The 57,420-nt window shown below is 65.2% G+C and carries 51 protein-coding genes (2 of these 51 only partly in view); 39 read left to right on the forward strand and 12 right to left on the reverse strand.

Annotated features, from left to right (window positions below):
* The 3 genes from HDG39_RS04330 to HDG39_RS04340 form a co-directional block, all read left to right on the forward strand.
* Positions 1–967, forward strand: partial view of a 3-(methylthio)propionyl-CoA ligase gene (locus tag HDG39_RS04330; protein WP_184003531.1) — the 3' portion only. 731 nt of this gene lie to the left of the window's left edge; the window shows 967 of its 1,698 coding nt (coding positions 732–1,698); its start codon lies off the left edge, out of view; it ends in the stop codon at positions 965–967.
* Positions 968–1,109: 142 nt separating this feature from the next.
* Positions 1,110–3,200: a 3-hydroxyacyl-CoA dehydrogenase NAD-binding domain-containing protein gene (locus tag HDG39_RS04335; RefSeq protein WP_184003533.1), complete on the forward strand. Its 2,091-nt coding sequence runs from the start codon at positions 1,110–1,112 to the stop codon at positions 3,198–3,200.
* Between the two features lie 148 nt (positions 3,201–3,348).
* Entirely contained in the window at positions 3,349–4,527 is a 1,179-nt protein-coding gene (locus HDG39_RS04340; RefSeq protein ID WP_184003535.1) for an acetyl-CoA C-acyltransferase, read from the forward strand.
* Positions 4,528–4,546: 19 nt separating this feature from the next.
* On the opposite strand, the gene HDG39_RS04345 is transcribed toward HDG39_RS04340, so the two are convergent.
* Together HDG39_RS04345 and HDG39_RS04350 are read right to left on the reverse strand one after the other, a co-directional pair.
* Positions 4,547–5,056 (reverse strand): LEA/WHy family protein, encoded by a 510-nt coding sequence (locus tag HDG39_RS04345; RefSeq protein ID WP_184003537.1) that lies wholly within the window; start codon positions 5,054–5,056, stop codon positions 4,547–4,549.
* Positions 5,057–5,125: 69 nt separating this feature from the next.
* Positions 5,126–5,518, reverse strand: a complete 393-nt coding sequence (locus HDG39_RS04350) for a hypothetical protein (protein ID WP_184003539.1) — start codon at positions 5,516–5,518, stop codon at positions 5,126–5,128.
* Between the two features lie 178 nt (positions 5,519–5,696).
* Between HDG39_RS04350 and HDG39_RS04355 the strand changes: the two genes are divergently transcribed.
* The 5 genes from HDG39_RS04355 (at position 5,697) to HDG39_RS04375 (ending at position 10,765) form a co-directional block, all read left to right on the forward strand.
* Positions 5,697–7,202, forward strand: a complete 1,506-nt coding sequence (locus HDG39_RS04355; RefSeq protein ID WP_184003541.1) for an aminotransferase-like domain-containing protein — start codon at positions 5,697–5,699, stop codon at positions 7,200–7,202.
* Positions 7,203–7,266: 64 nt separating this feature from the next.
* Complete coding sequence (locus tag HDG39_RS04360) at positions 7,267–7,752, forward strand: PaaI family thioesterase (protein WP_184003543.1); 486 nt, start codon at positions 7,267–7,269, stop codon at positions 7,750–7,752.
* 28 nt (positions 7,753–7,780) lie between these two features.
* Positions 7,781–8,779 (forward strand): NADP-dependent oxidoreductase, encoded by a 999-nt coding sequence (locus tag HDG39_RS04365; protein ID WP_184003545.1) that lies wholly within the window; start codon positions 7,781–7,783, stop codon positions 8,777–8,779.
* 52 nt (positions 8,780–8,831) lie between these two features.
* Complete coding sequence (locus HDG39_RS04370) at positions 8,832–9,713, forward strand: SDR family oxidoreductase (protein ID WP_184003547.1); 882 nt, start codon at positions 8,832–8,834, stop codon at positions 9,711–9,713.
* A 92-nt stretch (positions 9,714–9,805) separates the two neighbouring features.
* Positions 9,806–10,765, forward strand: a complete 960-nt coding sequence (locus HDG39_RS04375; protein WP_184003549.1) for an alpha/beta hydrolase — start codon at positions 9,806–9,808, stop codon at positions 10,763–10,765.
* A gap of 66 nt (positions 10,766–10,831) precedes the next feature.
* On the opposite strand, the gene HDG39_RS04380 is transcribed toward HDG39_RS04375, so the two are convergent.
* Together HDG39_RS04380 and ygfZ are read right to left on the reverse strand one after the other, a co-directional pair.
* Positions 10,832–11,698 (reverse strand): NRDE family protein, encoded by an 867-nt coding sequence (locus tag HDG39_RS04380; protein ID WP_184003551.1) that lies wholly within the window; start codon positions 11,696–11,698, stop codon positions 10,832–10,834.
* 144 nt (positions 11,699–11,842) lie between these two features.
* Positions 11,843–12,910: a CAF17-like 4Fe-4S cluster assembly/insertion protein YgfZ gene (gene ygfZ / locus HDG39_RS04385; RefSeq protein ID WP_184003553.1), complete on the reverse strand. Its 1,068-nt coding sequence runs from the start codon at positions 12,908–12,910 to the stop codon at positions 11,843–11,845.
* A gap of 78 nt (positions 12,911–12,988) precedes the next feature.
* Here ygfZ and mltG point away from each other — a divergent pair, with 78 nt between their 5' ends.
* From mltG to HDG39_RS04435, 10 genes are all read left to right on the forward strand, one after another.
* A complete protein-coding gene (gene mltG, locus HDG39_RS04390) occupies positions 12,989–13,999 on the forward strand; it encodes an endolytic transglycosylase MltG (RefSeq protein WP_184003555.1) in 1,011 nt (336 codons plus the stop codon).
* Complete coding sequence (tmk, locus tag HDG39_RS04395; RefSeq protein ID WP_184003557.1) at positions 13,999–14,619, forward strand: dTMP kinase; 621 nt, start codon at positions 13,999–14,001, stop codon at positions 14,617–14,619. The genes mltG and tmk overlap by 1 nt, the downstream gene beginning before the upstream one ends.
* A 95-nt stretch (positions 14,620–14,714) precedes the next feature.
* Complete coding sequence (locus HDG39_RS04400) at positions 14,715–15,758, forward strand: DNA polymerase III subunit delta' (protein ID WP_184003559.1); 1,044 nt, start codon at positions 14,715–14,717, stop codon at positions 15,756–15,758.
* Between the two features lie 49 nt (positions 15,759–15,807).
* Positions 15,808–16,323 (forward strand): GNAT family N-acetyltransferase, encoded by a 516-nt coding sequence (locus HDG39_RS04405; RefSeq protein ID WP_184003561.1) that lies wholly within the window; start codon positions 15,808–15,810, stop codon positions 16,321–16,323.
* A gap of 93 nt (positions 16,324–16,416) precedes the next feature.
* On the forward strand, positions 16,417–17,208 hold the full coding sequence (locus HDG39_RS04410) for a TatD family hydrolase (protein WP_184003563.1): 792 nt from the start codon (positions 16,417–16,419) through the stop codon (positions 17,206–17,208).
* 52 nt (positions 17,209–17,260) lie between these two features.
* The gene (locus tag HDG39_RS04415; RefSeq protein WP_184003564.1) at positions 17,261–17,998 is read left to right on the forward strand and encodes an ankyrin repeat domain-containing protein; all 738 of its coding nucleotides are present in this window, start codon (positions 17,261–17,263) and stop codon (positions 17,996–17,998) included.
* Between the two features lie 185 nt (positions 17,999–18,183).
* On the forward strand, positions 18,184–18,540 hold the full coding sequence (locus HDG39_RS04420) for a Rap1a/Tai family immunity protein (RefSeq protein ID WP_018418044.1): 357 nt from the start codon (positions 18,184–18,186) through the stop codon (positions 18,538–18,540).
* Between the two features lie 119 nt (positions 18,541–18,659).
* Entirely contained in the window at positions 18,660–19,883 is a 1,224-nt protein-coding gene (locus tag HDG39_RS04425) for a mechanosensitive ion channel family protein (RefSeq protein ID WP_184003565.1), read from the forward strand.
* 156 nt (positions 19,884–20,039) lie between these two features.
* On the forward strand, positions 20,040–21,452 hold the full coding sequence (gene otsA, locus HDG39_RS04430) for an alpha,alpha-trehalose-phosphate synthase (UDP-forming) (RefSeq protein WP_018418042.1): 1,413 nt from the start codon (positions 20,040–20,042) through the stop codon (positions 21,450–21,452).
* Between the two features lie 257 nt (positions 21,453–21,709).
* On the forward strand, positions 21,710–22,777 hold the full coding sequence (locus HDG39_RS04435) for a glycosyltransferase family 4 protein (protein WP_184003566.1): 1,068 nt from the start codon (positions 21,710–21,712) through the stop codon (positions 22,775–22,777).
* Positions 22,778–22,981: 204 nt separating this feature from the next.
* Here HDG39_RS04435 and HDG39_RS04440 read toward each other — a convergent pair whose 3' ends face one another.
* The 3 genes from HDG39_RS04440 to HDG39_RS04450 form a co-directional block, all read right to left on the reverse strand.
* The gene (locus HDG39_RS04440; RefSeq protein WP_026225387.1) at positions 22,982–23,569 is read right to left on the reverse strand and encodes a BPSL1445 family SYLF domain-containing lipoprotein; all 588 of its coding nucleotides are present in this window, start codon (positions 23,567–23,569) and stop codon (positions 22,982–22,984) included.
* 385 nt (positions 23,570–23,954) lie between these two features.
* Positions 23,955–24,404 (reverse strand): hypothetical protein, encoded by a 450-nt coding sequence (locus HDG39_RS04445; protein WP_184003568.1) that lies wholly within the window; start codon positions 24,402–24,404, stop codon positions 23,955–23,957.
* A 237-nt stretch (positions 24,405–24,641) separates the two neighbouring features.
* Positions 24,642–24,941: a PsiF family protein gene (locus HDG39_RS04450; protein WP_184003570.1), complete on the reverse strand. Its 300-nt coding sequence runs from the start codon at positions 24,939–24,941 to the stop codon at positions 24,642–24,644.
* A gap of 39 nt (positions 24,942–24,980) precedes the next feature.
* On the opposite strand from HDG39_RS04450, the gene HDG39_RS04455 reads away from it, so the two are divergent.
* From HDG39_RS04455 to HDG39_RS04465, 3 genes are all read left to right on the forward strand, one after another.
* The gene (locus tag HDG39_RS04455) at positions 24,981–25,238 is read left to right on the forward strand and encodes a hypothetical protein (RefSeq protein ID WP_184003572.1); all 258 of its coding nucleotides are present in this window, start codon (positions 24,981–24,983) and stop codon (positions 25,236–25,238) included.
* 151 nt (positions 25,239–25,389) lie between these two features.
* Entirely contained in the window at positions 25,390–25,689 is a 300-nt protein-coding gene (locus HDG39_RS04460; protein ID WP_184003574.1) for a YciI-like protein, read from the forward strand.
* Between the two features lie 579 nt (positions 25,690–26,268).
* Complete coding sequence (locus HDG39_RS04465; RefSeq protein WP_184003576.1) at positions 26,269–27,477, forward strand: DUF6566 family protein; 1,209 nt, start codon at positions 26,269–26,271, stop codon at positions 27,475–27,477.
* A 69-nt stretch (positions 27,478–27,546) separates the two neighbouring features.
* Here HDG39_RS04465 and HDG39_RS04470 read toward each other — a convergent pair whose 3' ends face one another.
* A complete protein-coding gene (locus tag HDG39_RS04470; protein ID WP_409259154.1) occupies positions 27,547–29,106 on the reverse strand; it encodes a mannose-1-phosphate guanylyltransferase/mannose-6-phosphate isomerase in 1,560 nt (519 codons plus the stop codon).
* A 153-nt stretch (positions 29,107–29,259) separates the two neighbouring features.
* Entirely contained in the window at positions 29,260–29,652 is a 393-nt protein-coding gene (locus HDG39_RS04475; RefSeq protein ID WP_184003578.1) for a hypothetical protein, read from the reverse strand.
* A gap of 60 nt (positions 29,653–29,712) precedes the next feature.
* On the opposite strand from HDG39_RS04475, the gene HDG39_RS04480 reads away from it, so the two are divergent.
* From HDG39_RS04480 to HDG39_RS04550, 15 genes are all read left to right on the forward strand, one after another.
* Positions 29,713–31,110 (forward strand): undecaprenyl-phosphate glucose phosphotransferase, encoded by a 1,398-nt coding sequence (locus HDG39_RS04480; RefSeq protein WP_184003580.1) that lies wholly within the window; start codon positions 29,713–29,715, stop codon positions 31,108–31,110.
* A gap of 80 nt (positions 31,111–31,190) precedes the next feature.
* Positions 31,191–32,636: a UDP-glucose dehydrogenase family protein gene (locus HDG39_RS04485; RefSeq protein WP_184003582.1), complete on the forward strand. Its 1,446-nt coding sequence runs from the start codon at positions 31,191–31,193 to the stop codon at positions 32,634–32,636.
* 33 nt (positions 32,637–32,669) lie between these two features.
* On the forward strand, positions 32,670–33,125 hold the full coding sequence (locus HDG39_RS04490) for an arsenate reductase/protein-tyrosine-phosphatase family protein (RefSeq protein WP_090804816.1): 456 nt from the start codon (positions 32,670–32,672) through the stop codon (positions 33,123–33,125).
* Positions 33,119–34,324 carry a polysaccharide biosynthesis/export family protein gene (locus tag HDG39_RS04495; protein WP_184003584.1) on the forward strand — a complete coding sequence of 402 codons (1,206 nt, stop codon included), beginning with the start codon at positions 33,119–33,121 and terminating at the stop codon, positions 34,322–34,324. The genes HDG39_RS04490 and HDG39_RS04495 overlap by 7 nt, the downstream gene beginning before the upstream one ends.
* A 136-nt stretch (positions 34,325–34,460) precedes the next feature.
* On the forward strand, positions 34,461–36,659 hold the full coding sequence (locus HDG39_RS04500; protein WP_184004172.1) for a polysaccharide biosynthesis tyrosine autokinase: 2,199 nt from the start codon (positions 34,461–34,463) through the stop codon (positions 36,657–36,659).
* Positions 36,660–36,715: 56 nt separating this feature from the next.
* Entirely contained in the window at positions 36,716–37,657 is a 942-nt protein-coding gene (locus HDG39_RS04505; protein ID WP_184003586.1) for a glycosyltransferase family 2 protein, read from the forward strand.
* Positions 37,654–38,814, forward strand: coding sequence for a glycosyltransferase family 4 protein (locus HDG39_RS04510; protein ID WP_184003588.1), 1,161 nt, complete (start codon positions 37,654–37,656; stop codon positions 38,812–38,814). The genes HDG39_RS04505 and HDG39_RS04510 overlap by 4 nt, the downstream gene beginning before the upstream one ends.
* Positions 38,815–38,817: 3 nt before the next feature.
* Positions 38,818–40,320: a glucose-6-phosphate isomerase gene (locus tag HDG39_RS04515; protein WP_184003589.1), complete on the forward strand. Its 1,503-nt coding sequence runs from the start codon at positions 38,818–38,820 to the stop codon at positions 40,318–40,320.
* Entirely contained in the window at positions 40,317–41,546 is a 1,230-nt protein-coding gene (locus tag HDG39_RS04520) for a glycosyltransferase family 4 protein (protein WP_184003591.1), read from the forward strand. Before HDG39_RS04515 ends, HDG39_RS04520 begins: the two co-directional genes overlap by 4 nt.
* A gap of 70 nt (positions 41,547–41,616) precedes the next feature.
* Complete coding sequence (locus HDG39_RS04525) at positions 41,617–42,783, forward strand: glycosyltransferase family 4 protein (protein WP_018418024.1); 1,167 nt, start codon at positions 41,617–41,619, stop codon at positions 42,781–42,783.
* A 328-nt stretch (positions 42,784–43,111) separates the two neighbouring features.
* Positions 43,112–45,490 carry an ATP-binding protein gene (locus HDG39_RS04530; RefSeq protein WP_184003593.1) on the forward strand — a complete coding sequence of 793 codons (2,379 nt, stop codon included), beginning with the start codon at positions 43,112–43,114 and terminating at the stop codon, positions 45,488–45,490.
* 36 nt (positions 45,491–45,526) lie between these two features.
* A complete protein-coding gene (locus tag HDG39_RS35595) occupies positions 45,527–46,258 on the forward strand; it encodes a methyl-accepting chemotaxis protein (RefSeq protein ID WP_184003595.1) in 732 nt (243 codons plus the stop codon).
* A complete protein-coding gene (locus HDG39_RS04540) occupies positions 46,255–46,794 on the forward strand; it encodes a hypothetical protein (RefSeq protein ID WP_184003597.1) in 540 nt (179 codons plus the stop codon). The genes HDG39_RS35595 and HDG39_RS04540 overlap by 4 nt, the downstream gene beginning before the upstream one ends.
* Before the next feature lie 28 nt (positions 46,795–46,822).
* Positions 46,823–47,809, forward strand: a complete 987-nt coding sequence (locus tag HDG39_RS04545; RefSeq protein ID WP_184003599.1) for a chemotaxis protein CheX — start codon at positions 46,823–46,825, stop codon at positions 47,807–47,809.
* 31 nt (positions 47,810–47,840) lie between these two features.
* Entirely contained in the window at positions 47,841–48,206 is a 366-nt protein-coding gene (locus tag HDG39_RS04550; protein WP_018418019.1) for a response regulator, read from the forward strand.
* Between the two features lie 42 nt (positions 48,207–48,248).
* Here the strand turns inward: HDG39_RS04550 and gmd are convergent, their stop codons facing one another.
* From gmd to HDG39_RS04565, 3 genes are read right to left on the reverse strand one after another with little or no spacing between them, the layout of a single operon-like run.
* Entirely contained in the window at positions 48,249–49,292 is a 1,044-nt protein-coding gene (gmd, locus tag HDG39_RS04555; RefSeq protein ID WP_018418018.1) for a GDP-mannose 4,6-dehydratase, read from the reverse strand.
* Positions 49,293–49,347: 55 nt separating this feature from the next.
* Positions 49,348–50,097 carry an SGNH/GDSL hydrolase family protein gene (locus tag HDG39_RS04560; RefSeq protein ID WP_184003601.1) on the reverse strand — a complete coding sequence of 250 codons (750 nt, stop codon included), beginning with the start codon at positions 50,095–50,097 and terminating at the stop codon, positions 49,348–49,350.
* Entirely contained in the window at positions 50,094–51,176 is a 1,083-nt protein-coding gene (locus HDG39_RS04565) for an acyltransferase family protein (protein ID WP_184003603.1), read from the reverse strand. The genes HDG39_RS04560 and HDG39_RS04565 overlap by 4 nt, the downstream gene beginning before the upstream one ends.
* Positions 51,177–51,734: 558 nt before the next feature.
* On the opposite strand from HDG39_RS04565, the gene HDG39_RS04570 reads away from it, so the two are divergent.
* The 3 genes from HDG39_RS04570 to HDG39_RS04580 all read left to right on the forward strand — a co-directional run.
* On the forward strand, positions 51,735–53,936 hold the full coding sequence (locus tag HDG39_RS04570; RefSeq protein ID WP_184003604.1) for an NHL repeat-containing protein: 2,202 nt from the start codon (positions 51,735–51,737) through the stop codon (positions 53,934–53,936).
* A gap of 62 nt (positions 53,937–53,998) precedes the next feature.
* Positions 53,999–55,465 carry a flippase gene (locus HDG39_RS04575; protein WP_184003607.1) on the forward strand — a complete coding sequence of 489 codons (1,467 nt, stop codon included), beginning with the start codon at positions 53,999–54,001 and terminating at the stop codon, positions 55,463–55,465.
* Positions 55,462–57,420: the 5' portion of a glycosyltransferase family 4 protein gene (locus HDG39_RS04580; RefSeq protein ID WP_184003609.1), read on the forward strand. 495 nt of this gene lie beyond the right edge of the window; 1,959 of the gene's 2,454 nt are visible here — the first part of the coding sequence; the start codon lies at positions 55,462–55,464; the stop codon falls past the right edge of the window. The genes HDG39_RS04575 and HDG39_RS04580 overlap by 4 nt, the downstream gene beginning before the upstream one ends.

The raw sequence follows: 57,420 nt of genomic DNA on the forward strand, positions 1-57,420 counted from the left end.
GCCGCTGACCGGCGCGACGCTCGTGTTCCCCGGCAAGGATCTCGACGGCAAGTCGCTGTACGAACTGATGGAGAGCGAACGCGTCACGTGCTCGGCCGGCGTGCCGACCGTGTGGCTCGGTCTGCTGAACCACCTGCGCGAAACGGGCGCGAGGTTTTCGTCGCTCGAGCGCACGGTGATCGGCGGTTCCGCCTGTCCGCCCGCGATGCTGCGGATACTCGAGGACGACTACGGCGTGCAGGTGATCCATGCATGGGGCATGACGGAGATGTCGCCGCTCGGTACCTTGTCGAAGCTGACCTGGGAGCAGAGCCAGCGGCCGCTCGCCGATCAGCGCAAACTGCTCGAAAAGCAGGGTCATGCGATCTACGGCGTCGACATGAAGATCGTCGGCGAGGATGGCCGCGAGCTGCCTTGGGATGGCGTCGCGTTCGGCGATCTGCACGTGCGCGGGCCGTGGGTCATCGACCGGTATTTCCGCAAGGAAGACTCGCCGCTCATCGACGGCTGGTTCCCGACCGGCGACGTCGCGACGATCGACCCCGACAGCTTCCTGCACATCACCGATCGCTCGAAGGACGTGATCAAGTCGGGCGGCGAATGGATCAGCTCGATCGACGTCGAGAACGTCGCGCTCGCGCATCCGGCGGTCGCGGAAGCCGCGTGCATCGCGTGCGCGCATCCGAAGTGGACCGAGCGCCCGTTGCTCGTCGTCGTCAAACGCGCGGGGCAGGACGTCACCCGCGACGAACTGCTCGCGTTCTACGACGGCAAGGTCGCGAAGTGGTGGATCCCCGACGACGTCGTGTTCGTCGACGGACTACCGCACACGGCGACCGGCAAGCTGCAGAAGCTGAAGCTGCGCGATCTGTTCCGCGACCACGTGCTGCCGTCCGCGCTCGAAGATGGCCGCAGCTGTCCGCTGACCCCCGAGTCCCAGGGGAAACCCCACTCTGGAATAAATTGAACGTTCGTTCTTTTTTGGTGTATTGTGCCTGCTGACCCCGGAACCGTCGCTTGAAAAAGTCTGACCATAAGCAGGCTCGATGAACCGGACGGGCGGCGCATCATGCGCCGCCTCGATGCATGGATCGCACGGAGGCACGCAGATGGCAGTGGACTACACAACTCATGACGGCGTGGCCGTTCTCACGCTGAACAATCCGCCCGTCAATGGGCTCGGTCTGTCGACGCGGGCGGATATCGTCGAAGGGCTCGAGCGCGCGCAGAACGATCCGGCCATCAAGGCCATCGTGCTGACGGGCGCGGGCAAGGCCTTTTCGGGCGGCGCCGACATCACCGAATTCAATACGCCGAAGGCGACCCAGGAGCCGACGCTCGCGACCGTCATCAAGGCCGTCGAAGGCAGCGCGAAGCCGGTCGTCGCGGCGATCCACAGCGTCGCGATGGGCGGCGGCCTTGAACTTGCCCTCGGCGCGCATTACCGCGTCGCCGCGGCCGGCGCGCAGATCGCGCTGCCCGAAGTGAAGCTCGGCATCCTGCCGGGCGCGGGCGGCACGCAGCGTCTGCCGCGCGCCATCGGTCTGGAAGCGTCGCTGAACATGATCGTGTCGGGCGCGCCGGTGCTCTCGGAAAAGCTCGCCGAGTCGGGGCTGTTCGACGAAGTCGTCCCGAATCCCGCCGAACTGGCCGAAGCGGCGCTCGCGTTCGCGCGCAAGGTCGGCGCCGAGGCCGGCCCGCATCCGAAGGTGCGCGACCGCAAGATCGAGCATCCGAACGCGGCCGGTTTCATCCAGTTCGCGCGCAACAGCGTCGCGGCAATCGCGAAGAATTTCCCGGCGCCGCATAAATGCATCGACGCGGTCGAAGCCGGTGTGAATGACGGCTTCGACAAGGGCCTCGCATTCGAGCGCGAATGCTTCATCGCGCTCGTGCAGACGCCGGAGAGCCGCGCGCTGCGTCACGCGTTCTTCGGTGAGCGGGCGGCGAGCAAGATTCCCGACGTGCAGTCGGATACTTCGGTGCGCGACATCGATCGGGTGGCCGTGATCGGCGCCGGCACGATGGGCGGCGGCATTGCGATGAACTTCCTCAACGCGGGCATTCCGGTCACGCTGCTGGAAACGAAGCAGGAAGCGCTCGACCGCGGTCTCGCGACGATCCGCAAGAACTACGAGGCGACCGTCGGGAAAGGCAAGCTGAAGCCCGAGGTGATGGAACAGCGCCTCGCGCTGCTGAGCTCGACGCTCTCCTACGACGACCTGAAGCACGCCGACATCATCGTCGAAGCCGTGTTCGAAGAACTGGGCGTGAAGGAGCAGGTGTTCCGCCGGCTCGATGAAGTCGCGAAGCCCGGTGCGATCCTCGCGTCGAACACGTCGACGCTCGACGTCGACAAGATCGCCGCGTTCACGAAACGTCCGCAGGATGTGGTCGGCATGCACTTCTTCAGCCCGGCCAACGTGATGAAGCTGCTCGAAGTCGTTCGTGGCAAGGAGACCGCGAAGGACGTGCTCGCCACCGTGATGAAGCTCGCGAAGAAGATCAGGAAGACCGCGGTGGTGTCGGGCGTGTGCGACGGCTTTATCGGCAACCGGATGATCGAGCAATACCTTCGTCAGGCGCTCTTCCTGCTCGAAGAGGGCGCCTTGCCAGCGCAGGTAGACAAGGCCATCGAGAAGTTCGGCTTCGCGATGGGTCCGTTCCGCATGAGCGACCTCGCCGGCAACGACATCGGCTGGGCGATCCGCAAGCGCCGCTATCTCGAACACCCCGACATGCACTACTCGAAGATCGCCGACCGTTTGTGCGAGATGGGCCGCTTCGGCCAGAAGACCGGCGGCGGCTGGTACGACTACAAGGCGGGCGATCGCACCGCATACCCTTCGGGCGTGGTCAACGACATGATCGGCGAGTACTCGAAGGAAACCAACTCTGAGCGCCGCAAGATCAGCGACGAGGAAATCGTCGAGCGTCTGGTGTTCGCGCTCGTCAACGAAGGCGCGAAGATTCTCGAGGAAGGCATCGCGTCGAAGGCGTCGGATATCGACATGGTCTATCTGACCGGCTACGGCTTCCCCTTGCATCGCGGCGGCCCGATGCTGTACGCGGACACGGTGGGGCTCTACAACGTCGAGCGCGCGATTCGCCGCTATGCGACGCGGCCGAACGGCGACGCGTGGAAGCTCGCCCCGAGCATCGCGAAGCTCGCGGCCGAAGGTCGCGGGTTCAACGGCTGAGCGCGGCTGGCTTCAGCTCACGAATTGAGCGGTGCGGGTTTCCCCCCGCATCGCTCGCATCAAACGACAGAGGCGGCGCGGTGATGCGCTTTTGAACGCACGGCAGTGAGCCGGCGCGCCACTTTCGACACTGCAATTGGAGACACGCATGACTGACGCCGTAATCGTATCCACCGCCCGCACGGGCCTCGCCAAATCGTGGCGCGGCGGTTTCAACATGACGCACGGCGCGACGCTCGGCGGCCACGTGACGCAGGCTGCGGTCGAGCGCGCGAAGCTCGATCCGGCGCGCGTCGAGGACGTGATCATGGGTTGCGCGAATCCGGAAGGCGCGACGGGCGGCAATATCGCGCGGCAGATCGCATTGCGCGCGGGCTTGCCGGTCAGCGTGCCGGGCATGACCGTGAACCGTTTCTGCTCGTCGGGATTGCAGACGATTGCGCTTGCGTCGCAACGCGTGATCGCCGGCGAGGGCGACGTGTACGTCGCGGGTGGCGTCGAGTCGATCTCGTGCGTGCAGAACGAGATGAACCGCCACATGATGACCGACGGCTGGCTCACCGAGCACAAGCCGGCAATTTACTGGTCGATGCTGCAGACCGCCGAAAACGTCGCGAAGCGCTACTCGATCTCGAAGGAACGCCAGGACGAATACGGCGTGCGCTCGCAGCAACGTGCGGCGGCCGCGCTCGAAGCCGGTAAATTCAAGGACGAAATCGTGCCGTTGACGGTGCTCGCCGGCGTCGCCGACAAGGCGAGCGGCCGTCTCTACACGAAGGAAGTGACCGTCAGCAGCGACGAAGGCATTCGTGCCGACACGACGCTCGAAGGCGTGTCGAAGATTCGCACCGCGCAGCCGGGCGGCGTGATCACCGCGGGCAATGCGAGCCAGTTCTCGGACGGCGCATCCGCTTGCGTCGTGATGAACGCGACGCTTGCCGAACGCGAAGGGCTGCAGCCGCTCGGCATCTTCCGCGGTTTCGCGGTGGCCGGCTGCGAGCCCGACGAAATGGGCATCGGCCCGGTGTTCGCGGTGCCGAAGCTGTTGAAGAAAGCCGGCCTCAAGGTCGAGGACATCGGCCTGTGGGAGCTGAACGAAGCGTTCGCGGTGCAGGTGCTCTATTGCGCCGACCAACTCGGCATTGCGCACGACCGCCTGAACGTGAACGGCGGCGCGATCGCGGTGGGCCATCCGTACGGCGTGTCGGGAGCGCGGCTCGTCGGCCATGCGCTGATCGAAGGCAAGCGGCGCGGCGTGAAGTTCGTCGTCGTGACGATGTGCATCGGCGGCGGGCAGGGCGCGGCGGGTTTGTTCGAAGTGGTTTGAGCGGCGTGGGCCGGCGTCATTACCAGCCCGTGTCCGACGACGGCAGGCTCAGCGTCCCCTGATCGGTGAATCGCGTCGTACCGGTCACGCCACCCGCGAGCTTGCCGCGCAGAACGTACGGAACTTGTCCCGACTGCGCGGCGCCGGCTAGCGCAAAGGCTTGACGAACCGCGGCGAATGCCGGCACGGTCAGCGGCACGGTGACGACGGTTTCGCCGAAGCGCGGCACGGTGCCGCTCTGGTCGCTGACGCCGCTGGCGAACGGCTTGCCGTTCAGTTCCAGATCGAGCGACACGCCATTGAAGCTGACCGCGGAGTCGTTGGGATTCTGTACGCGCAGCTTGACGTTGAAGCGCATCTCCATGCCCTGGCCAGCGATCGGCTCGATGCCCGCCACGTTAACGCGCAACGGGTCGGCGCCGAACAGGCCCGCGCAGCCAGCGAGTGTCAGCGTGACAGCGACGATGGCGGCGAACAGGCGCCACACCCGTGAGACCAGGCCCGGCTGCAGCGCGCGAAAGAATGACATGACCTGCACCTCGAACGAACCGGATTGGTCATGCATTGTAACGGGCCGCATGGCGCGCGCAGCGACGTTTCAGGCGGCGCGCCGCCACTGTGTGCGCACGACGCAAGCGAGACGCCGAGCGGCTTGCAGAACGAAACCGCGCGCGCTGTGTTCAGCGCGTGCAGGCAGCACGATGAACGCAGCGCGATCGGCCTGCGTCGCGCGGAACGACACGACGCCACGTTGCGAGGTCACAAAGCGCTCGCCTTCGTGCAACGTGAGCGACGTGAGCGGGGCGTCGTTGCCGAGCCAGCCCAGCGAATGATCGCGGAAGACGAGTTCCAATGCACCTTCGACCGCGATGATCGAACTGCGCGCGCGCAAGTCGTGCAGGGCCATCTGACCGGCGGCAAGATGCGACGCCGCGGTGCAATCCACTTCTGCACCGGGTAAAAAGCGATCGTGGTATGGACGCACAGGCATGACCGATTCCTTTAAATCGTTTTCGTGTCACACAGCTTAGGGAATCCGTCCGGATGAAAACAGCCGCAGCTGTCGACAATCTGAACCGGTACAGTGGTGCGTTTCGTCACGCTGTATCGGTCCGAATCACGTCGATGTGTATCTGTCGCGGCGCGCGAACTATCCGCACCATCGGCTCATGAGCGAACCCGTCTTCACACCGCAAGCTCCCTCGACGGACCGGCCATCCGAGCGCCAGCCGCTTTACCGGCAACTGGCCGACCAATACCGCCGCGCGATCGGCCACGGCGTGCTGCGCCCGGGCGACCGCATGCCGTCGATGCGCGCGTTCATGCAGCGCCACGGCGTGAGCCTCGCGACGGCGACCGAGAGCTATCGCGAACTGGAACGCGCCGCGCTGATCGACGCCCGGCCGCGCGCCGGCTATTTCGTGCGCGTGCCGCCGACGGCTGCGTTGCCCTGCGCCGCCGAGCCCGATCTCGCGATGCAGCCCGGCGCCGCCGCGCAGTTCGTCGGCATTCACTCGGAGATTTCGGCGCTCGTGTCGAAATTCCAGCGCTATCCGCACGCGCTGAATCTCGGCGGCGCGACCGCGTCGCCCGATCTCTATCCGACCGATGCGTTGCAAAAGGCCGCGGTGCGCGCGTTGCGCCGGCGGCCCACCTTGCTGACCGCCGTCGGGCCCGATCAGGGTGATCCGGCGTTGCGCGCGATCATCGCCCGGCGCGCACTTGAGGCCGGCAGCCAGATCGGCGCGGACGACATCATCATGACGCACGGCGGCGTCGAAGCGATGAACCTCGCGTTGCGCGCGGTAACGCAGCCGGGCGACACGGTCGCGGTCGAATCGCCGTGCTTCTTCGGTTTGCTGCAGGCGCTCGAAAGCCTTGGTCTGCGCGCGCTCGAAATTCCGACCAGCCCGAGCACCGGCCTCGCGATCGAGGCGCTGGCCTTCGCGCTGCACACGCATCCCGACATCAAGGCGGTCGTGGTGGTGCCGAATCTGCAAAACCCGCTCGGCAGCGTGATGCCCGACGCGCACAAGGCGAGCCTCGTCGAACTGTGCGCGCGCGCCGGCATCGCGCTGATCGAGGACGATCCCTACCGCGAGCTCGTCGATGCCGCGCAGCCGCCCCGCTCGCTGAAGGCGTGGGACACCGATGGCACTGTGATCCATTGCACCTCGTTCAACAAGACGCTGGCGCCTGGCATGCGCGTCGGCTGGATCAACGGTGGCCGGTGGCATCCGCGCATCGGTATGCTGAAGTTCGCGCAGTCGCGCCACAACGAGCAGTTGTCGCAAGTCGTGCTCGCCGGGTTCCTGGAGACGAGCGCGTACGAGCGCCATTTGCGGCGTTTGCGCGAGAGCTTGCAGCTGCGGCGCGAGCGGATGGCCGCGGCGGTGGCGGCATCGTTTCCCGACGGCACGCGGTTCACGCCGCCGCGCGGCGGGATGTTTTTCTGGATCGAATTGCCGCGTCACGTATCTTCGTCGGCTTTATTCGACGCCGCGTTGCATGACGGTATTCGCATCATGCCGGGCACGGTATTTTCGAACGCCGGGCGTTTCGATCACTTCATTCGGCTCAGCTGTCCGAGTGCGGATCTGGATCTGACCGACGAAGCGGTGCGCAGACTGGGGCGCCTCGCGGCACGGATGGCGGCCCATGCGCCAACGCGATAGCGGGTATCATTTCCCGCCGTAGGCTCGACACGCGCCGTCGGCTACGAAATCTGATATCTGAGCCATGACCGATCCATCCACCTCATCCAGAACGGGCCATGCATCGTTGCCCGAAAGCCCCTTCATCGACCGTCTCGGCGCACAGTTGTTGTCGGCCGCCGACGGCGTCAGCGAAGTCGTGCTGCCGTTGCAACGCGATCATATGAACACGTGGGACGTCGCGCATGGCGGCGTCACGATGACGCTCGCCGACGTCGCGCTCGCGATGGCCGCGCGCAGTCTCGCCGGCGACGGCGTCGGCGTCGTCACCGTGGAGATGAAGGTCAACTTCATGCAGCCGGGACGCGGCGAGTTGCGCGCGACCGGCCGCGTGCTGCATCGCTCGACGACGATGGCCTATTGCGAAGGCGAGATCCGCGACAGCGAAGGCCACTTCGTCGCGAAAGCGCTCGGCACCTTCAAATACATGCGCCGCCTCGCGGTGGGCCGCGACATCACGCGGCAGCGTCTGCGCAGCGACCCGGCGGCGAAGCCCGGTCCGAGCGACTGAGCGCCCAACAACCCAAGGAGACGACCGCATGGCCCAGATCAATCGCCAATTGCTGCTGGTTTCGCGCCCCCAAGGCGAAGCCACGCCCGATAACTTCAAGCTCGTCGAAACGCCGCTCGCGCCGCTCGCCGACGGCGAAGTACGAGTGCGCAACCACTATCTGTCGCTCGATCCGTATATGCGCGGACGCATGAACGACAGCAAGTCATACGCGGCGCCGCAGCCGCTGAACGAAGTGATGATCGGCGGCACGGTCGGCGAGGTCGTCGAGACGAGGAATCCGAAGTTCGCGGTCGGCGACAAGGTCGTCGCGATGTTCGGCTGGCAGGAGTACGGCACCTCGAATGGCACGGGCATGCAGAAGGTCGACGACACGCATGTGCCGCTGTCGGCGTATCTCGGGCCGGTCGGCATGCCGGGCGTCACCGCATGGTACGGGCTGAACGGCATCATCGCGCCGAAGGCCGGCGAGACGGTGGTCGTCAGCGCGGCGAGCGGCGCGGTGGGCAGCGTGGTCGGTCAGCTCGCGAAGGCGGCGGGCGCGCGCGCGGTCGGCATCGCGGGCGGCGCGGACAAGTGCCGCTATGTGGTCGAGACGCTCGGCTTCGACGCGTGCGTCGACTACAAGGCCGGTAACCTGTACCAGGACCTGAAGGCCGTCACGCCCGACGGTGTCGACGGCTGCTTCGAGAACGTCGGCGGCGACGGGCTCGACGCGACGCTCGCGCGCATGAACGCGTTCGGGCGCATCGCGCTGTGCGGCTTCATCGCGGGCTATGACGGCCAGCCGCTGCCGCTCAAGCATCCGTCGCTCATGCTGACGCAGCGGCTGCTCGTGCAGGGCTTCATCGTCAGCGAACACATGGACGTGTGGCCCGAGGCGCTCAAGCAGCTCGGCACGCTCGTCGCGCAGAAGAAGCTGCACTATCGCGAGACGATCGCGCAAGGGCTCGAAGCCGCGCCCGAGGCATTCATCGGCTTGCTGAAGGGCCGTAACTTCGGCAAGCAACTGGTCAGGCTGATCTGAGCGCGACGTCATCATGCAACGGCAAGCCGCCACGCAACCAGGGAGTCACAGGATGTTCCAATTCGCGGGCAAGGTGGCGGTGATCACCGGCGCGGGCAGCGGCTTTGGCCGCGCGTTCGCGCACAAGGGCGCGGCGCTCGGCATGAAGCTCGTACTCGCGGACGTCAACGCCGACCAGCTCGCGCAAACCGTCGACGCCTTGCGCGAAACCGGCGCCGAGGCGATCGGCGTGCCGACCGACGTATCGAACGCCGCGCAGGTCGAGGCGCTCGCGCAGGCGGCGCTCGCCGCGTTCGGCAAGGTCCACGTGCTGTTCAACAACGCGGGCGTCGGCACCGGCGGCTTCCTGTGGGAAAGCTCGGCGAACGACTGGTCGTGGGTGTTCGGCGTCAACGTGATGGGTGTCGCGCACGGCGTGCGCGCGTTCGCGCCGATCATGCTCGCGCAGAAGGAGCCCGCGCATATCGTCAATACGGCGTCGGTGGCGGGGCTGCTGGCGCCGCCGGCAATGGGCATCTACAACGCGTCGAAGCATGCGGTGGTGGCGCTGACCGAGACGCTGTATCACGACCTGAAGCTCGCGCAGGCCGGCACGGGCGGCGAGGTCGGCTGTTCGCTGCTGTGTCCCGCCTTCGTGCCGACCGGCATCGCGGAGGCCGAGCGCGCGCGTCCCGACGAGTTGCGCAACGCGGACCGGCCGACGCGCTCGCAGATCGCGGCCGGCAAGCAGTTGCAGCGCGCGGTGCAGTCGGGCAAGCTCACCGCCGACGATGTCGCCGACATCGCGTTCGAGGCGATCGCCGCGCGGCGTTTCTATATCATCACGCATCCGGGCATCATGGCGACCGTGAAGCTGCGTCACGAGGACATCGAGCAGTTGCGCGAGCCGTCCGATCCGATGTCGCTGAAGCCCGAGGTGAAGAATGCGCAGTAGCGGCCGGCTGCGCGGCCGGTGCGCCGGCTCCTGACAATCATTGGCGCACTGCGCGCCGCCCGATGCGCGACGCGCACCGCGTTGCCGAAACCATGCCGCTGAATCCCACGATCGAGCAGGTGCTCGACATGATCGCGCGGGCCAAACGCCCGCAGTATCACCAGATGAGCGCGCAAGCGGCGCGCGCGTCGTACGAGAAAAGCGCGCCGATCCTCGAGATCGCGAGCGCGCCGATGTTCTCCGTCGAAGATCTGCGCGTGCCGACGCGCGACGGCGCGACGATCCGCGCGCGCTTCTACTTCCCGGTCGAGCCGGGCTGGGCCGAGCCGCTGCCGGCGTTCGTGTACTACCACGGCGGCGGCTTCACGGTCGGCAGCGTCGATACGCACGATGCGCTGTGCCGGATGTTCGCGCGCGACGGCCAGTGCGCGGTGCTGTCGGTCGATTACCGGCTCGCGCCCGAGCACAGGTTTCCGACCGCTGTCGACGACGCCTTCGACGCCCTCAGCTGGCTGCACGCGCACGCGGCCGAATTCGGCATCGACGGCACGCGGCTCGCGGTGGGCGGCGATAGCGCGGGCGGCACGCTCGCGACGGTTTGCGCGGTGCTCGCGCGCGACGCCGGCCTCGCACTCGCGCTGCAATTGCTGATTTATCCGGGCACGACCGGCCATCAGCAGACCGACTCGCACTCGCGCCTCGCCGACGGCTTCCTGCTGTCGGGCGACACGATCCAGTGGTTCTTCGAGCACTACGTGCGAGATAGCGGCGATCGCGACGACTGGCGTTTCGCGCCGCTCGACGGCGAGCGCGGTGCGCCGGATTTTCGCGGCGTCGCGCCCGCGTGGATCGCGACCGCCGAATACGATCCGCTCAGCGACGAGGGCGATGCCTATGCGGAGAAACTCCGTGCGCTCGGCAATCCGGTCACGCTCAAACGCTACGCCGGCATGATCCACGAGTTCTTCAAGATGGGCGGCTTCGTGCCCGAGGTCACGCAGGCGCATGCGGACGCCGCGGCGGCGTTGCGCGCGGCATTCGGCATTGGGTGAGGGCGGTGACGCGCGAAGCGATGAGCGGCCGGCGGCGAATGCGCCGGCCAGGCGGTGATCAAACGATCACGCCACGCTCATCCGGTCGCGCTCGACATTGAACGCGAAGCTGCGCTCGAAATCGCCGGGCCGCACGATCCGGTGCGAGCCGTTGTCGTCGCTGCGCTCGGCGACCGCGACGCCGATCACGTCGCCATAGGCGGCGACGCGCAACGCGGTGGTGCTGCGCGTGCCATAGTCCGGCGATTCGATGAACGCCGCCGACAGCACGCGTTCGCGTTCGAGCGGAATACCGGTCGACGGCAATTCGTCGTCGCGCGCGAGCCGCGGATCGCGCATCAGATCGATCAGGCGTTCGAGCGGCGGCATCGGATCGCGCGCGAGCAGCGTGCCGAGCTCGCCGCGCTTTTTGACCAGCTTCGGCCACGCGGTATCGAGCACCGCGTTCGAGATGCCGTGCGTGCCCGGCGCGAGCAGCGCGGGACCGCTGTTTGCGTCGACGGCGCCGCGATTGCAGTACCACGCGAGCTCGCGACGCGTCCAGTCGCCGACCAGCAGATTGAAGCCGTTGTAGATGTCGCCGGTTTGCGCGACGTGCCGCAGATACGCGAGCGGCGTCTCGTGCGGATTGCCGTCGGCGTCGCGCGCGGCGCTCGTGAGCCAGTCGCTGACGAGCGTGCCGCGGGTCGGCGCATCGGCGCGCATTTCGCCCGGCGCGCGGTAATTGGTCAGCGCGGCGAAGCGGCCGTCGCGCGACAACCCGAGCCACGTGCCGCCGCCCACGAGGTCGCGGCCCCCCAACACCTCCGGCGCGTCGCGCCACCAGCCGATCGGCTCGGCCGTGCGGCGGAAGAACTCGTCGCGATTCGCGGCGAGCGTGAACAGCGGACCATCGAGCGCATCAGGTCGCCAGTCGAAAACGATCAGGCACATCGGGGAGCATCTCCCGTTCAGAGCATGGGGCGGCCGCCTGATGCAGCGACGCAGGCGGCAAACGAAAGCGGCAAAAAACAGACGAGAATAAAGCAGTCAATAAAAAACGGCGCCCGATTGCGCCGCTTTTACCCTCTCCAACGATCAGACTTCGGCAGGCAGCCCGTAGGGCAGCGCCAGGAAGCGCAGCGCGGGGCCGTCGGCCGCGCCGAGATGTACGCTGCCGCTGTCGAGCGCCGTGAGCTTGGTCTCGACCAGCAGATCGACGCCGCCGCCTTGCGCCGATGCCGCGTTGACGATCATCCCGCACGGCTGGCCCGGATCGTCCGAGTGGAAAAGCTCGGTGCCGGGCCGCACCGTGTCCAGCTCGCCGGCGACGTTGGCGAGCGACGTGCGCCGCTTGATCGTGCCGCGATACTGGCTGCGCGCGACCACTTCCTGACCCGGATAGCAGCCCTTGCGGAAATTGACCGCGCCGAGCACGTCGAAGTTGACCATTTGCGGCACGAACTGCTCGACGACCGGCTGCGTGATGCGCGGCTCGCCCGCGCGGATGTCGAGCCAGTCCCACACGGCCGGCGACACGCGCTTTAGCCTGCCGTCGAGCGACGGCAGCAGCGCTTCGATCTGCGCTTTCGGGCCGATCCACAGATAGCGCAGCCGCGCCAACGCATCAGGCACGCGGATCAGCGTGCCCGCTGTGCCGTCGACCTGCACGTGCACACCGTCGGGCAGCGCGTCGAACACGCCGGACAGCGCGCCGCGCACGTCGCCCGCGAGGCCGGCCACCGCGAGCTCGCCGCTCGCGTCGGCGAGCCTGGCCTTTGCGCGCAGCACGAACATCGACAACCGCTTTTGCACCGCGGCCTGCACGTCTTTCGATACCAGCAGGCGGATCGTATCGCCGCTGCGCCAGCTGAGGAACGACGCGAGCAGCCGGCCCTTGGCCGAGCAGTAGCCGGCGAGGCGCGCGTTCGCGGCGTCGAGATGCTGGACGTCGTTGGTCAACTGGGCGTGCAGGAAGCTCGCCGCGTCGTCGCCGGTCGTGTCGATCACGCCGAACTGCGACAGCGGCATGTACGCGCCGTGCTCGAGCACGGCGGTGAATTCTTCGGCCGACGGGCGCGGCAGGATGGGCAGGGCGGCGGGCGCCGCCGCGGCGGGAGTGAGACCGGAAGCGTTACCTGAGGCGTTCACGAGAGGTGTGTTCATGGATTCCGGGAACAGTCAATTCTGACTTTGGCTAAGGCAAACAGTTATTATATTCAGTCCAACCCTGTCCCGTTTCGCATGTCCCTTCTGAAGAAATGTTTCGCCGCCGGCGCGCTCGTCGTTGTGCTGGCCGCGGCGGCCATCGCCGCTGGATACTACTGGGCCACCCGCCCGCTCGAATTGACCCCGGCGCAACTCGACGTCACCGTCAAGCCGCACAGCAGCCTGCGCAGCGTCGCGCTGCAGCTCAATCGCGGCGGCGTGCCGGTCGAGCCCGAGCTGTTCATCGCGATGACGCGCTTGCTCGGGCTGCAAAGCGAGCTGAAGTCCGGCAATTACGAGTTCAAGAGCGGCATCACGCCCTACGAGGTGCTGCAGAAAATCGCCCGCGGCGACGTCAACGAATATGTGGCGACGGTCATCGAAGGCTGGACCTTCAAACATATGCGCGCTGAACTCGACGCCAATCCCGCGCTGAAGCACGACACGCTCGGCATGAGCGACGCCGATCTGATGAGCGCAATCGGCGCGCCCGAGGCGTCGATCGGCAACGGCGAAGGGCTGTTTTTCCCGGATACCTACCTGTTCGACAAGGGCACCAGCGACCTCGACATCTATCGCCGCGCGTACCGTCTGATGCGCGTGCGTCTCGACGAGGCGTGGCTCGCGCGCGCGCCGAACCTGCCGTATAAGTCCCCGTACGACGCGCTGACGATGGCGTCGATCATCGAAAAGGAAACCGGCAAGGCGTCCGACCGGGCGCTCGTCGCCGCGGTGTTCGCCAACCGTCTGCGCGCCGGCATGCCGCTACAGACCGACCCGACCGTGATCTACGGAATGGGCGACAGCTACGCCGGCCACATCAGGAAGAAAGACCTGCAGACCGACACTCCATACAATACCTACACGCGGATGGGCCTACCGCCGACGCCGATCTCGCTGCCGAGCGTCGCGTCGCTGCAGGCGGCGATGAACCCGGCGCAAAGCACCGCACTGTACTTCGTGTCGCGCGGCGACGGCAGCAGCATCTTTTCTGACACCCTCGGCGAACACAACAAGGCCGTGGACAAATACATTCGAGGGCAATGATGGCGCGCGGCAAATTCATTACGTTTGAAGGCATCGACGGCGCGGGCAAGACCACCCATCTGGGCTGGTTCCGCGAACGGCTCGAGGCGAAGCTCGCGCCGAGCGGCCGCTCGGTCGTGATGACGCGCGAGCCGGGCGGCACGCCGCTCGGTGAGCAGATCCGCGAAATCGTGCTGCATCAGAAGATGGATCTCGAAACCGAGGCGCTGTTGATGTTCGCGCTGCGCCGTCAGCATCTGGCCGAGGTGATCGAGCCGGCGCTCGCGCTCGGCGATTGGGTGCTGTCCGACCGTTTTACCGACGCCACTTTCGCCTACCAGGGCGGCGGCCGCGGCTTGCCGCGCGACAAGCTGGAGACGCTCGAGCGCTGGGTGCAGGGCGGGTTCCAGCCGGATTTGACCGTGCTGTTCGATTTGCCTCCCGCCGTCGCCAACGAGCGGCGCAGCGCGGCGCGCAATCCGGATCGTTTCGAGAGCGAGTCGGCGGCGTTTTTCGAGCGCACGCGCGCCGAATACATGCGCCGCGCCGAAGAAGCGCCATATCGATTCGCTATCATCGACTCTTCGCTGAGCATCGTTCGAATTCAGAAGCAGCTTGAGGAGTTGATTGCAACTCTATGATTCAAAATAGATATAAACGCTTCTTATAATCTCGTGCGAAGTTCACTCGACATCTGAAATAGCTCCAACAACCGATTGATTCAAAAAGACAAACGATGATCTATCCGTGGCAAGCCGATGACTGGAATCGCCTGCAGCAGCTGCACGGCCACTGGCCGCACGCATTGTTGCTGCACGGCCAGGCGGGCATCGGCAAGCTGCGTTTCGCGCAGCACCTCGCGCAGGGTCTGCTGTGCGAGGCGCCGCAACCGAACGGCGAGCCGTGCGGCGCGTGCGTGGCCTGCAACTGGTTCGCGCATGGCAATCATCCCGACTACCGCATCGTCGTGCCGGAGGCACTCGCCGCCGAAGCCGGCCTCGCGAACGCCGCAAACGGCGCCGACGACAAGGCCGAAAAAGCCGATGGCGACGAAGGCAAGAAGACCCGCACGCCGAGCAAGGAAATCAAGATCGAACAGATCCGCGGTCTGCTCGACTTCGTCGGCGTCGGTTCGCATCGCGGCGGCGCGCGCGTCGTCGTGCTGTATCCGGCCGAGGCGCTCAACGTCGCGGCCGCCAACGCGTTGCTGAAGACGTTGGAAGAGCCGCCCGCGGGCGTCGTGTTCCTGATGGTGTCGGCGCGCGTCGACCGTTTGCTGCCGACCATCATCAGCCGCTGCCGTCAGTGGCCGATGAGCGTGCCCGCGCCGGACACCGCCGCGCAGTGGCTGGCCGCGCAAGGCGTCGACGACGCCCGCGCGCTACTCGCCGAGGCGGGTGGCGCGCCGCTCGCCGCGCTCGCGCTCGCCAGCGACGAAAACCGTCCGCTGCGCGACTGGACGCTCAAGCAGCTCGCGGCCGGCGCCGGGTGCGACGCATTCGCATGCGGCGAGGCCTTGCAGAAGCTGCCGGTGCCGCTCGTGCTCGGCTGGCTGCAGCGCTGGATGTACGATCTGCTCGCGCAGCGCACCGGCGGCGCGCCGCGCTATTTCCCGCAGGCGTCAGCCGCGCTTACCCGCTGCGCCATCCAGGCCGACGCCAATGCATTCGCGCGTTTTCTGCGCACCGTCACGCGCCAGCGCGCGGTCGAGAACCATCCGTTGAACGCGCGGCTCGTGTTCGAGGAACTGTTCATCGGCTATCGCGCGCTGTTTGCGTGAGCCCGCAGCCGGACAGCCTTCCGTTTTTTTTCATCCAAGCCAACCCGCCATGAGCCTTTTCTACCGCGACGCCACGCTCGACGATCTGCCCGCGATCGTCGCCATCTACAATTCGACGATCCCGTCGCGTCAGGTCACCGCGGACCTCGAGCCGGTCAGCGTCGAGAGCCGGCATGGGTGGTTTCATGCGCACGGCCCGCAGAAGCGGCCGCTGTGGGTGGTCGAAGATCCGAAGCAGGCGGGCCGCGTGATCGCGTGGCTCAGCTTTTCCGATTTTTATGGCCGGCCGGCTTATCAGCGCACCGCCGAAGTCAGCATCTATATCGACGAAAGCGCGCGCGGCCAGGGACTCGGCAAGCAACTGCTGGCGGCGTCGCTCGACGCGGCACCGGGTCTTGGCATCGATACGGTGCTCGGCTTCGTGTTCGGTCACAATGAAGCGAGCGTGCGGCTGTTCCGCGGCTTCGGCTTCGATGCATGGGGCACGCTACCGCGCGTCGCGGTGCTGGATGGCCTCGAGCGCGATCTGGTGATTCTTGGCAAGCGTCTTGCGCACGCGGGTTGAGCACGCTGCGCAAGCAGCGCTACCTGAGCTGTCCCAAGCGGCCCCGGCCACGCCATCGCCCAGCCGCAAGCCCCTTTTTCGCAGGACCTGACCATGTTTGTCGATTCGCACTGCCACATCAACTTCGAAGGACTCGCGGACCGTCTGCCGCAAGTGCTCGAAAACATGCGCAGCCATTCGGTCTCGCACGCGTTGTGCGTGTCCGTGGATCTTGAAACGCTGCCGTCGGTGCTGGACATCGCCAGCCGCTATGACAACGTATACGCGTCGGTCGGCGTGCATCCGGACCACGAGCACATGCGCGAGCCGAGCGTAGCCGAGCTGGTTGAGCTGGCCGGGCACCCGAAGGTCGTCGCGATCGGCGAAACCGGGCTCGATTACTACCGCCTCGAAGGCCGCTCGATCGCCGACATGGAGTGGCAGCGCGAGCGCTTTCGCACGCACATCCGCGCCGCGCACGCGACCAGCAAGCCGTTGATCATCCACACCCGCTCGTCGTCGGAAGATACGTTGCGCATCATGGCCGAGGAGCGCGCCGGCGTGCCGGGCGGCGTCATGCATTGCTTCACCGAACCGTGGGCCATTGCCGAGCAGGCGCTCGCGCAGAATTTTTACATTTCGCTGTCGGGCATCGTCACGTTCAAGAGCGCGACCGATGTGCAGGACGTCGCGCGTCGCGTGCCGCTCGACCGTCTGCTGATCGAAACCGACTCGCCGTATCTCGCGCCGGTGCCGTATCGCGGCAAACCGAATGAACCTGCGTACGTCAGTTATGTCGGACGCTTCATCGCGCAGCAGCGCGAGATGCCGGACGAGGCGCTGGCCGCCGCCACCACGCAAAACTTCTTCAGGCTGTTCGGACTCGCCGCGCCGGACGGAATCTGAGCTAGAAAACAGAGTAACATCAAAGGGATAGGAAGATTTCCTAAAGTACCATATGAAAAAAATTTCGACGTCGTCCGCTGATTTCCAACCGCTGTCCGCCGGGTCGGCCGCCCGGGCTCTCGCGCCGGCGCGCCGTCTCGCGTGCGCCGCCGCGCTCGCGTGCGCGGCGCTCGTCGCGGTGCCCGCGCATGCTGCGCCGATCGACTCGCTGATCAAGTCGGTCAAGTTCGACGACGTCGACGGCGTCAACAAGCTGCTCGCAAAGGGCATGGACCCGAACAGCGTCGACAATCAGGGCATCCCGCTGCTCGTGATCGCCGCGCGCGAGAAATCCGACAAGGTCGCGGCCGCGTTGCTCGCGAATCCGAAGGCCGATATCGAGATTCAGGACAAGGCCGGCGAAAACGCGCTGATGATGGCGTCGCTGGTCGGCGACCTGAACTTCGTCAATCTGCTGATCGCGAAGGACGCCGAGGTCAACAAGAAGGGCTGGGCGCCGCTGCACTACGCGGCCGCGAACGGCCACGACGACATCGTCAAGGTGCTGCTCGACCACTCGGCCTACGTCGACGCGGGCTCGCCGAACGGCACCACGCCGCTGATGATGGCCGCGCGCGGCGGCCACGTTTCCACCGTCAAGCTGCTGCTCGACAACGGCGCGGACCTGTCGGTGAAAAACCAGATCGGGATGACCGCGCTCGATTTTGCCAAGACCTATAAGGAGCCGGACGTCGTCGAAGGGCTCACGGCGCGCATGCAGCAGACGCAGCAGCAGAAGCAGAAGCAATGACGTTTTGTCGGCAGGCGCCTCGCCATGCCGCGCCGCTTTGCAGCCGTTTTGGCCGAGCCGCGCGGCTGCCGGCCTGCTGCCGCCGCGTAAAACAGTGCAGAATGACGACTTTGGCGCGCCGCGTAGCGCGCCGTCCGGACGCGGCAGAAAGACCGCGTGAATAAACAACCCTGGAAAGGAACACCATGCTGCGGGCTTTGATTTTCGCCGGCGCGCTTGCCTTGCCGCTTTCGGCAGCCGCGTTTACGGGAGGCGACCTCAACAAGCTGTGCACCAAGACGGACGTGGCTTCGCGTAGCGCCTGCGCGGCCTACATCGAAGGCGCGGCCGACGGCATCTTCAATACGATCGACGCGATCGGCGGCACCACCGGTCCGCGCGTCGGCCAGTACTTCTGCCTGCCGCCGGATGCGCGCTCGGCGCAGTTGACCGACGCGGTGCGCAAGTACATCGCCGAGAACCCGAACGCCGCGGGCTACAACGCGAGCACGGCGATTTCGCTGGGTCTCGGCAAGGCGTTTCCCTGCAAGAGCGACGGCTGATCGATAACAGCGGGGCATCGAAGAACCCGTTGTAAGACCCAGGCGCCGTCGTGCGCCCCGGATGTCAGTAGTCGCGCAGGCGCGCCGCCGCTCATCGAGCCCGGAGGAAGATGCCCGTTATGCCTACTATCGACGACTTCTACCGCGTGGCGGCCGCGCCGCTGCATACGTGGCTCGGCACGCTGATCGTGACGGCCATCGTAGGGATCGTGGCGAGCGGCATTCACCGCTTCGGCGCGCGCGTCGTGAAGCGTCTCGCGCGGCCGCACGCGCTGACGAGCGTCGTGCTGCGCTACATCGACAAGCCGTCGCTGTTCGCCCTCGTGATCCTCGTGTTCGCGTGGGTCTGGTCAGAGGCGCCCGACACCCTCAATTTCATCGAACCGGTGCGCGACATCACCGGCATCGCGCTGATCGCCGCGCTGACGTGGCTGTCGGTGCGCTCGGCCGCGGCGATCGGCGAAGCGATCATCCGCGCCCATCCGCTCGATTCCTCCGATAACCTGCAGGCGCGCCGCATCCATACGCAGGCGCGCGTGCTCGCGCGCTCGGTGATGATCGTGATCGTGATCATTGGTGTCGGCGGTGCGCTGATGACCTTGCCCAACGTGCGGCAGATCGGCGCGAGCCTGCTGGCGTCGGCGGGTGTCGCCGGTCTGGTCGCCGGTATCGCGGCGCGGCCGGTGCTCGGCAACCTGATCGCCGGTTTGCAGATCGCGCTGTCGCAACCGATCCGCCTCGACGACGTCGTCGTGATCCAGAACGAGTGGGGGCGCATCGAGGAGATCACCGGCACGTACGTGTCGGTGCGGTTGTGGGACCAGCGCCGTCTGATCGTGCCGCTGCAATGGTTTATCGAAAATCCGTTCTCGAACTGGACGCGCAGCAGCTCGCAGATCATCGGCACCGTGTTCCTGTTCGTCGATTACCGGATGCCGCTCGCGCCGCTGCGCGAGGAGCTTGCGCGCATCGTCGAGAACGCGCCCGAGTGGGACCGCCGCGTGCAGGTACTGCAGGTGACGGACTGCACCGAGCGCGCGATGCAGTTGCGCGCGCTCGTCAGCGCGCCCGATTCCGGCCTTGCGTGGGATCTGCGCTGCCGTGTGCGCGAAGGGCTGCTCGATTTCGTTCATCGGCATTACCCGGAATACCTGCCGCGGGCGCGTGCCGAGGTGTCGGCGGAGCTGGAGACCGGTGGCGCTGGCCCGAGCGACTGGCTGCCGCGCAGCCGCCAGGCGCCAGCCGGCAGCACCGCCGCGCATACCGAAGCGGATCCGGTGGCGAGCCGCATCGACCGCACTGGCGCGGGCGAGGTCGCGCAGAAGGCTAAGGAGCAGGCTTAGCAGGGCGTTGCGGATCGCGAATCGCGCGTGGCGAACGGCGACCGCCCTCGGCAAGCCCGGCGACGCGCGGGCACGCCGATTGCTATTAACGGGCGCGCCAAGCCTGCTCAGGTGTCGCATCGCATCGCATCGCAAGAATGACGGAGGACATGCACTATGGGCCGATTGATCGTCGTGTCGAATCGGGTCGCGACGCCGACGGAGACCAAGGGATCGGCGGGTGGACTCGCGGTCGGCGTATTCGGCGCGCTGAAGGATGCGGGCGGCGTCTGGTTCGGCTGGAGCGGCGATGTAGTCAGCGAAACGGTCGCCAACGCGGGGCCGATGCTCCAGCAGGACGGCGCGGTGACCTTCGCAACCGTCGGCCTCACGCGCAAGGACTACGACCAGTACTACCGCGGCTTCTCGAACGCGACGCTGTGGCCGGTATTCCACTATCGCAACGACCTCGCGCGCTACGAGCGCGAGGAGTACGCGGGCTACCGGCGCGTCAACGCGTGGCTCGCTCACAAGCTGGTCAAGCTGCTCGAACCCGACGACATCATCTGGATTCACGACTACCATCTGATCCCGTTTGCCGAGGCGCTGCGCAGCGAGGGCGTGACGAACCGCATCGGTTTCTTCCTGCATATACCGTTTCCCGCGCCGCAGATCCTGCTCAACATTCCGCCGCACGAGGAACTGGTGAAGTCGCTGTCGTGCTACGACCTGCTCGGCTTCCAGACCGCCACCGACCAGCAGGCATTCCACGACTACGTGACGCGTCACGCGCGCGGCACGGTGAGCGCGGACGGCATCGTCGAGGCGTTCGGGCGCAAGCTGCGCACCGGCGTCTACCGGATCGGCGTATTCCCCGACGAAATCGCCGAGCAGGCCAAGCGCTACGAAAGCCGCCAGCACGTGCTCGAGCTGAAGCAAAGCCTCGAGGGGCGCAAGCTGATCATGAGCGTCGACCGGCTCGATTATTCGAAGGGACTGGTCGAGCGTTTTCGCGCGTTCGAGTTGCTGCTCGAACGCTCGCCCGAATGGCGCGGCAACGTCACGCTCGTGCAGATCGCGCCGCCTACGCGCTCGGACGTCGCGACCTATCAGAAGATCCGCCAGGATCTCGAATACGAGGCCGGACGCATCAACGGCCGCTACTCGGGGCTCGACTACACGCCGATCCGCTATCTGAACCAGCAGTACGACCGCTGGAAGCTGATGTCGCTGTTTCGGGAGTCGCAGATCGGCTTCGTCACGCCGCTGCACGACGGCATGAACCTCGTCGCGAAGGAGTACGTGGCCGCGCAGAATCCCGACGATCCCGGCGTGCTCGTGCTGTCGATTTTCGCGGGCGCGGCCGCCGAGCTCTCTGGCGCGCTGCTGGTCAATCCGCACGATGCGATCGGCATGTGCGAAGCCTTGCAACGCGCGCTGCAAATGCCGCTCGACGCTCGCCAGCGGCGTCACGAAATCAACATGGCCGCGCTGCGTGAGAACGATCTCGGGGTGTGGCGCGACAGCTTCCTCAGGGATTTGCGCAGCGTGCCCGTGCGCGGGTCGGGCGAGGGCGGCGGCCACAAATGACGGCGCGGCGACGGCCCAAAGCCCGCGCAAACCCGGCGCGCGGCCGCGTGTCACCGGATGTAAGCCGCTTGTAACAGCACCGAGCAATTGCAAGACCTGCGGCTTTTCGACCGATGCCAGGGAATAATTCCCCGTAACGACGATGCATGCGACGCTTAGGGACCGCGCGCATTGTTCCGACGTCATGGCGCTGTCATACTCGGCGTCGCCGACGGCATCGCGATTGCGCGCCAGCCGCCGGCTCACGGAGACACAATATGAAGATTGCGCAGATCGCCCCGCTGACCGAATCGGTGCCGCCGAAGCTCTACGGCGGCACGGAGCGCGTCGTGTCGTACATCACCGAAGCGCTGGTCGAGCAAGGCCACGACGTGACGCTGTTCGCGAGCGGCGACTCCGTCACGAGCGCGAAGCTCGAAGCGGTGTGGCCGCGCGCGCTGCGGCTCGATCCGGGCATTCGCGACCGCATCGCGCCGCATATGCTGTTGATGGAACTCGTGCGCCGCCAGGCCGAAGAGTTCGACGTGCTGCATTTCCACCTCGACTACTACTCGTTCTCGGTATTCAAGCGGCAGGACACGCCGTTCGTCACGACGATGCACGGCCGGCTCGATCTGCCCGAGCAGCAGCCGGTGTTCGACACGTTCAACACCGCGCCCGTGATCTCCATTTCGAACGCGCAGCGTCATCCGCTGCCGCAGGCGCGCTGGCTCACCACGGTCTATCACGGCCTGCCGGCGCAGCTCTATACGCCACAACCGGTCGAGCAGAAGTACCTCGCGTTTCTCGGCCGGATTTCGCCGGAAAAGCGCGTCGATACAGCGATCCGCATCGCCGGCCGCTGCGGCATGCCGATCCGTATCGCCGCCAAGGTGGATGCGGCCGATCGCGAGTACTTCGAGCGCGATATCCGGCCGTTGCTCGACCTGCCGTACGTCGAGTACGTCGGCGAGATTGCCGATCATCAGAAGGCCGAGTTTCTGTCGGGCGCGCATGCACTGCTGTTTCCGATCGACTGGCCGGAGCCGTTCGGTCTCGTGATGATCGAGGCGATGGCTTGCGGCACGCCGGTGATCGCGTTCAACCGCGGCTCGGTGCCCGAAGTGCTCGAAGAGGGCGTGACCGGGTTCATCGTCGAGGACGAGATCGGCGCGGTGGCGGCCGTGAACCGGCTGCACAAGGTGTCGCGCGCGGGCGTGCGGCGGCGTTTCGAGGAGCGCTTCACGTCGCACCGGATGGCGCGTGAGTATGTGGAGGCCTATCAGTTGGTGATTCGCGCACAGAAGCGCTCGAGGTTCAAGGTGGTCGATTCGTCGGGCCGTTGATGCGGGATCGTTGGGACGTGTCGAAGTGAAGGACGGCGGTGCGCGATGCGCGGCGCCGTTTTTTTGCGCGCGAGTTTTTCCGTTCCCGAGCGTCGGCATCGGCATACACAACAAAAAGACCGCGCGACGACCCGCACAGGGTCCACCGCGCGGCCTTCGCCGCGATGCGCGCAAGTGATCAGTGAAGCGCGCCGATGAGCGCGCTCAGATCTTCAGCCGCGTGACCTTCGTGCCTTGCAGCGAGACGTCGCCCATCAGGCCCGCGTTCGTCAACACGAAAACCTGCACCGGCGCGGTGGCCGTGGTCGTGTCGACGGCGCCATTCGCGCCGATCTTCACGAGCGCGACCGATGCATCGACGCCGGCCGACCAGCCGTTCGCGTTGCGGAATTTGTCGAGCGAATCCTGCGTCATGAACAGGAAGATGATCGCCTTCGACTGCGCGCCCGCCTGCAGGCCGAACGAGCCCGACGCGGTGCTGTAGTAGCCGACCGTCGCGCCGCCCACCCGCAATGCGCCTTCGCCATACTGGCCGCCGACGATCAAGCCCGCCTGCAGCACCGACGGGAACACCAGCACGCCGCGCGCCTTCGACACCAGCTCGCGCGAGCCCGGCACGGTCGTGAATAGCTTGGACAGCGTGCCATCGACGCTGGCGTCGATCGACTGTCGTTTCGAGGCGTCGACATGAGCATTGTCCGGCGTGTTGCCCGTCGTCGTGCAGCCGGCGAGTGCAAGGCCTCCGAAAGCAAGCGCAGCGGTCGTCTTCAACATGAAGTGTCGTCTTTGCATCGTTTTTCTCCGTCATGGATCCGGGGCGCAACCGTGGTGGTGTCGCCTGGTTGCCTTTGAGTTATAACACAGGATGGTGCAAAAGGCGCGTTGCGTGACAACGCGAAAAGCCTTATGGAACAAGGGTTTGGGCTGATCCCAAGAGGTCTTCACAGTAAATTTGACCGGTCTTGCGCGCGACTTCGGAGCACGCGTCGAGCGACGATCGGAGGGGCGACGCCGAACAGCGCCCGAGCCGCGACGATTGTGGAGACGCTTCGGCGCGGCCGCACGATGCGCCGTTTTTTACCGATTTTCGCGTCGCGCGGCGGCACATCGACATGGCAATGAGAGTGTTGTGTCGGCGCAGCAAATTGCGGCGAAGTGCAAGCGGCGCGGCCGCCGCTCACCCGTGATTCGCCGGACTCTTGACCGCCGGCGGGCGCCGCAGCGCGCGGCGCACCATGCCGATGATCACGCCGATCGCGAACAGGATAGCCGCCGGCACGATCCAATAGCCGACGAACGCGTGCCACAGATAGGCGAATAGCGTCGAGCGGCGCACGCTGTATTCGTTGATCGCGTCCTGCTGGCGCGGCGCGTTGGCGGCCAGCACGTCGGCCGGGCAACCGGCCGCCTTGGCCTCGTCGGGCTTGCCATGGCAATGCGCGGGCGCCCCGGCGGCGCGCTGCGCGGCGGTGAAATTCCAGGTGGTCAGCGCGCGGTCGAGATCGACCGCGTTGTACGACATTTCCTCGCGGATCTCGTTGACCGCGACGATCGCCACAGGCACGGCCCAGAATATGATGACCAGCAACCACCGCCTTAACCAGCGGTTTTTGTGCTTCGATACCATCCTTGCCTCCGATCGATGCTCAGTAGCACCAACGACAAGATGGCGGCCCGCGTAGTTGATTGGTTCTATATGAGTGGGGGTGGGCCGTCTCCGCAGCCATCATAGAAGAAAACGGTGCGTTGCGGCGGGTGGACGACGAAGCGGGGGGACTCGATCGGAGCGCCGCGTGGGCGCAACGATGCGCCGGCGCCGCGTCGATCGGAGGGCGCCGGCGTGGGGGACGGCTACGCCTGCCGCTCAGTTGGCCGGCGCTGAGGAGGACAGGCAGGTCTTCATGAAGGCCTTGCGGTCGTCGCCCTTCTTGTCGGCCGCCTGCTTGTTGCACACCTTCATCTTGTCCTGCTGGCTCATCGGCGCGGCGGCGGCCGGCTTTGCGGAAAGACAGGTTTGCATGAACGCCTTGCGCGCGTCGCCTTTCTTGTCGCCGGCCTGCTTGTTGCAGTCGGCCATCTTGGTCTGTTGGCTGTTCTGCGCAAACGCCGGTGATACGAGTACCGCGCCCAACATCAGCGTGGCGATAGCGGATTGGATCTTCATGGGACACTCCATCGGTGGTGAAAACGTTTCTGGTCGTTCATGCGCGCGGGCGACGACGGCATCCATGGGCCCATCGGCGCATCCATTATGGCAAATGCCGTCTGCGAGAACGGCTCAAAATGCATTCCGGTTGACAGCGGTCCGCGCTCGTTTTCCCTGAGCAGCGTGGCGCAACCGGCGCTGCGGCGTTTGAAACAATCGAATGAACGAGAGCGCGAATTTTGTCATGCAATGCAGATTGCCCGGGGCGATTATTTCAAGCTCATTGAAACGAAATTCCGGTTTCTGATATTTTGATCTATGGTTAAGAGGCAATGAGAATTTTCATATTGCTGCGAATGCAACTGAATAGAAAATAGGCATGAAATTCGGTAGTCGCCGCTATCCTCAACTGCGCTCCGGGGCATGCCGCTCCCTGCCAACCCTCAACCTCGCGAGGAGACTTACCATGCATTACCTGTTGATGTACGAGTTGGTACCCGACTATCTGGAGCGGCGCGGCGAGCACCGCGACGCGCATCTGAAACTCGCATGGGCCGCCGCCGAGCGCGGCGAACTGCTGCTGGCCGGCGCGCTCGCGGAACCCACGGACGGTGCGGTGCTGCTCTTCACCGGCGCGTCGCCTGCGGTCGCGGAGGCCTTTGCCACAGCCGATCCGTACGTACTCTGCGGACTGGTCACGCGTTGGCGCGTGCGCGAATGGACCACGGTCGTCGGCGAGCACGCATCGAAACCAGTGCGCCCGTAAGGGCTTCGAAGCGACTGCGTCGCTTCTGTCACGCCTCGAACTCCGCGCATGCGCGGCGGCCGCGTGCGCGCCTCCCGTTGCCTCCATGTCACCGCGCGGGCGCGTCACAGTCCTTTCGCCGACGCTCGAAACCGATGTTCACATCAACCATCAAAGCGCATAGAAATGCATGCTGGATCGGCAATTACATTTCTAAAACCCATTCTGATCGATCATGCGGTATTGTGCTTTGCAATAGACAGATCCGATGCCGGATAAGCAGCATCTTCTGTTACGGCAATACGAGAATCGACGCAGCGAAACGGACAAGATTGTTTCTATCCGTAACACTTGTCTCAACTGTACTCATGCAAAGATTGGAATGGTATGCTTCGTGCACAAATTTTCCCATGCACGAGTGAGACCGCGTTTTGTGCTTCGTAATAGGGAAGAGCCGCACCACGTGTGGGCGGGCTGCTCCAGCGAGCCGAACGGACCAAACAAATTTGTGCAACCGAGGGCCGCACACGGGTCGTGAACGCTGAGAATCCGTGGCAGGCCCAACGCCGCGGCCAGGCCAGGCCGCGTGGAGAAAATCCAATGTTTTTCGATGAGCTAAACAACGACGAATGGGCGCTGCTCGCGCCGCTCGTCTCCGACGAGCCGGCCGTCCGTCTGAACCGGCGCGGCCGGCCGCGCGCCGAACCGCGCATCGTGACGAATGCGGTGCTGTGGATCTTGACCACCGGCGAGCCGTGGTCGAAGCTGCCGGGCCGCTATCCGTCGGGTCCCACCTGCCGCCGCCGCTTCGAAGAGTGGCAACTGAACGGCACACTGCTGGAGATGGTCCGGCTGCTGTCGCAAAGCGGGCGCACGTTCGCGTACATTCCCCAACCGGCGCCGCCCGTTACGGCCAGACCCGCGGCACCGGTTGCGCAAACCCCGAGCCCGCGCGAAGACAATAATCTGCGCGGCGTGTCCTGGAAGAGTCCCGACTCGTGGCAGGCGCCCGGCGTCGGGAGCGCGCTGAGCCAATGGCGTACGGCCGATCCGATCGGCGACATCACGCGGCAATTGTCGGGGCTTGCGCCGGCGGCGGCGCCGGCGAGCGCGGTGGCGACATCGGCGTTCGCGACGTCCGCAGTGGCGACGTCCGCGACGGCGGCGGAGATGCGCGTCGAACCGGCCGCGTCCGGCACGGTCGAGCCCATCGCGGCCGACGACCCGATCTCGTCGCTGACGATGGGCCTCGCCCCGCGCGGCATGCAAGTCGCCGATTCGCGCGGTTATCTGATCTACGTGGTGGTCGAGGAAGTGCCGAATGCGATGTATCGCGGGTGGGCGGAGATCATCAGGGACGGCAAGCGCGTCGAGCGCTCCGGCCTCGTCGGCCCGCGCTTCGCGGATGCGCAGCACGCACAGCAGTTCGCGCTCGACTGGGCGCGTCAGTGGATCGATCGCGAATGCGCGACCGACGCGGCGGCCACGATGATGGTCCACGCAACGGCCGCGCCCGCGTCGGCGAACCTTGCGCAGCGGTCTGCGGACCGTTCGTCGTCAGGCCTGCGTCATGCGCCGGAACCGGCGTCGGTCAATGGCATCGCCAATCACCCGGGCAATCACGGCGCGCCGTTGCACGGGCCGCTGAAGCCATCACCGAATGCATTGCGCGGGCCGCTGCGCCGCTATCCGTCGGACACCGCGACCGCGACCGCGAACGGGGCAAGTACGCCCACGGTGACGACCGACAGCGGCACCGCGGAGCGCTTTTCCGCAACCTACAAAGAACTCATCTCATACGTGGGATGAGCCCGGCGGTCCCCGCGGCTGCTTTGCGGCGCCGCAGGTTCCCGCTTCGTCATTGCGACCGGTCGCGCCTCATTGCCTTCCGTACGTATCGTCGAAGCGCACGATATCGTCTTCGCCGAGGTACGAACCCGACTGCACCTCGATCATTTCGAGCGGCATCTTGCCCGGGTTTTCGAGGCGATGCGTAACGCCGAGCGGGATATAGGCCGACTCGTTTTCGGACACGATAAAGCGTTCGTCGCCGCGCGTGACGAGCGCGGTGCCGCGCACGACGATCCAGTGCTCCGCGCGGTGATGATGCATCTGCAGCGACAACCGCGCGCCCGGCTTCACGACGATCCGCTTGACCTGGAAGCGCTCGCCGGTGTCGACGGAATCGTAGTTGCCCCACGGCCGATGCACCTTGCGATGATTGGCCGCTTCGAGCCCGCCATCCTCGCGAATCCGGTTGACGATCTTCTTGACGTCCTGCACGCGCGACTTGTCGGCTACCAGAATCGCATCGGCGGTCTCGACGACGACGAGATCCTGCGTGCCGACGCAGGCAATCAGTCGTCCTTCCGAATGCGCGAAGGTGGAGTTCGCGCCTTCGAACATCACGCGGCCGCGGCTCACGTTGCGATCGGGGTCCTTCTCGCTGATGTCCCAGATCGCGTCCCACGAACCGACGTCGGACCAGCCGGCCGTAAGCGGCACGACCACGCCCGACGCGGTGCTCTGATCGGCGCCGAGCTTTTCCATCACCGCGTAGTCGATCGAATTCGACGGCGAGCCGCTGAACGCATCGCGTTGCAGCCGGAAGAAGTCGCCGTCCGCCGTGCTGCCCGCGAAGGCCGATTCGCATGCTTCGTAAATGGCCGGCTGAAAATGGCGGATCGCTTTGAGCCACGTCGATGCGCGCATGATGAAAATACCGCTGTTCCACCAGTATTCGCGTGATTCGACATAGTGCTGCGCGAGTTCCAGATGCGGCTTTTCGACGAAACGGTCGAGGCGATGCGCGACGGGGCGAGCTGCTGCTGCGGTCTGCACATCGTCAGAACCGAGCGGCGCGCCGATGCGGATATAGCCGTAGCCGGTTTCGGCACGCGTCGGCACGATTCCCATGGTGACGATATGGCCAGCGGCCGCATGCTGTACGCCGGCGGCGAGCGCCGCGTGAAATCCTGCGCTGTCGGTGACCGCGTGATCGGCGGGCATCACGACCATGATGCCGTCTTCGTCCTGCGCGGCGACGGACAACGCGGCCACCGTCAACGCGGGCGCGGTGTCACGGCCCACGGGTTCGAGTATCAGCCGGCTCGGCCTGGCGCTCGTGCGCAGTTGTTCGGCCGTCGTGAAGCGCTGTTCTTCGTTGGCGACGACCACGAGCTGGCCGGCAAGCGGATAACCGGCTTCGAGCCCATCGAGACGGCGGGTCGTCGATTGCAGCAGCGACTCTTCGCCGAGCAGGCCGATCAGCTGCTTCGGATGCTGCTCGCGCGACATCGGCCACAGCCGGGTGCCCGAGCCGCCCGCGAGAATCACGGGATGAACCTTCAGCTGGACGCTGGTTGCGGTTGAGGGCATGGGCGATTGGGCGGGGGTGGGCCGGGTGCCGGCAGGCGTGACCGGGGCCGGAGCTGTCATGGTGAACTCTCCTCGAGGCTGAATGAATGCGTCGAGTTTTATCACGAAGTCGCGAATCAATAAAAGCGCGTTAAATACAATTCCGATAAAAGGCGCGTCGAATTTATTCGAAATTCACCAAAAAATGTCTCGCCGATTTATTAAAAATAAAAATTACCTGAAAAAAATCAGCAAGCATTTTTTTCGCTTAATGATGCGCAAGAATGACAGCACGAGTGGGGCCCGAGCCTCGCGCCCAGAACTGTTGGCAAAGCGAAAGCTTCTGTGCGAAAGCGCTCGAATGGGCTGCCCGGAATCTTCTGTCAGGCCGTATTGCGGCAACAATTGCCGCGCAAAATGCATAAAAAATACCGAAATTTTGACCGATACAATTTGAGATTTTTTGCGGTCTTGTCGTGGGAATTTTAATACCGCTTTATTGATGTATGAACAAGGGTATTCACTCATTCGCATTCGGAATTTGCGGTCTGGCCATTCAGGCTCATTCAGTCCAATCGCGCCGCCAGGCAGATCGGAAATAAAAAAGCCCAACGATGAAACCCGCATGCAACACCCATTTCAACCAACCGACGGATCGCACTTGACTGACGAACAGAGGGGTGGCGCATGCTGAGCGTTCTAGCGAGAATCATCGACATCGCCATGGTCGCGCTCGCCGCGGTGCTGGCGGCGGGCGTGCACAGCGGCAGAGTGGTATGGCTCGACGATATGCAAAGCGTGTCGCTTGCGTTCGGCTGCCTGCTCGTGGTGGTGTTCTTCCCGGCGCTCGGCATCTATCAGTCGTGGCGCGGCAAGCCGCTCTACGATCTGCTGTCGCGCGTCACGGGCGGCTGGCTGATGGTCGAAGTGACCGGCGTGCTGATCAGCTTCAGCGTGCACCGCGCCGACAGCCTGTCGCGGCTGTGGCTCGTTTACTGGGCGCTCGCGTCGATCGTGCTGCTGGTCGTCACGAAGGTGATCGTCTATTCGATTCTGCGCGGGCTGCGCCGCGAGGGCTTCAATCAGCGCGCGGTCGCGATCGTCGGCGGCGCGCCGTACGGCCGCTTCCTGATCGAACAGATGCTCGGCCGTCCCGAAGCTGGCTTCAAGCCCGTCGTCGTGTTCGACGAGGACGGCACGATCAATCCTTACGAAGACCCGGACGCGGCGCACGCGGTCGCGGGCGTGCCGCTCGAGCGCGACTATCAGCGCATGATCGAACTGGTACGGCAGCGCGCGATCCGCGAGTTGTGGCTCGCGCTGCCGATCTCGAAGGAGAAGGCGATCCATCGCTTCGTGATGGATCTGCGCAACGACTTCGTGAACATCCGTTTTATCCCGGACGTCGGCAGCCTCACGCTGTTCAATCAGCCGATGGTCGAGCTGCTCGGCGTGCCCGCGATCAATCTGGCCGCCTCGCCGATCACCGATCTGCGCGTGCTGCCCAAACGCGTGTTCGACAGTGTGTTCGCGCTGGGCGCGCTGACCGCGCTCGCGCCGCTGATGCTCGCGATCGCGCTGATGGTGAAGCTCAGCTCGCCGGGGCCGGTGTTTTTCCGCCAGCGGCGCAAGGGCATCGACGGCCGCGAGTTCGAGATCTTCAAGTTCCGCTCGATGAAGGTCCACAAGGAAGCGGCCGGCAAGATCACCCAGGCGACGCGGCGCGATCCACGCATCACCGCGGTCGGTGCGTTCCTGCGCCGCACCAGCCTCGACGAGCTGCCGCAGTTCATCAATGTGCTGCGCGGCGAGATGTCGGTGGTAGGTCCGCGTCCGCATGCGCTCGAACACGACGACATCTACAAGGATCTGGTGAAGGGCTACATGTACCGCTACCGGATCAAGCCGGGCATTACCGGCTGGGCGCAGATCAACGGTTATCGCGGCGAAACCGATCGCATCGAAAAGATGATGGGCCGCGTAAAGCTCGATCTGTACTACATGCAGCACTGGACCTTCTGGCTCGACATCAAGATCGTCGTGCTGACGCTGTGGAAGGGCTTCGCGGGCAGCAACGCCTATTGAACGCGGGGCGCCGGGCCGCGCCGATGCCACGCATCGCGCGAGCGCATTCCTGAATCAACTTTTTTACCGAGGTGCAATCCATGAACCTGACGATCATCGGTAGCGGCTATGTCGGCCTCGTGACCGGCGCGTGTCTGGCCGACATCGGCCACGACGTGTTCTGTCTCGACGTCGACGCGCGCAAGATCGACGTGCTCAACAACGGCGGCGTGCCGATCCACGAGCCGGGGCTGCAGGAGATCATCGCGCGCAATCGCCGCGCGAAGCGCCTGACGTTCTCCACCGACGTCGAGGCCGCGGTCGCGCACGGCGACATCCAGTTCATCGCGGTCGGCACGCCGGCCGACGAGGACGGTTCCGCCGATCTGCAATACGTGCTCGCGGCCGCGCGCAACATCGGCCGCCATATGACCGGCTTCAAGGTGATCGTCGACAAATCGACGGTGCCGGTCGGCACTGCCTCGCGCGTGCGCGAAGTGGTCGCCGCCGAGCTGGCCGCGCGCGGCGTCGAGCAGATGTTCTCGGTCGTGTCGAATCCGGAGTTCCTGAAGGAGGGCGCGGCCGTCGAAGACTTCACGCGGCCCGATCGCATCGTGCTCGGCTGCGACGAGGACGTGCCCGGCGAAAAGGCGCGCGAACTGATGAAGCGCCTGTATGCGCCGTTCAACCGCAATCGCGAGCGCACACTGTATATGGACGTGCGTTCGGCCGAATTCACCAAGTACGCGGCCAACGCAATGCTCGCGACGCGCATCTCGTACATGAACGAGCTCGCGAATCTGGCCGATCGCGTCGGCGCGGATATCGAGGCGGTGCGCCGCGGCATCGGTTCCGATCCGCGCATCGGCTATGACTTCCTCTACGCGGGTTGCGGCTATGGCGGCTCCTGTTTTCCGAAAGACGTGCAGGCGCTGATCCGCACCGCGGCCGATCACAACGCGAACCTGCGCATTCTCGAAGCCGTGGAAGCGGTCAACGATGCGCAGAAGCAGATCCTCGCGCAGAAGATCGTCGCGCGTCTCGGCGAGGATCTGTCGGACCGCACGTTCGGCGTCTGGGGTCTCGCATTCAAGCCGAACACCGACGACATGCGCGCGGCGCCGAGCCGCGAGCTGATCGCCGGGCTGCTGGGCCGTGGCGCGCGCGTGAAGGCCTACGACCCGGTCTCGATCGACGAAGCGAAGCGCGTGCTCGCGCTCGATCTGAAGGACGTGCCGCAGCAGCATGCGCGACTTTCGTTCGTGAGTGAAGAGATGGAAGCGGCGAGCGGCGTCGATGCGCTCGTGATCCTGACCGAATGGAAGGTCTTCAAGAGTCCTGATTTCGATGCGCTCAAGCGCATGCTGAAGACCCCGCTGATTTTCGATGGCCGCAATCTGTACGAGCCGGACGTGCTGCTCGAACTCGGCATCGAGTATCACGCGATCGGCCGGCGGCATGCGTTGCGCAACGCGCCGGCGCGTGTCGGCGCGAAAGGTTCGATGCAGGCGGCGGACCTCGCCGCGACGGCAGCCTCCGGCCGCTGAAGCCGCCGCGATCGCCGCGCGAGAGAGTCCGCCATGTTCGACAACGTTCTGATCGTGTGCCACGCCAACGTGTGCCGCTCGCCCGCCGCCGAGATGCTGTTCAAGGCGAGCCAGGCGCGCGCGCCGCGCTCGGGGGCCGCACCTATCGCGTTTCATTCGGCGGGCATTCGTGCGGTGAACGGCCACGGCATGGACCCGGTGATGCGGCGCCTGCTCGAAGAGCGCGGCGTCGCGGCCGGCGTTCACCACGCGCGGCGCCTCGAGCGATCGCTCGTGCGCGCGGCAGATCTCGTGCTGGTGACCGAGCGCGCGCAGGTGAGCGAGGTCGAAGCGCTCGATCCGTCCGCGCGCGGCAAGGTCTATCCGCTCGGCAAGTGGGAAGCCGATTCGGACGTCGCCGATCCGCACGGCGGCGCGGAAGACGAATACAGGGAGAGTCTCGTGCTCATCGAACATCTGGTCATGGGATGGCTGAAAAAAATATGCTGAAGAAACCCCGCATCGAAAACTCATTCGCGAGCTTGCGCACGAAGCTCGCCGCCTCACTTCTGCTGACGTCCTTTCTGTCGGCCTGCGCGACCGCACCGGGCAATTACCTCGACACGTCGCGGCTCAAGGACAACGATCAGGCGCCGAGCGAAACCTATCCGGTCCATCTGATCGACGCGAACCTGATCATGGCGCTGGCGCAAGCCGCCGCCGCGAAAACCCAGCCGTTGCCGCCGTCGGCGCTGTCCGATCCGTCGCTGTACGTGTACCACCTCGCGCCGCAGGACATTCTCGGCATCACCGTGTGGGATCACCCCGAGCTGACCACGCCGCAGGGCAGTACCTTGTCCTCGGGCGGCAATACCACGCAGACGATCGCGGGTGCGTTGCAGCAGCCGTATACGGCCGCGCTGCCGGGCCAGGCCGATCCGTACGGCCAGACCATCGCCGCCGACGGCACGATCTTTTTCCCGTTCGTCGGCCGCATCCAGGCCGCGGGCAAGACCACGACCGAGCTGCGCGATCAGCTCGCCGCCCGCCTCGTGCCATATATCCGCAATCCGCAGGTCGACGTGCGCGTGCTGTCGTATCGCGGCCAGAAGGTGCAGGTCACGGGCGAAGTGAAGCAGCCGGGACCGCTCGCGGTCAGCGACGTGCCGCTGAAGCTGGTCGACGCGATCACGCGCTCGGGCGGCACGAACCCGGACGCCGACATCCAGCGCGTGCGACTCACGCGCAACCACAAGCTCTATGTGCTCAATGCCGATCGCATGCTCGATCAGGGCGATACCACCCAGGACGTGATGCTGCAGAACGGCGACGTGATCAACGTGCCGGACCGCACCGACAGCCGCATCTTCGTGCTGGGCGAAGTGAAGACGCCGATCCAGGTGCCGATCGTGCGCGGCCGTATGACGATCGCCGACGCGCTCACGCAAGGGGGCGGCATCCTCAACACCGACGCCAATCCGCGCCAGATCTACGTGATGCGCGGCATGCGCGAGCATCCGACCACGCCCGAGGTGTTCCGCCTCGACATGACGCAGCCGGACTCGATCATGCTGTCCTCGCAGTTCCAGTTGCAGCCGCTCGACGTCGTGTACGTGGGCACCGCCGCGTCGACCACGTTCAACCGTGTGTTGCAGCAGGTGCTGCCGAGCGTGCAGACGCTGTTCTATCTGAAGCAGCTGACGCGCTGAACGTTTGGGCAGTAACGTCCCGCGCCGCTGTTGTCCGGGCGGTGCGGGACGCGCAACGAAAGCAGCAGTACCGCTGACGCGAAAGCCGAAGCCAACGACACGGGATGGAACAGTGAGCAATCAACTCTCTCCACACATGGCTGGTCCGATCAAGACCGAAGAAGAAGACGTCGTCCTCGGACAACTGGTGCAGGTGATCCTCGACGACATCTGGTGGCTGCTCGCGATCACCGCGATCATCGTCGCGATGGCGGTCGCGTACTGCTACCTCGCCAGGCCGACTTATTCGGCCGATGCGCACGTGCGCGTCGAGCAGTCCGACAGCATGTCGCAGGCGCTCACGCAAACGCAGACCGGCGCCGCGATCACCAGCGGCTCGACGTCGCTGCCGACCGACGCCGAGATCGAAATCATCAAGAGCCGTGGCGTGGTCGCGCCGGTCGTGCAGCAGCTGAAGCTGAACTTCAGCGTTACGCCGAAGACGATCCCGCTGCTCGGCAACATCGCCGCGCGCCTCGCGACGCCGGGCCAGCCCGCGCGCGCGTGGCTGGGGCTCACGTCCTACGCATGGGGCGGAGAAAAAGTCGACGTCGATTCGATCGACGTGACGCCGTCGCTCGAAGGCGAGAAGCTGCTGCTGCGCGTGATCGACGCGCAGCACTATGAACTGTTCGCGCCGAACGGCTCGCTGCTGCTGCGCGGCCAGGTCGGGCAGCAGGCGCAGGGCGGGGGCGTGACGATGGTCGTCAACACGCTGGTCGCGCGCCCCGGGCAGGAGTTCACCATCGTGCGCTCGAACGATCTCGATGCGATCACCGCGTTCCAGTCGGCGATCACGGTGCAGGAGCAGGGCAAGCAGACCGGCGTGATCCAGATCTCGCTGGAGGACAAGAGTCCCGAGCATGCGGCGCTCGTCGCCAATGCGCTCGCGCAGTCGTATCTGCGCGAGCACGTGTCGAACAAGCAGGCCGACGCAAGCAAGATGCTCGACTTCCTGAAGAGCGAGGAGCCGCGCCTGAAGGCCGATCTCGAACGCGCCGAGGCCGCGCTGACCGCCTATCAACGTCAGTCCGGCTCCATCAACGCGAGCGACGAGGCGAAGGTCTACCTCGAAGGCAGCGTGCAATACGAACAGCAGATCGCCGCGTTGCGTCTGCAGATGACGCAGCTCGCCGAGCGCTACGGCGACGACCATCCGACGCTCGTCGCGGCGCGTCAGCAGATGGCCGAATTGCAGGCGCAGCGCACCAAATACGCGGACCGCTTCCGCGATCTGCCGGCCACCGAAGTGAAGGCCGTGCAGTTGCAGCGCGACGCGAAGGTCGCTGAAGACATCTACGTGCTGCTGCTCAATCGCGTGCAGGAGCTGTCGGTGCAGAAGGCGGGCACCGGCGGCAACGTCCATATCGTCGACGCCGCGCTGCGCCCCGGCGCGCCGGTCAAGCCGAAGAAGATGCTGATCATCTCCGCGGCCGTGATTCTCGGGCTGATCGCGGGCACCGGTTTCGTGTTCCTGCGCCGCAATCTGTTCAAGGGCATCGACGACCCCGATCACGTCGAGCGCGCGTTCCATCTGCCGGTGTTCGGCCTCGTGCCGCAAAGCGCCGAGCAGGTGCAACTCGAAAACAGCTATGCACGGGGCGGCGAACGGCTGCATCCGGTGCTTGCGAACGCGCGGCCGAAGGACGTGACGATCGAAAGTCTGCGCAGCCTGCGCACCGCGATGCAGTTCACGCTGATGGACGCGCGCAACCGCATCGTCATGCTGACGGGGCCGATGGCCGGCGTCGGCAAGAGCTTCCTCAGCGTGAACCTTGCGATGCTGCTCGCCCATTCGGGCAAGCGCGTGCTGCTGATCGACGGCGACATGCGGCGCGGCACGCTCGAACGTCAGGTCGGCGGCATGCAGGAGAACGGCATGTCCGAGTTGCTGAGCGGCCAGATCTCGCTGGAGGAGGCGATTCGCGGTTCGAGCATCGAAGGCCTGAGCTTCATTTCGTGCGGCCGCCGTCCGCCGAATCCGTCCGAGCTGCTGATGTCGCCGCGTCTGCCGCAGTATCTCGACGGCCTCGCGAAGCGCTACGACGTGATCCTGATCGACACGCCGCCGGTGCTCGCGGTGACCGATGCGTCGATCATCGGCGCGTATGCGGGCTCGACGTTCTTCGTGATGCGCTCGGGCATGCATAGCGAGCTCGAGCTGGCCGATGCGCTGAAACGCCTGCGCTCGGCGGGCGTCCACGTGCAGGGCGGCATCTTCAACGGCATGCCGGCGCGCTCGCGGGGCGGCTACGACCGCGGCTACGCGGCGACTCAGGCATACCTGAGCACGTGACGCGGACTCCGCAGCCCAGCACCGACTTCTGCACGACAGGAACAGAGGAGATCACGATGAAACTGACGGTACTGGTACCGACTTATCGCCGCCCGGCCGATCTGGCGCGCTGCCTCGCGGCGCTCGAACGGCAATCGCGCGCGCCCGACGAAGTGATCGTGGTCGCGCGCGTCGACGACGACGCGACCCATGCGTGCCTGCGCGATCCGTCCACGGGCGGCCGCCTGCCGCTCGTGATCGCGCCGGTGGACATACCCGGCCAGGTCGCGGCGCTGAATCGCGGGCTCGACGCCGCGAGCGGCGACGTGATCGCGATCACCGACGACGACGCCGCGCCGCGTCGCGACTGGGTCGAGCGCGTCGCGGCCGCGTTCGAAGCCGATGCGCGCCTCGGCGCGCTGGGCGGGCGCGACTGGGTGCACGAAAAAGGCCGCGTGCTCGACGGCGAGCGGCCGCTGGTCGGCAAGGTGACCGCGCACGGCAAGATCATCGGCAATCATCATCTGGGCGTGGGGGCCGCGCGCGAGGTCGACATCCTGAAGGGCGCCAACATGAGCTACCGGCGCGAAGCGGTGCGCACGATCCGCTTCGACGCGCGTCTGCGCGGCGCGGGCGCGCAGGTGCACAACGACATGGCGTTCAGCCTCGCGGTGAAAAACGCGGGCTGGAAGCTCGTGTACGACCCGCAGATCGCGGTCGATCATTTCCCGGCCGAGCGTTTCGACGACGACAGACGCGACGCGCAGACGATGGCCGCGCTGCGCAACGCCGCGTTCAACTTCCATCTGATCCTGCGCGACCAGTTGCCGCCGCTGCGCCGCGAAGCCGCGTGGTGGTGGTGGACGCTGGTCGGCACACGGCTTTATCCGGGCCTCACCCATGCGGCGCTCGCTCTGCTGTCGAAGCAGGCGCAGTTGAGGCTGTCGCGCTGGCGCGAGGTTCGCGCAGGCGCCCATGAGGCGCGGCGCGCGCTGTCGAAGAGCGGAGTGTCCGCATGAGTACGAAGGTTCACGTTCATCTCTTTTACGGCGCCGATCCGCGTTTTTATCGCAAGGGCGACGATATCGGCTGCCTGTACGGTTATCACCATGCGCAGTCCGAAGCATTTGCGCTGACCTATTCGCAGGACGCGCGCGAAAGCCGGCCCGTGCGGCTCGTACGGCGCGCGCTGAAGGCCGCGCTCGGCTTCGATTTCATCCATACGTGGCGCAATCGCGCGGAGATGCTGCGCTCGGACGTGATCTGGACGCATACCGAGCAGGAATGGCTGTCCGCCGCGCTGATGCTGCTGCTGTGCGGGCGCAAGGCGGGGCCGGGCGCGTCGCCGCTGCTGCTCGCGCAAAGCGTGTGGCTGCTCGACAAGTGGCCGTCGTACGGCATCGTGCGCAGCTGGTTGTATCGCAAGCTGATGACGCGGGCGGATCGGCTGACCACGCTCGCGAGCGAAAACGCCGGCTTGTGCCGGGACTATTTTCATCGCGACGCGACGCCGCTGCTGTACGGCCTGAACACGCGCGACTTTCCGGTCACCCCGCCGACGCACTGGTCGCCGCGCACGCCGCTGCGCATCGCGGCGATCGGCAACGATCGCGACCGCGACTGGGAGACGCTGATCAAGGCGTTCGGCAGCGATCCGCGCTACACGGTGAAGCTCGCGACGCGGCGGCGCATTCCCGCGTCGCTGCGCGCGTCGAATGTCGAGATCGCGCTGTTTTCTGGCATCAAAAAGCAGCACGAGCTGTACGACTGGGCCGACGTGATCGTCGTGCCGCTGCGGCCGAACTCGCACGCGTCGGGTATCACGGTGATGCTCGAAGCGGCGGCGGTCGGCAAGCCGATGGTCGCGACCGACGTCGGCGCGCTGCGCGATTATTTCCCCGCCGACGAAGCCGCCTACGTGCCGCCGTTCAATCCGCAGGCACTGCGCGATGCGCTCGACCGGCTCGCCGCGGAGCCCACCGAAGCGCTGCGCCAGGCGCAGGCAGCCGCGGCCGGTCTGCTCGCGCGCGATCTGACCACCCAGCACTACGCGATGCAGCACGTGCGGATCACGCGCGAGATGCTGAGCGCGCGCGGGCAGGCGAGCGCGCACGCCGGCGCGGCCACGCATGCGCAGCCCGCCGCACCCGCGCGCGAATCGCGCGGAGGCCTATAAGCGATGTCGACGATTCCGCGCGCGAACCCGTTGCCGCCGACAGGCGCGGCCAACGCCGCTCCTGCAAAACACGCCGCGAGCGGGCTGCTGTCAGGCGGCCCGCGAGAATGGCTGCCGCCGCTCCTGCTGTGGCTGATCGCCGCGGTGCTGATCGTCGCGCATCAGGGCACGGTGCTCACGCTGGCGTTTCCGGTGCTGGCGATCCTGACGGGTCTGTGGCTCTACTTCAAGAGCCCGGCGCGCTACATCGGCTTCATGTGGTGGCTGTGGTTCCTGAGCCCCGAAGTGCGGCGTCTCGCCGACTGGTCGAAGGGCGCGTTCACGCCGACGAGCCTGATCCAGGTCGCGCCGCTCGCCGTCACGATGATCAGCGGGCTCTCGCTGCTGCGCTACTACCGGCTGCTCGCGCAGCGCCGAGGCTTGCCGGTGCTGCTGATCCTGCTCGGCTTGATCTACGCGTTTCTGATCGGCGTGATGTCGAGCGGCCCGCTCGCGGCCACCTACGACCTCGCGAACTGGCTCTATCCGATCCTGATCGGCTTTCACATCATGGCGCACACGCGCCAGTATCCGCAGTATCGCGACACGATCATCAACACGTTCATCTGGGGGATGCTGGTGATGGGTGGCTACGGCCTGATCCAGTTTTTCATCATGCCGCCGTGGGACGCGCTGTGGATGCTCGGCTCGCAGATGAACTCGCAGGGCGACCCGGTGCCGATGGGCGTACGCGTGTTCAGCACGATGAACTCGTCGGGCCCGTTCGCGTTCGCGATGATGGGCGCGATGGTGTTCGTGATGGCCGCGCAGCATCGCGTGCGCTGGATCGCCGCCGCGCTCGGCTTCTTCTCGTTCGCGCTGAGCCTCGTGCGCTCGACGTGGGGAGGCTGGGTCATCGCGCTCTTGATCCAGCTCGTGAAGTCGAACAACAAGGTGCGCGTGCGCATCGTCGCGAGCGCGGTACTGCTCGCCGGCTTGTGCGTGCCGCTGCTGGCGGTCGGCCCGGTGGCCGAACGAATGCAGGCGCGGCTAGACACGATCGTCAACCTGCACGACGACCAGAGCTACGCGGCGCGTAACGAGTTCTACGCGACCTTCGCGAAGACCGCGTTTACCGACGTCTCGGGCGAGGGCATGGGCGCGACCGGCACCTCGACGAAACTTTCCAACGACGGCGGCCAGCTCGGCCAGTACGGCAACTTCGACAGCGGCGTGATGAACATTCCGTTCGTGCTCGGCTGGCCCGGCACCTTGCTGTACATGTCCGGCATCGTGTGGCTGCTGACGCGCGCGGTGCTCGGCTCGTTCAGGCTGCGCGACGACAAGTTCGTCTCCGCGTGCCTGAGCCTCTGTCTTGCGACCTTCGCGATGCTCGTGTTCACGAACTCGCTAGTCGGCACCGGCGGTCTGCTGCTTTTCATGGGCGCTTTTTCGATTCTTTCCGCGGTTCACCACGAAAAAATGAACCGCGCACGCACGCTATTTCTCCACGGAGGCACGGATTGAGAGTCGCCATTGTCACGCACGTAGTGCGCCATAACGACGGCCAGGGGCGCGTCAACCACGAGATCGCGCGCGCGGCGCTCGACGAGAACATCCGCGTGACGCTGGTCGCGTCGCACGTGGCGCCCGAGCTGCTCGCGCATCCTAACGTGCGCTGGGCGCCGGTGAAGATCGGCCGCTGGTGGCCCACCAATCTGCTGCGCCAGCAGGTGTTCGCGGCGAAGAGCGCACTGTGGCTGCGCGCGCATCGCCGCGACTACGACGTGCTGCACGTGAACGGCTTCATCACCTGGATGCGCGCCGACGTCAATACCTCGCATTTCGTGCATAGCGGCTGGTTCGCGAGCAAGTACTACCCGTTCGGTCTCACGAAGGGCGTGTGGTCCGCGTACCAGTCGGTCTATACGCGCTGCAACGCGTTGCTCGAGCGCTGGGCGTACCGGCGCTCGAAGGTGATCACCGCGGTGTCGCAGAAGGTCGCCGACGAAATCCGCGCGATCGGTCTCACGCCGCGCAACCGCGTGGACGTCATCTACAACGGCGTCGACACGCAGGGCTTCGCGGCGGCGAGCGGCGATCGCGCAAAGTTCCGGTTACCGGACGATGTGTTCCTGCTGCTGTTCGTCGGCGACCTGCGCACGCCGCGCAAGAATCTCGGCACCGTGCTCGCCGCGTTGAAGCATCTGCCCGAGCATGTGCAGATCGCGGTGGCCGGCTTTCTGCCGGGCAGCCCGTATCCGGACGAGGCGAAGGCGCTCGGCATCGCGCATCGCGTGCATTTTCTCGGGCTCGTGAAGGAGATGCCGGTGCTGATGCATTCGGTCGACGCGTTCGTGTTCCCGTCGCGCTACGAAGCGATGAGTCTGTCGCTGCTCGAAGCGATGGCGGCGGGGCTGCCCGTCGTGACCGCGCGCACGGCCGGCGGCGCCGAGATCATCACGCCCGAGTGCGGCATCGTGCTGGACGATCCCGACGACCCGCAAGCGCTCGCTCGCGCGGTCGCGCAACTCGCCGGCGACGACAGCGCGCGCCACGCGATGGGCATAGCCGCGAGCGAACTCGCGACCGGCTTCGGCTGGGCGCGCATGGCCGCGCAATACATCGCGCTGTACCGGCAGCTGGCCGGGCAGCAGGAAAACCGTCGGCGCAGGCAGACGGAAGCGACGGTCGTCGCGCAGAACGATGCGCTGAGGCTGAACCATCTCGCCGGACAGAAGAGCGTGGAATGACCGCGCGAAGCGCGCCATCCACGTCCACACATAGCAACTCACCGCAAGCAACACACAGGGGCACACCATCATGACGACTGGCTCAATCAAATCACTACAGATCGGGATGCACTGGTTTCCCGAACGCGCAGGCGGCCTCGACCGCATGTACTACTCGCTGGTCGGCGCGCTGCCGGGCGCGGGCGTCGCGGTGCGCGGCGTCGTCGCCGGCTCGCCGAAAGTCGCGGCCGATACCGGTGGCGCGATCAACGGCTTCGGCCCCGCCGCGCAATCGCTGCCGCTGCGGCTAATGGCGGCACGCCGCGCGCTACGCCACGAAATCCGCACGTCGCGGCCCGATGTGATTTCGTCGCACTTCGCGCTCTATACGTTTCCGGGGCTCGACGTGACGCGCGGCATTCCGCAGGTGTCGCATTTTCAGGGACCGTGGGCCGACGAGAGCCACGTCGAAGGCGCCGATTCGTTCGGCCAGCGCGCGAAGCGATATCTGGAGCAGTCGGTATACGCGCGTTCGTCGCGGTTGATCGTCCTGTCCGACGCGTTCGGCAAGATTCTCACGACGCGCTACGGCATCTCGCCGGAGCGCGTGCGCGTGGTGCCGGGCTGCGTCGATGTCGAGCAGTTCAATCTGCCGATCACGCAGGCCGAGGCGCGTCTGCGTCTGCAATTGCCGCAGGACCGACCGATCGTGCTGGCGGTGCGACGGCTGGTGCGGCGCATGGGTCTCGAAGATCTGATCGATGCGGTGAAGCTGCTCAAACGCAGCGCGCCCGACGTGCTGCTGCTGATCGCGGGCAAGGGTCGGCTCGAAGGTGAACTAGAGGCGCGCATCGCCGACGCGGGGCTCGAACACAACGTGAAGCTGCTCGGTTTCGTGCCCGATCAGCATCTGGCGGCGCTGTATCGCGCGGCCAATCTCAGCGTCGTGCCGACCGTCGCGCTGGAAGGCTTCGGGCTCATCACGGTCGAATCGCTTGCGTCGGGCACGCCGGTGCTGGTGACGCCGGTCGGCGGATTGCCCGAGGCGGTGGCGGGATTGTCGCCCGATCTGGTGTTGCCGGAGACCGGCGCGGCTGCGATCGCCGCGGGTCTCGCCGGCGCGCTGAACGGTACGCTGAAGTTGCCCGATGCGGATGCATGCCGCCGCTATGCGCGCGAACGCTTCGATAACGCGGTGATCGCGAAGCGGGTCGCGGCGGTGTATGCCGAAGCGATTGCGGGGAACGTGCTGCATTGAAGCGCAGCGGCAAAGGTTCAATCGAATGAAAAAGGGGCGAGGCTCGGATCGCTGCGTTCGGGCCTCGCGTTCATGTCGCCGCAAGACCGGCAAAAAAGTAGGCCACGAATAACGGCACTTTTCTGTTGAACTTGAGCCCGGATCAGCCCTTGGCCGCGATTTTCCGCCCTAATTTTTCAAATCCCTGAAACGTGGCGCCCGGCATCGACTTCGTCACGTTGACGTCACACGTCCGCGACCATAATCCCCGCGCCCGAAAGTACAAAAACACACGGGCGTCCCGCCAAAACGCGGGGACCTTGTATTTTCTGATCTCGGGGATTCTCAGATGACCATCCGCCACCGCATCACGCTTCTCGTCATTCTGATGCTTGTCGCGCTATCCGCCATCGGGGGATACGCTGTGCTTCAGACCCGCAACAGCGCCGCCAACGTCAGGCAGGTTACCCAGGGCGTCGTGCCGAGCGCGCTCGCGTCGGCAGACCTCGTATCGCAGGTCAAGGACGTGCAGCTCGCGATGATGACGCTCGTCTATGCGCCTGACGCGAACATGGTCTCGCAGGCTCAAGACCTGCTGAAGAGCAAGGAAGCGTCGTTGCAGGCGGCGCTCGACGTGCAGGCGAAGGCCGCGCAAGGTCAGGCCCAAACCGGGCTCGTGAGCCAGGCGCGCGACAGCCTCGCGAATTATTTCAACGCGGTCAACGACACCGCGAAGATGAAGGCCGACGGCAAGAACGAACTGGCGCAGGCCTATCTGTTCGCGAACGTCGCGCAATACCGCGATGAACTCGAAGGCATCGTGGAGACGCTGCGGATCGAAAAGAACCGCCAGAAAGACGCCGCGATCGACGAACTGAACGGCGCGCTCGCCACCACGACGACGGCGATCGGCGCCGCGACCGGCGCGGCCATCGTCGTGCTGTTGCTGATCAGCGCACTGCTGTATCGCCAGATCACCCGGCCGCTGAGCCGCATGCAGGTGGAGATGAGCGAGATCGCGGCGAGCCAGGACTTCACGCGCCGCGTGCCGGTCGGACGCATGGACGAGATCGGTCATTCGATCGTCGCGTTCAACGGCATGATCGAGAAGATCCAGCAAAGCTCGCTGCAACTGAAGCAGAAGACCGCCGATATCCAGGCGATGCTGCAAAACATGCAGCAGGGGATTCTGACGGTGGTCGAAGGCGTGGTCGTGCATCCGGAGTACTCCGCGTATCTCGAGGCCATCTTCGAGACGCGCGAGATTGCGGGCCGTCCGTTGCTCGATCTCGTGTTCGGCGGCACCGATATCAACAGCGATGCGCTCTCACAGATCGAGGCGGCGCTGCAGGCATGCATCGGTGAAGACAGCATGAACTTCGAGTTCAATCAGCACCTGCTCGTCAACGAGATCGCCAAGCCGATGGCCGATGGCCGCGTGAAGACGCTCGACCTGAGCTGGTCGGCGATCACCGACGAACACGACGTCGTGCTGCGTTTGATGCTGTGCGTGCGCGACGTGACCGAACTGCGCGCGCTCGCCGCCGAGGCCGGCGAACAGAAGCGCCGGCTGGAAATGATCGGCGAGATTCTCGCGGTGAGTCAGGAGAAGTTCCATCACTTCGTCGAAAGCGCGACGGGCTTCATCAGCGAGAACGAACGGATCATCCGTCAGCATCACGAGCCGAGTCACGAAGCCGTCGCCGAGCTGTTCCGCAACATGCACACCGTCAAGGGCAATGCGCGCACGTACAGCCTTCAGCACCTGACCGGCATCGTCCACGAAACTGAACAGCGCTACGACGCATTGCGCCGCGCTGACAGCAGCGAAGCGTGGGACCAGCAGCTTCTGATCGAGGATCTGCAGCGCGTGAAGGCCGCGCTCGAAACCTACGCGACGATCAACGAAGTGAGCCTCGGCCGCAAGGGGCCGGGCCAGAGCGGCGCGGTGGATCGCTACCTGATGGTCGATCGTGAGTTGATCCAGAAGCAGCTGGATCTGCTCGAAAGCGCCGATCCGGCCGACCGGGAAGCGCTCGTGTCGATGCGCGAATCGTTGCAGCGCGAACTGCGTCTGTTGGGCACCGAATCGATCTACGAAGCGCTCGCGGGCGTGCTCGACTCGCTGCCGTCTCTGGCGGCCGAACTCGGCAAGGAAGCGCCAGTCGTCAGCATCGACAACAACGGCTACCGCGTGCGCAGCGAGGCCAGCCATACGCTGCGCAATGTGTTCACGCACCTGCTGCGCAACTCGGTCGACCACGGCATCGAACCTGCCGCCGAGCGTGTCGCGAACGGCAAGGACGCGGCCGGCGTCATCGAACTGGAAGTGGGCGTCGACCATCACGCGCTGCAGATCACCATCAGCGACGACGGCCGCGGCCTCGCGCTCGCGAAAATCCGTGGGGCCGCGATCGAACGCGGCTGGATCGACGCCGATGCCGCGCTCAGCGACGAAGCGATTGCCGAGATGATTTTCCGTTCCGGCTTCTCGACCGCGCAGACCGTCAGCGAGATTTCGGGCCGCGGCGTCGGCATGGATGCCGTGCGCGATTTCGTGCGGCGCGAGCATGGCCGCATCGAATTGCGTTTCACCGACGATCGTCGCGGCGCGGACTATCGCCGCTTTCAGACCGTCGTGTCGTTCCCCGAGGACTGGGCGGTGGACAGTCTCGACGCGTCCGCCGATGCAGCGCGCGAGCGTGACGCGGACGCGGTAGCAGGCTGACGGCCTGTGGATTGAACGAAGCGATGGGAGCAGGTTGTGCTTGAAAGTTATTTTTTGGCCGCAGGCGTTGGCGGTATTCTCTGCGCACTCGTGACGAGAATTTTTTATCGGCGGAAGCTTCGCGCGGGTGAGCAAGCGCAGCGTGTCGACGCGCTCGCGCGGCAGGCCCTCGAGCAGCAACTCGACGCGGCGGTCCGGCTCGGCGAGCAGGCCAACAGCGAGCGCGCCGCACTGGAGTCGATGCTCGCCGATCTGCGCGCGCAAGCCGGGCAGTGCGCGCACGATCGCGAAGCGTTGCAGGCGTCGCTCGACGCCGCGAGTTCGCGAAGCGACGAATGGCTGCAGCATGCGACGCGGATCGCGCACGAGGCGGGCCGTCTGAAGACGCTGACCATCACGTTCGAGCGTTGGCACGAGCAGATGATTTCGCTGATGTCGCAGAACCGCGACATGCACAACAAGAACCAGGAGCTGTCGTCGATCGTGCAGCACGTGCTGATCGTTTCGCTGAATGCGTCGATCGAAGCGGCGCGCGCCGGCACCGCAGGTCGCGGCTTTTCGATCGTCGCGGGCGAAGTGCGCTCGCTGGCGTCGCGCTCGCAGGAGTTGTCGAAGAGCTATCGCGAGAGCCTGCATCGCAACGACCTGACGACGGCGGCGACGTTCCAGGACATCCAGGCCGGCGGCAAGATGATCACGGCGTCGCTCGGCGGCGTCGAAGTGCTGGCGACCCAGTTCCAATCCCGGCTCGAGCAGGCCGCAGCGTGATTACCGATCAGGCGAAGCAAAGCATCGCGGACATCTTCTGTCACGCGGCTCGCGCGAGATTGCCCGCGACGCCAGGCGACTCGTGCGAGATCACGGCGGTGCCGAGGTGGGATCGCGATCATCCGGCCGGACCTTGCGCGATGGCGTTGACGATCTCGTCGATCGGCTTTCGGCTGCTGTTCGTGCTGCATTTCGGTAAGGACGACGCGACGCACGCCTACTACGCCAGCGGCGACACGACGCGTTCGCTGTCGGAAACGCTGATGGAACTCGGCAACCTGTGCTGCGGCTACATGAACCAGCAACTGGTCAATCATTTCCCCGATCTTGGCATGTCGACGCCGTATGAGTTGAACAGCGCCTGTATCGAGTATCTGGACGAGTTACGGCCCGATCACGTGTGGGCGTACGAGCTGACGATCGGCGGTGCGGCCCGGCTGGGTGTCACGCTATGTCTATGCGCGCAGGCGCCCCTCGATTTCAAGGCTGAACTCGCCACGGCCGACGAGGCTGAAGGCGAACTCGAACTTTTCTAGCAACACTGCATTCGCAGACTGAAACACGATGAATACCAGCAAGCCCGTCAGCAAGCTGCTCGTGCTCGACGACTGTCCGGCACACGCGCAAGCGCTGAAGCTTTTTTTCGACGAACACAACCTGATCGCACTGAAGGTGCGCGACAGCAACCGCCTCGGCTCGGTACTGGCCACCAATATCGATCTCGGCGGCGTTCTGCTGGCGGATAACTACGGGGGCTCGGTCGAGCAGGCCGCTACGACCGCCGCGCGCATCAATGCCTTGCGCCCCGAACTGCCGGTGATCCTGCGTTCGAGCGGCAACGCGCCGCTCGAACGGCTTCCGAAGCCGTTGACGAACGCGGCATGCGCGCATTTCAATGCCGCCGATCTGACGGCGCTGCGCGAAGCCGTCGATCGGTACATCTTCAGCCTCGACTTCCCGAACGCGCTCGTGCGCGGTATCGCGGAGATCACGGAAGCGCGGCTCGCCACGTTGTTCGACGGCGTCACGGTGCAACGCGACACGCCCAGTATCGTGCGCGATCGAATCATCTTCGGCGAGGTCTTCAGCCTGATTCCGCTCGAAGGCAACTGGTGTCGCGGCTATATGTTGATGCAGGCCGAAGAGGAGCCGCTGCTCGGCATGATCGATCGCGATCGCGCCGCACGCGAGCCCGGCATGGGAGCGGGGCAATCGGGCTTTCGCGATCTGAACGGCGTGCTCGGCGAATTGACCAATCTGATCTGGGGGGCGTTCAAGGACCGCTTCCTCGGTCAGCAGAACGCTCGCGAAGCAAGTGAGGTGCAGGTGCAGGTGCCGCTACTGGTCAATCACAAGCATCGCTACATCTCGTTCGGCTCGGACAATCCGCAGTTGCGGTTTCAATATCGATTGAGCGACGCCGCGAGCGGACAGTCGGTGTCGATCGACCAGCGCTTCGTTTTCAACCTGAGCTGGTCACCCGAAGATTTTTCTGAAAACGCGATGGATGTCGACGATCTCGTCGAGTCCGGTGAACTCGATCTGTTTTGATACGACGCGTCGGTGACGCAAGGGAATGGTTATGGCAAAGATTCTGGTGGTGGACGATTCGAGCACGGTACGCGATGAAGTCGCGGGTTTTCTGGCGAAAAACGGTCTCGACGTCGCGACGGCCATCGACGGCAAGGACGGCCTTGCGAAGCTGAAAACGGATTCGAATATCCGCCTGATCGTCAGCGACGTGAACATGCCGAACATGGACGGCCTGACGATGGTCGAAAAAATCCGCGGCGAACTCGCGAACAAGACCGTCAACGTGATCATGCTGACGACCGAAAGCAGCCCCGCGATGAAGGAGCGCGGCAAGGCCGCCGGCGTGAAGGGCTGGATCGTCAAGCCGTTCAAGGGCGATGCGGTGCTGGAGACGTTCCGGAAACTGGCCGGTTGACGGGGCCGTGTGCGGCGAGCGCCGCCGCACACGGATGCCGTGTTAGAACGTCTCGTGGTGCTCGTTGCGCGCGATGTCCGCCTGCACCATCATCTGGCACAGCTGTTCGAGCGAGGTTTGCGGTTGCCAGCCGAGCGTGTCGCGCGCCTTGTCCGCGCAGCCGATCAGCAGGTCCACTTCGGCCGGCCGATAGAACTTCGGATTGACGCGCACGAGCGTCTTGCCGGTCGCGACGTCGATGCCGGTCTCGCGCTCGTCCTTGCCCGACCATTCCAGCTGATAGCCGGCCGCCGTGAACGCCATGCGCACGAAATCGCGAACCGTTTCGGTGCGGCCGGTCGCGAGCACGAAGGTGTCGGGCGCGTCGGCCTGCAGCATGCGCCACATGCCCTCGACGTATTCGAGTGCGAAGCCCCAGTCGCGCTGCGCGCTCAGATTGCCGAGTTCGAGCACGTCCTGCTTGCCGAGCTTGATCTTCGCGACCGTGTCGGTGATCTTGCGCGTGACGAATTCGCGGCCGCGTAGCGGCGATTCGTGATTGAACAGAATGCCGCTGCTCGCGAACAGGTCGTACGACTCGCGATAGTTGATCGTCGACCAGTGCGCGAACAGCTTCGCGACACCATACGGGCTGCGCGGATAGAACGACGTGCTTTCGCGTTGCGGCACCGCCTGCACGAGGCCGAACATCTCGGAGGTCGACGCCTGGTAGAAGCGTGTCTTCGGGCTCAGGGTACGCAGGCCTTCGAGCAGATTCAGCGCCCCGACGCCGGTCACTTCAGCGGTGGTCACCGGCTGGTCGAACGACACGCCGACGAAGCTCTGCGCGGCGAGGTTGTACAGCTCGTCGACCTGCGTGCCGTCGAGCAGGCGCAGCGTCGAGCCGAGGTCGGTGAGGTCGTGTTCGACGAGACGCAGATTCGGATGATCGAGCACGCCAAGCTCACGCATGCGCCAGAAGTTGACCGAACTCGTGCGCCGGTAGGTGCCGGTCACGTGATAGCCCTTGTCGAGCAGCAGCCGGGTCAGATAGGCGCCGTCCTGTCCGGATACGCCGGTGATGATCGCTTTGCGAGGTTGACTCATAGCTTGCCTTCTAGTTTGTGAATAAAAAAGCACGGGACGCGCCTAAGGGCCAGGCTCAATGCGCGTCGTCCAGCAGCCGCCGCACCAACGGTTCGACGACCCGATAATCCTGTTCGGCCTTCAGCCGGTACAGCTCCGGCTTTGGATGCGCGCCGTCCGACATCAGCGACTTCCAGTCGGGCAGGCTGCTCACATACGCGTATTGATCGACGAGCGGCACCTGCTGTTCGGCGGCGACGCGTCGCGTCATCGCTATCATCGCGGCGAGCCGGGCGTTGAGCCGGTTATCGGGCATCGGGTTCGAGGTCTGCAAAACAGGCTCCTTGCCGAGCGCTCGCGCGGTTTGCACGAGCGACGTCTCGTCCGCGTAGAACTGCTCGGGCGTCTGGTTGTGCATCACTTCGTTGATGCCGTAGTTGATCAACACGATCCGCGCGGGCGAGGCGGCGAGACGTTCGCGCCACGGCAGTCCCGCCGTCGGCCCCGCGCGACGATTGCCGGTGCCGTCGCGCAACTGCCAGGCCATCGTGCCGCCGACGCCGTAGTTCGTGACGCGCACGCGCTCGCCGTCATGCGCCTGCAACGCTTGCTGCAGATACGTGACGGCGTTGCTGGCTTGCGGGCCGCAGTGGCCATCGCTGCAGGTGATGCCGAGCGTGGTCGAGTCGCCGTAGGCGTCGATCAGCAGTTGCGTCGGCGATGACACTGCCGGCTCGGCCACGGCCGCGCTCGTTGTCGGCGCGATCAGCATCAGCGCCGACACGACACCCAGCATGTGGGCAGCAACCACAGCCGGGCGGTTCATGCGCGGCCTTGCGGTGCTTGCCGCGCAACGTGGGCGCCGGCGCCGGTCGTCGCTCCCGACCCGCGCGCGCCGAAAATCAGGCGCTTCTCGAATGCGAACCACGTGATGCTCGCGTACACGAGCGTGATCGCGAGCGCGATCGCGGCGCTCAGATAGCGATTCAGATGCAGCGGCCACACCATGTACAGCACGCTCAGGTGGATCAGGTAGATCGTGTAGCTGACGGTGCCGATATAAACGAGCACGCGATTGCACAACAGCCGCTTCACGATGCCCTTGCTCTGCAGCGCGATCACGACGATCGACGTACACAGCACCAGCGACACGCTATACAGCCCCGCATTCGACAACGGCGTATTCGCCGCGCGAAAACGCGGGTAGTGCAGATGCAGCCATGCCAGCACCGCGAGCGCGGCCAGAGCGCCCAGCACCGCGAGTCCCTTGAACGGTTCGAGCGCATTGCGGTCGCGCCGCACGGCAACCGCGAGCAGCGCGCCGGCCGCGAGCAGATCCATGCGGAACGGCGTCAGGTAGTAGATCGGCCAGAACGAATCGAACCACGGCGTCGCGAGCGCGCGCAGCAGCGGCACCAGCACGATCAGCGCGGCCGCCACCAGCCCAAGCAGACGCTCGGGCACGAGCAGGATCACGAACGGCCAGAAGATATAAAACTGCTCCTCGACCGCGAGCGACCACAGCACGTTGAGGCTGTCATGACCGCTTTGATTGAGCGCATCGCCGATATTGGTCGCGAAGAACGCGTACCAGTACCAGTGCTGCGCCCACGCGAGGCCGAACATCAGCGACGACACGGCCATCAGCAGCAGGTACGGCGGCAGGATGCGGCGCGCTCGCCGTGCATAAAAATAGCTGAAATACGACTGCTGACGCGACTTGCGATCGAGCAGGATGCCGCTGATCAGAAAGCCGCTCAAAACGAAGAACAGATCGACGCCCATCCATAGCGGCGCTTTCAACGCGTGCTGCGCGAACACCGCGAGCACGGCGATCGCGCGCAGACCGTCGAGCTGCACGATGCGGGAATGGGAGGGCGCGAGGGGCAATGCGCTGGCTGTCATGAACCGTCCATGGTGTAAGCGGATGAGCCGGGCGAAGGGCCGCGCGGTTCGCCACGGATTGCCAGCGAACGGGCGCGCGCTTCGCGTCGCAACTGAAGTGCAATCGATTCTAGGGAAAAGAAACTCGAGAAAAAAGCCGTTGGAATGGGCTAATTGAATCAGATTGAAACAGGGTATTTCTTTGGCAATTCTCGAAAGATTTATATGTTTATGTGGTGAGCATCGGGCAATCCGTAATAAATGCGCATTGCGTAATATCACATCGGTAGAAACGGGGGATTATCGCGACAGAGGCGACTGACGGCGAAGCTTGCGCTTTTATCTATTTTTAAAAGCGTTTATTTTTGTGACGTATAAGCGGACAAATATTTTTGAATTATTTTCGATTTTCGTCACCACATTTTTTCCGCGTAACTTAGTCGTGCGGACGGCTGCCTTCAGGCACCGCGCTTCAATCGGTTGCGCTTCGTTTCGCTTTGCCACATCACTGAATTTCGCCCCGAGCGGGCGCAGGTCCGCGTGCATCGCGTTGACCGGACATCGACTGGAGGTTCCGCCTTGCGCCGTATCACGTTCAAAAGCTGGTTCGCCCTGACAGCCTGCGCTGCCGGCGTCGTCGCCGCATCGGCCAGTCTGCAGGCTCGCGCCGAAACCGCTTTGAACGCAAAGACCTCATGGATCGGCAACAGTTTCGGCTTTGGTGACGGCACATGGACGCAGATCGATATCACCGCGATCGCGGTCACGCCCGACGGCAAGGTGTATACGAACGCGCCGTGGGACGAAAGCGGCGCTGAAGCGAGCGTCTATCAGGACGGCAAGATGCTCGGCTTCGCGGGCGGCACGCATGGCTGGGGCAACGCCGGCGGCAATGCGATCGCGGTCAACCGGAAGTATGCGTTCGTCGCGATCGCGGTCGGCAATGAAAAGGGACGCCTGGTCGAGCCGGGCGTGTGGCCGGACAAGGGTAAGCAATGGTTTGGTATCTCGCGGCGCCTGATCGACGAGCCGAAGCGCGTGGCACCGTTTCAGCCCGCGGCTAAAAACGCGGACCCGCACGCGCAGCTTGCTGCCGGCTTTCTGATGATGAACGAAGTGCCGACCGGCACGAACGCCGAGATCGGCGGGCTAGCCGCGAACGACACGACGCTGTTCGCGGCCAATACCGCGCGCAATCGCATCGAAGTCTACGATGCCGAATCGATGCAGCAGAAAGCGACGTGGAACGTCCACGAGCCTGGACGTATCGCGCTCGCGCGCGACGGCACGCTATGGGTGCTCAGCGGCACGCGCGGCGATCGCGCGCCGGGTATCGGGCATTACACGGCGACCGGTCAGCGCATCGACGAGACCATCACGCTGCCGGCCGATACGGTCGCGGTCGGCCTCGCCGTCGATGCGCAAGGCCACCTCCTGATCGCCGATAACGGTCCGCGCCAGCAGGTGCTGTTCTTCACGAAGCGCGACGGCCGCTACACGGAGTCGGGCACGCTCGGCGAGCGCGGCGGCATTTTCAGTGGCGTTGCGGGCAAGCCCGGACCGTCGCGATTCAACGGGTTGACCGGCGTGGGTGTCGATGCGCGCGGCAACGTGTACGTGTCGACCAATGGCATCGGTCCGCGTTACGAGCCGATCGGCGCGGGCCTCGGCGCGACGCTCGAAAGCTATGCGCCGAACGGCAAGCGCAACTGGCAGGTCGAGGGACTGCTGTTCGTCGACGGCGCATGGATCGATCCGGCCCGGCCCGACAGCGTCTATACCGGCAACAAGCGCTTCGAACTCGATTTGTCGAAGCCGTCTGGACAGGACTGGAAATACGCGGGGTTCCTGTCGAATCGGTTCAAGTACCCGGACGATCCGGTGTTCCATACCGACCAGTATCCGGGTCTGCCGATCGCGCGGCGGTTGAAGGAGCACACGTTCCTCTATCTGACCGACATGTATGCGGATCATCTGAAGATCTATCGCTTCGATCCGCAGCATGACGGCGAGACCGCGATTCCCTCGGGATTTATCGCAGGTCGCGAGCGCGCGGTCGCGAAGGTGCCGAATGCACCGCCGGGCGGTGACTGGATCTGGCGCGACACGAATGGCGACGGGCGCTTCGATCGCGACGAATACACGCTGAACACGAGCGGCACGAAGCTCGCGGGCGGCTGGGGCTGGTGGGTCGATATGGCCGGCGACATCTGGCGGACCCGGGATACGAAGGGCATCTATCGCTTCCGTTTCGGCGGACTCGATGCGAAGGGCAACCCGGTCTACTCGTACTCGAACCTGACGCAGTACCCGGTGCCGGCACCGTTCAGCGAACTGCATCGCGCGATCTATGAATCGGACACCGACACGATGTACGTGAGCGGCTATACGGCCGATATGCCGACCGCGCAGGGCTTCTGGAAGGAAGTGGGGCGCGTGCTGGTGCGCTATGACAAGTGGTCGAGCGGCAAACCGGTGCAGCGCTACGCGATCACGCTGCCGTGGCAGACGCAGAGCAAGCCCATCGCGACCATTATCGGCGTCACGGTCGAGGGGCAATACGTGTTCGGCGTCGAGCCGGTCGGCGCGGTGCACGTGTGGGACAAGGACAGCGGCAAGGAACTCGGCGTGATCCGGCCGGGCCCCGAAGTGGGCCGCGCGTCGGGTTGGGTCGACGTGCCGAACGGTATCAGCGCGACGAAGCGCGGCGATGGCGAGTACCTGGTGTTCGTCGAGGAAGACGCGCGCGGCAAGGTGCTGATGTATCGCTGGAAGCCTTGAGGTGCGTTGGCCTCGCTGACGCGGCCCCGCACGCAATCTAACCGCAAAACCGAAGGGATTCGATGGACAAAGGCATTCTCAGGAACGTGGCGATCAACTTTTTCGGGCTCGTGCTGCCGACGTTCGTGTCGCTCGTGACCGTGCCGTCGTATATCCGGCTGCTCGGGGTCGAGCGCTACGGTGTGATCAGTCTGGTGTGGACGCTGATCGGCTACTTCGGGATTCTCGATCTCGGCATGAGCATGGCCGCGCAGAACCATATTTCGAAGGCGCGCGCGTCGGGCGACCAGCAGGAAAGCGCGCGCGTGTTCTGGAGCGCGACGTGGCTCAATCTGACGACCGGCGTGGCGGGCGGTCTGATCATCTACTTCGGCGCGTTCCTGTACACCGCGTATTTCACGAAGGTATCGCCCGAGCTGCAGCACGAAGTCTATATGGCGCTGCCGTGGCTCGCGGTCGCGATTCCGATCGCGAACGTGTCGTGGGTGTTCGCGGGCGCGATCAATGGCGCGGAACGCTTCGGCGTCTACAACACGAACCAGACGATCGGCACGTTCCTGTTCCAGCTGCTGCCGCTCGGTGCCGCGTGGTGGCTCGGCGCGACTTTGCAGAACGTACTCGCCGCGGCAGTCGTCGCGCGGATTCTCGCGGCGTTGCTGCTCGGCCGCTACGCGCTGAAAGTGCTTGAAATACGCAGCATTCAGCCGCCGCGGCTCGGCGTCGCAAAGGGGCTGTTCAACTTCGGCGGCTGGATGCTGATCGCGAGCGTGACGACGATGGTCGCCGATTCGCTCGATCGCGTCATGCTCGGTTCACGGCTCGGCGCGCGTTTCGTCACGTACTACACGGTGCCGCAGAACCTCGTCACGCGTCTGAACATCGTGCCGACCGCGCTGGTACGCACGCTGTTTCCGCGGCTTTCCGCAGTCGGCCGCGCCGACGCCGACACGATCACGCAGCAATCGCTCGAATTTCTGAACGGCGTGTTCACGCCGGTCGCGCTCATCGCGATGCTGGTGCTCGAACCGTTCCTGCATCTGTGGGTCGGCAACGAGATCGCGACGGTCGCGGCGCCCGTGGGCCGCATCATGATCGTCGCCGTGTGGCTCGTCGGCCAGGCGAACGTGACGCGCATCCTGATTCAGTCACAGGTCAATCCAGCCACCGCCGCGCGCATCGGCCTCGTCGAGTTGCCGCTTTTCGCCGGCGCGTTGTGGCTCGGTATCACGCATTTCGGGCTGACGGGCGCGGCGGTCGCGGTCGGCGCCCGCGCGCTGTTCGACTACGCGGTGCTGCTGCGTTTCGCCGCGATCCGCGCGCGCCAGATCGTGCTCGACATGCTCGCCCATCTCGCCTTCCTGCTCGCCAGCCTGTGGCTCGCCAGCTTCCTGCCGAGCCTCGCGCTCGCGATCGCCGCCGGTGTGCTGATGGTCGGCGCGAACGTCGCGTGGTCGATCACGATGACGCCCGCCTTGCGCAATCTTGCGCGTTCACTGCTATTGCGACTGAATCCGAGGAAAAGCGCATGAATCAAGACGTCCTTGAAAAAGACCTGTTGAGGCCCGCGACGCGCAGCGCGCTCGACGAACTGACGAGCGTGCCCAACATCCAGCCGGCACCGCGCCGTACCGCGCCGCGCGCGAGCAAAAACGTGCGCATCGCGATCGTGCACGACTGGCTCGTCACCTACGCGGGCGCGGAGAAAGTGCTCGAGCAGATCATCGCGTGCTTTCCCGATGCGGACCTGTTCAGCCTCGTGGACTTTCTCGACGATCGCAGCTTCCTACGCGGCAAGCCGGTGACGACGTCGTTCATCCAGAAGTTGCCGCTCGCGCGCAGCAAGTACCGCTCGTATCTGCCGCTGATGCCGCTCGCGATCGAGCAGCTCGACGTGTCGGCGTACGACGTCGTGATCTCGAGCAGTCACGCGGTCGCCAAGGGCATCCTCACCGGTCCCGATCAGGTGCATATCAGCTACGTGCATTCGCCGATCCGCTATGCGTGGGATTTGCAGCATCAGTATCTGCGGCAGTCGAAGCTGACCAACGGCCCGAAGTCGGCGCTGGCGCGGCTGATTCTGCATTACATGCGCAACTGGGATATCCGCACGTCCAACTCGGTCGACGGCTTCGTCGCGAACTCGGCGTTCATCGCGCGACGCATCAAGAAGGTGTATCAGCGCGACGCGCAAGTGATCTTCCCGCCGGTTGATGTCGAGGCGTTCACGCTGTGCACGGAGAAGGAAGACTTTTATCTGACCGCGTCGCGCATGGTGCCGTACAAGAAAATCGATCTGATCGTCGAGGCGTTCGCGCGGATGCCCGAGCGCAAGCTCGTCGTGATCGGCGACGGACCCGACATGGCGAAGATCCGCGCGAAGGCGGGGCCGAACGTCGAGATCATGGGCTATCAACCGTTCGAGGTGCTGAAGGACCGCATGAGCCGCGCGAAGGCATTCGTGTTCGCGGCCGAAGAGGACTTCGGCATTTCGGTGGTCGAGGCGCAGGCTTGCGGCACGCCGGTGATCGCGTACGGCAAGGGAGGGGCGCTCGAAACCGTGCGCGATCTGTCCGAACCGAAGCCGACCGGCATGTTCTTCGATGAGCAGGATACCGACTCGATCATCTCTGCCGTGAATCGTTTCGACGAGCTTGGGCACCGGTTCCTGCCGGAGAATTGCCGCGGCAACGCCGAGCAGTTTTCGGCCGCGCATTTCCGCGAGCGCTTTTTCTCGCAGGTGCGCGCGGCGGTGCCCGCGTTGCGCACGGCGACGCTGCCGGCCTATACGCCGTATCGGCCGGCCGTGCAGGGCGCCGCGAACGTGCCGCGCATTCTTGCCGTCGATCAGAGCGGCGTGCTCGGCGGCGCCGAACTGTCGCTGCTCGAAATCGTCAAGGCGCTGCGCTCGCGCATCGAGGTCGTGCTGTTCGACGACGGGCCGTTCAACACCGCACTCGCGAAAACCGGCGTCGAGGTCACTGTGCTCGATGCCGGCGCGCTGAAAAATGTGCGCAAGCAGGGCGGTTCGCTGCCGAAAGGTCAGGCGTTGAAGGGGCTCATCTCACTCGTGCTTGCCACCGCGAAACGCGCGCGCAAGGTGGATGTGATTTACGCGAACACGCAGCGTGCGATGGTGATCGGCGCCGTGGCCGGCAAGCTCGCGAGACGGCCGGTGGTCTGGCATTTGCGCGACATCGTCAGCGCCGAGCATTTCGGCGGCAAGCAGCTTGCGATCATCAAGTGGTGCGCGCGGCTCGGCCTCACGCATGTGATCGCCAATTCGGCTGCCTCGGCGCAGGCGTTCGCGAAGCTCACGCGGTTCGACAGCAAGCGCATCGACGTCGTGTTCAACGGGATCGCCGCGGAACCGTTCGACGCATTGCGCACGGTGCCGCAAGCGGTGCTGCGCGAGCGCCTGAATCTGCCGCGCGACGCGTTTCTCGTCGGCTCGTTCAGCCGGCTTGCGCGTTGGAAGGGACAACAT

It is taken from the genome of Paraburkholderia lebeckiae (genome assembly GCF_014201005.1).
Classification (GTDB): Bacteria; Pseudomonadota; Gammaproteobacteria; order Burkholderiales; family Burkholderiaceae; genus Paraburkholderia; species Paraburkholderia tuberum.

Coding starts and splice junctions, on each gene's coding strand:
- ygfZ (WP_184003553.1), bottom strand. CDS start 12,910: ATGAACACACCTCTCGTGAACGCCTCAGGTAACGCTTCCGGTCTCACT.
- HDG39_RS04545 (WP_184003599.1), top strand. CDS start 46,823: ATGAATACCAGCAAGCCCGTCAGCAAGCTGCTCGTGCTCGACGACTGT.
- HDG39_RS04350 (WP_184003539.1), bottom strand. CDS start 5,518: ATGCCTGTGCGTCCATACCACGATCGCTTTTTACCCGGTGCAGAAGTG.
- HDG39_RS04510 (WP_184003588.1), top strand. CDS start 37,654: ATGAGTACGAAGGTTCACGTTCATCTCTTTTACGGCGCCGATCCGCGT.
- HDG39_RS04465 (WP_184003576.1), top strand. CDS start 26,269: ATGTTTTTCGATGAGCTAAACAACGACGAATGGGCGCTGCTCGCGCCG.
- HDG39_RS04470 (WP_409259154.1), bottom strand. CDS start 29,106: ATGACAGCTCCGGCCCCGGTCACGCCTGCCGGCACCCGGCCCACCCCC.
- HDG39_RS04480 (WP_184003580.1), top strand. CDS start 29,713: ATGCTGAGCGTTCTAGCGAGAATCATCGACATCGCCATGGTCGCGCTC.
- gmd (WP_018418018.1), bottom strand. CDS start 49,292: ATGAGTCAACCTCGCAAAGCGATCATCACCGGCGTATCCGGACAGGAC.
- HDG39_RS04370 (WP_184003547.1), top strand. CDS start 8,832: ATGTTCCAATTCGCGGGCAAGGTGGCGGTGATCACCGGCGCGGGCAGC.
- HDG39_RS04485 (WP_184003582.1), top strand. CDS start 31,191: ATGAACCTGACGATCATCGGTAGCGGCTATGTCGGCCTCGTGACCGGC.
- HDG39_RS04425 (WP_184003565.1), top strand. CDS start 18,660: ATGCCTACTATCGACGACTTCTACCGCGTGGCGGCCGCGCCGCTGCAT.
- HDG39_RS04360 (WP_184003543.1), top strand. CDS start 7,267: ATGACCGATCCATCCACCTCATCCAGAACGGGCCATGCATCGTTGCCC.
- HDG39_RS04530 (WP_184003593.1), top strand. CDS start 43,112: ATGACCATCCGCCACCGCATCACGCTTCTCGTCATTCTGATGCTTGTC.
- HDG39_RS04500 (WP_184004172.1), top strand. CDS start 34,461: ATGGCTGGTCCGATCAAGACCGAAGAAGAAGACGTCGTCCTCGGACAA.
- HDG39_RS04550 (WP_018418019.1), top strand. CDS start 47,841: ATGGCAAAGATTCTGGTGGTGGACGATTCGAGCACGGTACGCGATGAA.
- HDG39_RS04490 (WP_090804816.1), top strand. CDS start 32,670: ATGTTCGACAACGTTCTGATCGTGTGCCACGCCAACGTGTGCCGCTCG.
- HDG39_RS04445 (WP_184003568.1), bottom strand. CDS start 24,404: ATGGTATCGAAGCACAAAAACCGCTGGTTAAGGCGGTGGTTGCTGGTC.
- HDG39_RS04405 (WP_184003561.1), top strand. CDS start 15,808: ATGAGCCTTTTCTACCGCGACGCCACGCTCGACGATCTGCCCGCGATC.
- HDG39_RS04420 (WP_018418044.1), top strand. CDS start 18,184: ATGCTGCGGGCTTTGATTTTCGCCGGCGCGCTTGCCTTGCCGCTTTCG.
- HDG39_RS04355 (WP_184003541.1), top strand. CDS start 5,697: ATGAGCGAACCCGTCTTCACACCGCAAGCTCCCTCGACGGACCGGCCA.
- HDG39_RS04560 (WP_184003601.1), bottom strand. CDS start 50,097: ATGAACCGCCCGGCTGTGGTTGCTGCCCACATGCTGGGTGTCGTGTCG.
- HDG39_RS04380 (WP_184003551.1), bottom strand. CDS start 11,698: ATGTGCCTGATCGTTTTCGACTGGCGACCTGATGCGCTCGATGGTCCG.
- HDG39_RS04340 (WP_184003535.1), top strand. CDS start 3,349: ATGACTGACGCCGTAATCGTATCCACCGCCCGCACGGGCCTCGCCAAA.
- tmk (WP_184003557.1), top strand. CDS start 13,999: ATGGCGCGCGGCAAATTCATTACGTTTGAAGGCATCGACGGCGCGGGC.
- HDG39_RS04575 (WP_184003607.1), top strand. CDS start 53,999: ATGGACAAAGGCATTCTCAGGAACGTGGCGATCAACTTTTTCGGGCTC.
- otsA (WP_018418042.1), top strand. CDS start 20,040: ATGGGCCGATTGATCGTCGTGTCGAATCGGGTCGCGACGCCGACGGAG.
- HDG39_RS04440 (WP_026225387.1), bottom strand. CDS start 23,569: ATGCAAAGACGACACTTCATGTTGAAGACGACCGCTGCGCTTGCTTTC.
- HDG39_RS04515 (WP_184003589.1), top strand. CDS start 38,818: ATGTCGACGATTCCGCGCGCGAACCCGTTGCCGCCGACAGGCGCGGCC.
- HDG39_RS04400 (WP_184003559.1), top strand. CDS start 14,715: ATGATCTATCCGTGGCAAGCCGATGACTGGAATCGCCTGCAGCAGCTG.
- HDG39_RS04345 (WP_184003537.1), bottom strand. CDS start 5,056: ATGTCATTCTTTCGCGCGCTGCAGCCGGGCCTGGTCTCACGGGTGTGG.
- HDG39_RS04525 (WP_018418024.1), top strand. CDS start 41,617: ATGACGACTGGCTCAATCAAATCACTACAGATCGGGATGCACTGGTTT.
- HDG39_RS04460 (WP_184003574.1), top strand. CDS start 25,390: ATGCATTACCTGTTGATGTACGAGTTGGTACCCGACTATCTGGAGCGG.
- HDG39_RS04475 (WP_184003578.1), bottom strand. CDS start 29,652: ATGCGGGTTTCATCGTTGGGCTTTTTTATTTCCGATCTGCCTGGCGGC.
- HDG39_RS04415 (WP_184003564.1), top strand. CDS start 17,261: ATGAAAAAAATTTCGACGTCGTCCGCTGATTTCCAACCGCTGTCCGCC.
- HDG39_RS04450 (WP_184003570.1), bottom strand. CDS start 24,941: ATGAAGATCCAATCCGCTATCGCCACGCTGATGTTGGGCGCGGTACTC.
- HDG39_RS04565 (WP_184003603.1), bottom strand. CDS start 51,176: ATGACAGCCAGCGCATTGCCCCTCGCGCCCTCCCATTCCCGCATCGTG.
- HDG39_RS04410 (WP_184003563.1), top strand. CDS start 16,417: ATGTTTGTCGATTCGCACTGCCACATCAACTTCGAAGGACTCGCGGAC.
- HDG39_RS04375 (WP_184003549.1), top strand. CDS start 9,806: ATGCCGCTGAATCCCACGATCGAGCAGGTGCTCGACATGATCGCGCGG.
- HDG39_RS04365 (WP_184003545.1), top strand. CDS start 7,781: ATGGCCCAGATCAATCGCCAATTGCTGCTGGTTTCGCGCCCCCAAGGC.
- mltG (WP_184003555.1), top strand. CDS start 12,989: ATGTCCCTTCTGAAGAAATGTTTCGCCGCCGGCGCGCTCGTCGTTGTG.
- HDG39_RS04455 (WP_184003572.1), top strand. CDS start 24,981: ATGCGCGCGGGCGACGACGGCATCCATGGGCCCATCGGCGCATCCATT.
- HDG39_RS04505 (WP_184003586.1), top strand. CDS start 36,716: ATGAAACTGACGGTACTGGTACCGACTTATCGCCGCCCGGCCGATCTG.
- HDG39_RS04495 (WP_184003584.1), top strand. CDS start 33,119: ATGCTGAAGAAACCCCGCATCGAAAACTCATTCGCGAGCTTGCGCACG.
- HDG39_RS04335 (WP_184003533.1), top strand. CDS start 1,110: ATGGCAGTGGACTACACAACTCATGACGGCGTGGCCGTTCTCACGCTG.
- HDG39_RS04435 (WP_184003566.1), top strand. CDS start 21,710: ATGAAGATTGCGCAGATCGCCCCGCTGACCGAATCGGTGCCGCCGAAG.